The following is a 56354-nucleotide window of genomic DNA, read 5'->3' as shown; positions in this document are numbered from 1 at the left end:
TCAGTTGGTAGAGCAGTTGACTTTTAATCAATTGGTCGCAGGTTCGAATCCTGCACGACCCACCAATGTTAAGAAGGCGCCCTAAAGGCGCCTTTTTGCTATTCGTTATTCGGGCGGGATTCGTACCTGCAGCAGGTTCGGGTCGAACGCAGTGAGACAACGTTGCCACGGCAACGGCCCGAAGGGCGAGGCGAAGCCGAGTCATACTGCACGACCCACCAATGTTAAGAAGGCGCCCTAAAGGCGCCTTTTTGCTGTCTGCGATTCGGGCAGGGTTCGAATCAGATTAGCCCAAACTCTTCCAGATATGCATTACCGCATAGCTCCGCCACGGGCGCCACGCCTGAGAGCGTTTCTCCGCCTCTTTTGCATCGATCCTCCCCAGGTTATTACGCACAACGATATCGCCCGCAGGAAAGGCATCAGGCCAGCGTAGGGCGCGCATAGACAGATACTGTGCGGTCCAGTCACCAATTCCCGGTAGTGCCAGCAGCTGAGTCACGGTTTTGTCAGGCTGGCTTACCGCATCCAGCTTCAGCGTTCCCTGCGAGCAGGCAGCAGCCAGCGCCAGAATGCAGCGGGTGCGGGCACTGACGATCCCCAGGCTGGCGATATCATCAATACTGCACTCCGCAACCCGTTCAGCCAACGGCGACAGATGCGTCAGCTGCGGCAGCGGGCAGTCAAAGGGATCGCCAAAAGCCGTCGCAAAACGTCCACCCAGCGTCGCTGCTGCTTTAACGGTGATCTGTTGCCCAAGGATCGCACGTACTGCCATCTCGAAACCGTCGAAAGCACCGGGTACACGCAGACCCGAATAAGCCTGTAAAGAAGGCTGCAGCAGCGGGTCCTGCCCCAGATGTGCGGCAATTAAATCCGGTCGTGCACTCAGGTCAAACAGATTCCTCAGGCGGCGCAGCAGGGCAGGCAGCACGGGGGTGAGTGAATGGCTGAACTCCACCTGTAGCATATTTTTCGCCGCTTTCTGCCGAACCTGAATCCAGCCACAGTGCTGCCCCAGCCTGACCGTCCGGCTGTAGCTCTCCGTATCGACATATTCCACCCCCTGCAAAGCGCGAACGCGCAGGAAATCCAGCATCGCCTGCCAGTCGTACGGCGGACGATAACCGAGCTGAAGTACCGACGTATCGCTGTTATTCATATCAGAGTCTTTTTCCGTGCCCTCTTTTCTCAGGCGGCTGGGCGGCATGCGGTACTGACTGCTGAAGGCGTCATTAAAGCGCCGCAGGCTGGAGAAACCGCTGGCAAAGGCAATTTCCGTCACCGGAAGCCGCGTTTCGCTAAGCAGCTGCTTTGCCAGCAGCAGGCGGCGCGTTTGGCGCAGTTCCTGTGGCGAAACGCCGAGCTCTTTCTGAACAATGCGCCGTAGCTGCCGCAGGCTGAGATCGAAACGCGCTGCAATCTCCTCAAGGCTTTCTACCTGCTCAATCAGTCCCTCATCAATCTGCTGCATCAGCCGTTCGGCCACTCGCTGGCCGTGATCGACCGGAGCGTTGCCGGGTGCCAGCTCTGGCCGGCAACGAAGACAGGGGCGAAAGCCCGATTTCTCAGCGGCTTCAGCATTGGCAAAAAACAGGCAGTTGGCTGCTTGAGGCGCTTTCACCGGGCAGATCGGGCGGCAGTAAATCCCCGTTGACGTCACGCCAACGAAAAAAACGCCATCAAAACGCGCATCACGAGAGGTGAGGGCAAGGTAAGCTGAGTCCCGGTCGATCATCATTGGCTCCTGTTATACAGCGGTCGAATCAGGTTAGCGTCTGAGCAGACACCTGGCTGGCCATATTCGGACATCACACTATTTTATGCCGGTGTCCGAAAACGGCTAGTACCGCCATACAAAAAGCGGATAATCAACCGGAAACCGAGACATGGAGGAAGCAACACATGAGTTATGACTTCAAAATGATGCAGTCGCCGGTCGGCGAGCTGAAGCTGGTCGCCTCTGAACGCGGGCTGGTTGCCGTGCTGTGGGAAAATGATGATCCTAAACGCGTGCGTTTCCTGCCGCAGGTTGAACAACCTGATAATCCCATTCTGCTCGAGGCGGAACGCCAGCTGTGGGAGTACTTCTCCGGCAAACGGCGGGAGTTTGCCCTGACCCTGGAGTTTGTTGGTACGGAATTTCAGAAACAGGTTTGGGCCGCGCTGGTCACCATTCCCTATGGTGAAACCCGCAGCTATGGTGATATTGCACGCCAGATCGGTAATCCGACGGCGGTACGCGCGGTGGGGGCTGCCAACGGACGTAATCCGCTTTCCATTATTGCGCCCTGTCATCGGGTCATTGGCACCAACGGTAAACTGACCGGTTTTGCCGGCGGTCTGCAAACTAAAGCTTTCCTGTTGCGCATTGAGGGCGGTGGCCAGCTATGGCCGGAAGAGGCACTTTAACGATCGACATCACATCCTGGTGTGAAAATTAAAAACTCAGCGACATTGCTCTATATTTCAGCTATCGTGTTTAGCATATAAAACAAACCAGCCGAAGAGTTGGCACCGGACCGGGTTCCAGGGCCGTTTCGGTTAAGTTGAAAAAACGAGAGTTGCATTATGAGCCTGATGTTTAATCCCGAAGACGCCATCTATCCGTTCCCGCCGAAACCGGCAAAACTGTCCATCGACGAGAAACAGTTTTACCGCGAAAAGATTAAACGCCTGCTAAAAGAGCGGGATGCGGTGATGGTCGCCCATTACTACACCGATCCGGAAATCCAGTCACTGGCGGAAGAGACCGGCGGGTGTATTTCCGACTCGCTGGAAATGGCCCGATTCGGTAGCCAGCATCCGGCATCAACGCTGCTGGTCGCCGGCGTGCGTTTTATGGGCGAAACCGCCAAGATCCTTAGCCCGGAAAAAACCATTCTGATGCCGACGTTGCAGGCCGAGTGTTCGCTGGATCTCGGCTGCCCGATCGACGAGTTCAGCCGTTTCTGCGATGCGCACCCGGACCGTACGGTCGTGGTTTACGCCAATACTTCCGCCGCCGTTAAGGCCCGTGCTGACTGGGTCGTCACCTCCAGCATTGCTGTTGAACTGATCGAGCATCTCGACAGCCTGGGGGAAAAAATTATCTGGGCACCGGATCGCCATCTGGGCCAGTACGTTACGCGCAAAAGCGGGGCCGATGTGCTGTGCTGGCAGGGGGCCTGCATCGTCCACGACGAATTTAAAACTCAGGCGCTACAGCAAATGAAGGCGCTCTATCCGGAAGCCGCCGTACTGGTGCATCCGGAGTCTCCGCAGGCGATCGTCGATCTGGCCGATGCGGTGGGATCGACCAGTCAGCTGATCCAGGCAGCGCAGACCATGCCGCATAAGAAAATGATCGTCGCCACCGATCGTGGCATTTTTTACAAAATGCAGCAGGCCTGCCCGGATAAAGAGCTGTTGGAAGCGCCCACCGCTGGTGAAGGTGCCACCTGCCGCAGCTGTGCGCACTGCCCGTGGATGGCAATGAACGGACTGAAAGCGATTGCCGATGGTCTTGAGCAGGGTGGGAGTGCCCACGAGATACACGTTGATGAAGCGCTGCGCCAGGGCGCATTGATCCCGCTGAATCGTATGCTAACCTTTGCAGCACAACTCAAACTTAAGGTTAAGGGTAACGCCTGACCGATGGTCTTCAGGATAAGGTCTTAATATGGATTTCTTCAGTACCTCAAATATTCTGGTTCATATTCCTCTCGGCAGCGGTGGTTACGATCTTTCATGGATCGAAGCCATAGGTACGCTGGCTGGCCTGCTGTGCATCTGGCTGGCAAGCCTGGAAAAGATCGTCAACTATGCGTTTGGCCTGCTTAACGTCACGCTGTTCGCCGCGATCTTTTTCCAGATCCAGCTCTACGCCAGCCTGTTACTACAGCTATTTTTCTTCGTGGCCAATATATACGGCTGGTACGCCTGGAGTCGCCAGACCAGCGATCATCAACAGGCGTTGAAGATTCGCTGGATGCCGCTGCCAAAAGCGCTTCTTTGTGGCGCTGTTTGCATACTGGCGATTGCACTGATGACGTTCTATATCGATCCGGTGTTCGCCTTTCTGACCCGTACTTCGGTGGCGCTGATGCAGGGGCTGGGGATGAACGTGGTGATGCCGGAACTTCAGCCTGATGCTTTCCCGTTCTGGGATTCCTGCATGATGGTGTTGTCGATTGCCGCAATGATCCTGATGACGCGCAAATACGTCGAGAACTGGCTACTGTGGGTGGTGATCAACATTATCAGCGTGATGATTTTTGCCCGGCAGGGGGTTTATGCGATGGCGCTGGAATATGCCATTCTGACGGTGATTGCGCTTAACGGTTCCTGGCTGTGGATTAAAAGCGCACGCCAGCGGGTGTGAAACCTCAGCGCGGCAGGCGGCGATGATGACCGCCTGCCGTCGTTCAAACTTTCGTTGTTGATTAGTGGTGATGGCCGTGATGGCTGTGACTCTCGCCCTGAATCCAGTGCAGATCGCAGTCATCGCCGTCGCAGCGCTGATACTCTATCTGCACCGTTGCGTGCTCGATCTGATAATTCTCATGCAGGTAATGATGAATACGTTGCAATAGCGCATCGTGATCGCGCGGGGGTATCACCTGCACATGCAGCGTAATGACCGGCTTTTCTCCCACCTGCCACAGATGAACGTGATGCACGTTGCGAACCTCGGGAATATTCAGCGTCAGCGATCGCTGCAGCTTGTCGGCATCAATATGCTGCGGTGCGCCTTCCAGCAGTTCATGCGTGCTCTCTTTAATCAGCATCCAGCCGCTGCGCAGCACCAGCATTGAAACCAGCACCGAGAGAATAGGGTCAATCGGCGTCCACCCGGTAAACATAATAATCAGCGCCGCCGCAATGGCTCCCACTGAACCCAGCAAATCACCCAGCACGTGTAAAGCCGCCGCCCGTACGTTGAGATTCTTTTCACCGCTCCCGCGATGCAGCAGCCAGAATGAAAGGATATTGGCCAGCAGGCCGCCGACGGCAATAACCAGCATCATTCCGCCCGCAACGGGTTGAGGATGGGTAAAACGTTGAATGGCTTCCCAGACAATCAGGACTGTAATCACCAGCAGGGCGAGGGCGTTGACGAACGCGGCGAGCGTGGTTAAGCGCAGCATACCGAAAGTATGCCGTTTGTCCGGTCGACGTTGGGCAAACTGAACCGCCATGAGCGCAACCAGCAGCGCGGCGGCATCGGTGAGCATGTGCCCGGCATCCGCCAGCAGGGCCAGCGAGCCGGATAACAGGCCGCCGACCACTTCAGCGACCATATAGATTGCGGTAACAAGGAAGGCCGCCAACAGGCGGGAACGGTTTCCATCCGCTGCAGAATGACTGTGTGCCATAGATATCCGATAGAGTTAACAGACGCTTGATCCAGTATACTAATGGATTCGCTGCAACAATTGTATTTTGCTGTCTGTTCTCATCGTTCTGATGACTCAGTCACCAAACGCTTTGCGGGCAGCTGTCGTGCTAGATGAAACACCGGGCCGATGACCTGCCCCGGTGCTACAGCGACAATGCGCTGTTACTGCGTAGTACCATCCGTTTTATGGTTGGCATCGTCACCCACTTTCTTGCTGGTATCCGGGCATTTCCCGTCTTTGCACTGTGAGTTTTTGTGCACTTCTGCGGCATTCAAATCCTGATGCGTTGAGTTGGCATCGCCAGTGTTGATTTTACTGTTATCCACGTTGTTAGGCTGAAGATTCTGTTTTGCATCTGGCGCTTTGGCACCGGCATCTGCCGCTGCATTAGCCGCACCGTTGTTGCTGCTGCTATCTGCGGCCATCGCCGTTGCGCTACCCAGGGTCATTGCTGCAGTGAGGAAGATCATCGCGAACTTATTCATCATTGTGCTCCGTTGAGTTCTGAGTATGGACCAAACCGGCTTAACGATTTGAAGAGGAATATCCCCTTTAGAAATAAAGCTCCATAAAGATAACGTCAGGCAACCATAAATTGTGCCAATTCCATTTTTCAAAAAATTAACACTTAAAATTGTAGTAAAGAGAAGCAGAAAATCAAATTCACCCTGAAAACCGTCGGGGAAAGGCGATTTACAGCGTCGGGGACTCGCGATAGATTGGAGCTGATGCGCCTGGTGTGCAGTTCGGCAATGAAATAACCTGGAACTATTATGAATTATCAGAACGATGACTTAAGAATCAAAGAGATAAAAGAATTATTACCTCCTGTTGCCCTGTTTGAAAAATTCCCTGCCACGGATAAGGCTGCTGACACAGTATTCCGCGCTCGCCAGGCAATTCACCAGATTTTGCAGCAGCAGGACGATCGCCTGCTGGTGGTGATCGGTCCCTGTTCCATTCACGATGTGACGGCGGCGAAAGAGTATGCAGAGCGTCTGCTGAAGCTGCGCGAGGAGCTGAAGGATTCGCTGGAAGTGGTGATGCGCGTTTATTTTGAAAAGCCGCGCACCACGGTTGGCTGGAAAGGGCTGATTAACGATCCACATATGGATGGTAGTTTCCAGATCAACGATGGTCTGCGCATTGCGCGCAAGCTGCTGGTGGATATCAATGACAGCGGCCTGCCTGCTGCCGGTGAGTTCCTTGATATGATCACCCCGCAGTACGTCGGCGATCTGATGAGCTGGGGCGCTATTGGCGCGCGTACCACGGAATCTCAGGTTCACCGTGAGCTTTCTTCCGGTCTTTCCTGCCCGGTTGGCTTTAAGAACGGCACTGACGGCACGATTAAAGTTGCCATCGATGCGATTGGTGCAGCCGGTGCGCCGCATTGCTTCCTGTCGGTGACCAAGTACGGTCATTCTGCGATTGTAGAAACCAGCGGTAATCAGGATTGCCATATCATTCTGCGCGGCGGCAAAGAGCCAAACTACAGCGCGCACCATGTTAGCGCGGTGAAGAGCGGTCTGGAAAAGGCCGGTCTGCCGGCGCAGGTGATGGTTGATTTCAGCCACGCTAACAGCAGCAAGCAGTTTAAAAAGCAGCTTGATGTGTCTACCGATGTGGCAGAGCAGATTGCTTCGGGTGAGCGGGCGATCATTGGTGTGATGATTGAGAGCCATCTTGTGGAAGGTAATCAGAGCCTGGAGAGCGGTGAGCCGCTGGTTTACGGTAAAAGCGTCACCGATGGCTGCATCGGTTGGGAAGATACTGAAACCGTGCTGCGCCAGCTGGCTGCGGCGGTGAAGGCGCGTCGCGGGTAATGTCCGATTAGTGGTTGGCGGTACCTGAGCAGGTTTGCTACAGCTACAGCGCCTGAGCAGACGGATCGCTGCCCGCTTCGGCGGTCCTCGCGCCGCTTTGCGGTGCCTTCACTTCGTTCGTCAGCCTCACGGACCAGCACAGACGCGTGTCCCGCGCGGCTGTGCTTTTTGGCCGCGTCCATGCGGCCAAATCCTGGCTTTCTCTCTCCGTTCAGCGCTGCGGATTGCCGAAGCGGGCAGCGATCCGTCTGTTCCGTAGCTTCAGCGTTTTTTTGCGATAACCCCTCATTACTATTCAGCTGGTTAGCGTTAATCAGATTGCGTATTAGCGACTCTGGCGTGGTCTTCAGATCAGAAAACATCTGTTTTGTGCATTAATGCCATCAGTTGGAGATCGGTGGTCTAGCCTGCGGTTGTATCCATGCCAAAAAGAATCTACAAAACTCTGCTTTCGCCTTTCGCCTTTCGCCTTTCGCCTTTCGCCTTATTGCTGCTTTTTCGCTGAGTTTACATGTTAAACATCGCAGCCTGAACGATTTGCCAGGCAGCAATAACAATGCTCTGAAGGTGCACAGCCTCTGCCGGGGATACCGGGCAATCCGCAGCGCTGAGGTGAAAGCAGATGGCCAGGAGACGCCAACAGGGAAGTTGGCGTCAGGCGAAGTCGGGTCAGGGATGACACGTCTTCGGCGGTCCGACCGGCCGGATGCTGTAACCGAAGGCATCACGCAGCGCGTGACGCGAGGACCGACCGGAAGCCCCGGCAGAGGCTGGGAACCCGGCACGGTTTTTCAGCAACACCGGCAGAAGCTGGGAACCCGGCACGATTTTTCAGCAACACCGGCAGAGGCTGGGAACCCGGCACGGTTTTTCAGCAACATCGGAAGAGGCTGGAAACCTGGCGCCATTCTCGTCGCGATTCTCCCCAAATCGCACACAAAAAAAACCGCCATCTCAAAGACGGCGGCTTTATCAACTCAGCTCACTCCTGCCTCTCGGCAGAAAATTACTTCGCTTTACCCTGGTTTGCTACGGCCGCGGCTTTCGCTGCGATCTCGTCAGCATCACCCAGATAGTAGTGCTTGATAGGCTTGAAGTTTTCATCGAACTCATACACCAACGGCACGCCGGTTGGGATGTTCAGTTCCAGAATCTCTTCTTCGCTCATGTTGTCCAGGTATTTCACCAGCGCACGCAGGGAGTTACCGTGGGCAGCGATGATCACTTTCTCGCCGCTTTTCATGCGTGGCAGAATAGACTCGTTCCAGTAAGGCAGAACGCGATCGATAGTCAGCGCCAGGCTTTCGGTGGTTGGCAGCTGCTCTGCGGTCAGTGACGCATAGCGCGGGTCGTGGCCAGGGAAACGCTCATCGGCACGATCCAGCTCCGGTGGAGTCACCGCAAAACCGCGACGCCACTGCTTAACCTGCTCGTCACCGTATTTGTTCGCGGTTTCCGCTTTATCCAGACCCTGCAGCGCACCGTAGTGACGCTCGTTCAGACGCCATGATTTCTCAACCGGCAGCCAAACCTGATCCACTTCGTCCAGAATATTCCACAGCGTGTGGATGGCACGTTTCAGCACGGAGGTGTAAGCAAAATCGAAGGTGAAGCCTTCTTTTTTCAGCAGTTGACCCGCTGCTTTAGCTTCGGTGCGGCCTTTATCAGACAGATCAACGTCGTACCAACCGGTAAAGCGGTTTTCGTTGTTCCACTGGCTTTCGCCGTGACGCACCAGAACCAGCTTAGTTACAGCCATAGCTTAACTCCTTAATAACTTTACGTTTCTATGATAATGGGAATCGGTAAACTGCCGGAGCCTGCGCGCGACAATTTTAATGTGCATTACCATAGCTGAAATCTGCGCAGCGCGTAAGCCCGTCGCGCATGCGTTGCGCGTTTTTCATGCGCTTTATCAAACTGCAATCAACTGGTAACGCGTTACCGACTGATACGATTCACCTGGCGCCAGCCAACAGTCCGGCTGTGGCCATTCAGGGTGATTAGGCGAGTCGGGCAGAAACTCGCTCTCCAGCGCAATACCCTGGAAAGCATTATAGACTCCCTGTTCGCGCGCCGGGGTTCCCGCCAGGTAATTCCCGCTGTAAAGCTGCAAAGCCGGAGCGGTAGTAAACACTTTAAGCTGTAGTTGACCGTCGGCAGACCACAGCTCGGCGGCCGATTCCGGCGAGTCATTCAACAGGTAAGCGTGATCGTAACCTTTCACCCGCTGCTGATCGGCATCCTTCAGGAAATCCTGCGCCACGCTCTTCGCCTGGCGAAAATCGAAGCCGGTTCCCTCTACCGCTTTCAGTGGCGCAGCGGGAATCCCTTCGCTATCCACCGGCAGATAGTAATCGGCGTTTAACAGCAGGCGATGCTGGCGCGCATCGCCGTGTTCCGCATCCAGATTGAAATAGGCATGATTAGTCAGATTCACCGGGCAGGGTTTATCCACCGTCGCCTGGTAGCTAATCGAAAGGGTGTTATCTTCATCCAGATGATAGCGCAGCGAGACGATCAGTTCGCCCGGGAAGCCCTGATCGCCGTCGGGTGAATCAAGGCGGTATTCCACTTCGCTTTCGCTCTGGCAGACAATCTGCCAGCGACGATGGCTGAAGCCTTCAGGGCCGCCGTGCAGCTGGTGTCCGCCCTGATTGGCGCTCAGTTGAATGGCCTCACCGTTCAGTATCAGCTGTGAGTGAGCGATACGGTTCGCGTAGCGGCCAACTGTCGCACCAAGATAAGCAGACTGGTGAAGATAGTCGGAAGGTGTCGCGCAGCCCAGCAGCGCTTCTCGTACGCTGCCGTCGCGCATCGGCACGCGTGCGGAAAGCCACGTTGCGCCCCAGTCCATAAATGTCGCTACCATGCCGTTGCCGTTGCGCAGGGTGGTGATCCGCCACGGCTGTCCGTCCGGGGCGTGAGAATCAGGTTTTAGCATGGACCGGCTCCTTCTGAGGCTTTGCAAACGTAAAATGTTTCTTTGATACCGGACTGTGCCTCGTACTGCTCCGCCACGGCCGCCTTCACGCCCGCTACGCGATCCTGCGGCATCAGCGCCACCACGCAGCCGCCAAAGCCGCCGCCGGTCATGCGTACGCCACCGCTCTCACCCAGCGCGGCTTTAACGATATCTACCAGCTGATCGATTGCCGGTACGGTGATTTCAAAGTCATCGCGCATTGAGGCGTGGGATTCTGCCATCAGCACCGCCATGCGGGTCAGATTGCCGTTGGCCAGCGCATCGGCCGCTTCCAGCGTGCGGGCATTTTCCGTCAGCACGTGGCGTACGCGTTTCGCTACCAGCGGGTCCAGCTCGTTCTGGCGCTCGTTGAACTGCGCCAGGGTCACATCACGCAGGGAAGACTGGCCAAAGAACGCCGCACCTTCTTCGCACTGCTGGCGGCGGGTATTGTATTCACTGCCGACCAGGCTGCGGCGGAAGTTGGAGTTAATGATCACGACCGCGATGTCTTCCGGCATCGGAACCGGTCGGGTGCCGAGCGTGCGGCAGTCCAGCAGCATGGCGTGATCCTTCTCACCCAGCGCCGAAATCAGCTGATCCATAATGCCGCAGTTGCAGCCGACAAACTGGTTTTCCGCTTCCTGACCGTTGACGGCAATTGCTGCACCATCCAGCGCCAGTCCGTAAAGGTGATTGAACACGGTGCCTACCGCCACTTCCAGAGAGGCCGAGGAGCTTAAACCCGCACCCTGCGGCACGTTGCCGCTAATTACCAGGTCCGCGCCGCCGAAATTTGGCTGACGCTGTTGTAAATGCTTCACCACGCCGCGCACGTAGTTGGCCCACATATAGTCCGGGTGGGAAACAATAGGCTGGTCGAGGGAGAAAATATCCTGCTGGCTGTCGTAATCGGCCGCAACAACCCGTACCTGACGGTCGTCGCGCTTTGCACAGCTGATTACCGTCTGGTAATCAATCGCGCAGGGCAGCACAAAACCGTCGTTATAGTCGGTGTGCTCGCCAATCAGATTCACCCGGCCGGGCGCCTGGATTGTATCGGTTGCCGCGTAGCCAAAAGCGTCGTTAAAAATCTGCTGGGTCGTGGTCTTCAAAGTCATGGTTATGCTCCGGTTTCGCGGAAATGGATATCGCTGACGGCACGCAGACGTTCGGCTGCCTGTTCCGGCGTTAAATCACGTTGAGTTTCAGCCAGCATTTCGTAGCCGACCATAAATTTACGTACCGTTGCTGAACGCAGCAGCGGTGGATAGAAGTGTGCGTGCAGCTGCCAGTGTTCGTTGTCTTCGCCGTTAAACGGCGCACCGTGCCAGCCCATGGAGTAGGGGAACGAGCACTGGAACAGGTTGTCATAGCGGCTGGTCAGCTTTTTCATTGCCAGCGCCAGATCGTCGCGCTGCGCGTCGCTGAGATCGGTGAGGCGCTTCACGCTGGCTTTCGGCAGCAGCAGGGTTTCAAACGGCCATGCCGCCCACCACGGCACCACGGCCAGCCAGTGCTCGGTTTCTACTACCGTACGGCTGCCGTCCTGCAGTTCGCGTGCGCAGTAATCAACCAGCATTGGCGATCCGTTTTTGGCATACCAGGCACGCTGCAGATCGTCCTCGCGCTTCGCTTCATTCGGCAGGAAGCTGTTGGCCCAAATCTGGCCGTGCGGATGCGGGTTGGAGCAGCCCATCGCCGCGCCTTTATTCTCAAAGACCTGCACCCACGGATAGCTTTGGCCCAGCTCAGCGGTTTGTTCCTGCCAGGTTTTCACCACATCAATCAGACCATCGAGCGTCAGTTCCGGCAGGGTTTTACTGTGATCGGGGGAAAAACAGATCACCCGGCTGGTTCCGCGCGCGCTTTCGCAGCGCATCAGTAAATCATCGCTTTCCGGGGCATCCGGCGTATCGGTCATCAGCGCCGCAAAGTCGTTGGTAAAGACATAGGTGCTGGTGTAATCGGGATTTTTATCGCCGGTTACGCGGGTATTGCCCGGGCAGAGAAAACAGTCGGGATCGTGCGCAGGCAGCTTATCCTGCGAGGGTGTTTCCTGCGCGCCCTGCCATGGTCGTTTGGCGCGATGCGGGGAAACCAGAATCCACTGATCGGACAGCGGATTGTAGCGACGATGTGGATGATCCACCGGATTAAATTTTTGCATGTTAAGTCCTGAATACCTTCTGTCTGCGTCAGATCTGATAAAAAAATAGCACAGTCGCGGTGCGGAAAGCGTGATCGAAATGGAAAAAATGGAATCGTTTACACAAGCTTTAAAAATGACAATGTCGCTAAGAGTAAAGGGTGGCCACAATTTCGCAAGCTTGTGGTAGTGAATTAGTGGTAGCGATTACACAATGTGATTTACACCATGTGCCGGTCACTGTAAATCTGGATAAAACGCAATGGAGTGAAGAGGTAGAGCCGCGTCCGTGTTTGAGATAAGTCATGCAGAAACGGGAAGGAAGAGTGCCAATGGGTATGAAGAGAATAACACCGGGTAAGTTCCACCAGAATTGAGGGGAGGGCAGGGCAGGTCCGCGAACGAACCCGCCCGGCGCAGGAATTACAGCGTTTCCTGCAAATATCCGTAGCGATCGCCATCGGCAATAAAACTCAGACGATGGGTAATGCACTGCGGGGCATCTTCCGCGTGGTGGGAAACAAACAGCAGCTGAGTGCGGCCTTCACCGATCAGCACATCGACAAAGCGGCGTACCAGCAGGCGGTTAATCGGGTCCAGCCCCTGTAGCGGTTCGTCGAGGATCAGCAGAGCCGGGTGTTTAACCAGCGCACGGGCGATCAGTACCAGCCGCTGCTGGCCCCAGGAGAGATCGTGGAACGGCGTATCGCCCTGTTTTTCCATGCCCAGCAGATGCAGCCACTGTTTTGCCAGCGCCTGCTGACGATCCGAGACGGCCTGGTAGATGCCGATGGAATCAAAATAGCCGGAGATAATCACATTGCGCACGCTGCTGCTGACCCGGTAATCAAGATGCAGGCTGCTGCTGACGTAGCCGATATGCTGTTTGATATCCCAGATGGTTTCGCCGCTGCCGCGACGGCGGCCAAACAGCGTCAGATCGTTGCTGTAGCCCTGTGGATGATCGCCGGTGATCAGACTGAGCAGCGTCGATTTACCGGCGCCGTTCGGGCCAACGATCTGCCAGTGCTGCTGGCGATCGACCTGCCAGTCGAGATGGTGGAGGATCGGGCGATCGTTATAGGAGACAACGCCGTCGCGCAGCACAATCAGCGGCGCGTCGGCGGCCAGCTGGGGAATGGCCTCCGCGTCGTCGGGTTCCGGCAGCGTCATGCCGTCCAGCTTTTCACTGTGCGCCAGCTGGGCGACCAGCGCCTCGGCAAGGATCGCTTTACGCGGGCCGGTATGGCTGAGATGACACTCCGCCAGCACGCCCACCTGCTGAATGAAGTCGGGGATATCATCAAAGCGATTCAGCACCAGCACCAGGGTGAAATCAGGCCGCTGCAGTTCCCCCAGCACACTGGCGAGATTAGCGCGCGAAGCCACATCCAGCCCGTCAAACGGTTCATCAAGGATCAGCAGGTCGGGCTGCGCCATCAGCGCCTGGCACAGCAGGGTTTTGCGCGTTTCCCCGGTGGAAAGGTATTTGAAGCGGCGATCGAGTAGGTAGGTAATGCCAAACTTCTCCGCCAGCTGCTGGCAGCGCGCCGGGTCGCGCACCTCATCCTGAATAATCTCAGCCGCCGTACGTCCGGTATCTTCTTCGCCGGGGCTGAGCAGGTCGGTGTTATTACGCTGCCATTCGTCGGCCACCAGTTTCTGTAGCTGTTCCAGCGACAGGCGCACGGGGTGCCTGAAATCGCCGATCGCCTGGCCTTTAGAGGAGGGGAGCTCACCGGAAAGGGCGCGGGCCAGCGACGACTTACCGCTGCCGTTGGCCCCGACGAATGCCCAGCTTTCACCGGCGCGTAAAGTCAGATCGTTCAGGTTCAGAGTTCGGGTATCGCTCAGGCGAAATATGCCTTGCGTAATTTGCAACATTGACATTATTCATTCCATTTTATGCATCACACGGTTATTAGGGGCTTCCTGCCGTACAATGTCAAATCCTGCCCGATGATTCAGAGCAGCGTCGCGATGATGACGCGATCGGCATTAAAATATGCTGTCACCGCAGAGCCGGGCTGCAGTTTTTGCTGGGCGATAAGCTGATTTTCAACGGTGGCGCAGAGCGTTTCACCGCTGCCGAGCGTCACCAGCACTTCGCTGCGGCTTTCACCCTGTTCGATCTGGCTGATGTGGCCCGCCAGCAGATTGTCCGCGCTGACGCTTTCCTGGGTAATGCCAACCCACGGCGCTTTAATCAACACCAGCACCTCTTTGCCCTCCGCCAGCTGCAGGCGGTTGGCGCTCTGCTCGGTCAATGCGACCTTAATTTGGGTGTCACCGTCGGCCAGCTGTACCGTAACATGCTGCTGTACCGGCAGATTGTCGCGGCTGACGACGGTGCCGTACAGCTGGTTTCGGGCGCTCGTTTGCAGTGAAAAGCGGGCGATTGCGCCCAGCAGGCTGCCGAGTGGCGCATCGTCCTGTAAAACATCAAATGCCTTCTGCTGAATCTGTTCCAGCAGTGCATAGAGTTGGATCAGCCGCTCGCCGTAGGGTGTAACGATGGCCCCGCCGCCGCCTTTACCGCCGGTGGCGCGCTCAACCAGCGTGCGGTCGGCCAGCTGGTTCATCTCGTTAATCGCATCCCAGGCGCTCTTATAGCTGATCCCTGCCAGTTTCGCCCCCTGGCTGATCGAGCCGCTCTCCTTTATCTGGCGCAGCAGTTCAATACGGCGCGGATCGGCAAACAGCCGCTGCTGTAACTTCAGAATCAGGGCAATTTCGGCCTGCATTTTGCTCTCCATTTTCATCATCTCATTGCCGGATTGTAGCAGCAGGGGATGCGGATGCGTGGGGAATAAATTCAGCACGAAAGCACAAAAGGTCAGTGCAATCCTGTGTTCTGTCGTTACAATAACTTTTTTGTTCAGCGAAATGAGGCTTCCATGCTGGAATTACTGAAAGGCCTGGCTGTAGCGATCCTGATGGTCCCGGTTGTGATGGCGATTATCCTTGGTCTGATTTATGGATTAGGTGAAGTCTTCAACGTCATTTCTAAAATCGGGCACCGTGACCGCCCGGTTAAAAACCAGCAGTAACACGTTTTCCCCTCACGCCCGGTTTACCGGGCGTTTGTTTTCCCCGCTATCCGCTTTTGTGAAATTGACCTCAAATAATGTTCTGTTCCTCTTCATCGATTTTTCTGTGACGTTCGGCCGCGCTATCGCTATATTATTGCCTACATAACGAACCTCTCTGGAGAAGTGCATGTCTGTAAAAATGAATACCTGGCTGACCGCTGCGGTCGTCACCCTGAGCATCAGTGGCCACGCGGTTGCCGCGGATAACATTACCGTTTTTGCTGCGGCCTCGCTGACCAACGCCCTGCAGGATATCGCCAGCCAGTATGAGAAAGGGAAAGATGTCAAAATCGTTTCCTCATTCGCTTCATCCTCTACCCTGGCCCGTCAGATTGAGCAGGGCGCTCCGGCCGATCTGTTTATCTCTGCCGACCAGCAGTGGATGGACTACGCCGCAGAGAAGAAAACCATCGATGAATCCAGCCGTTTTACTCTGCTGGGTAACGATCTGGTGCTGGTGGCGCCAGCCTCTGCCAAAGCGCAGAAAGTGGATATCAGCAAAACCACCGACTGGAAAACGCTGCTGAACGGCCAGCGCCTGGCGGTGGGCGATCCTGACCACGTTCCGGCCGGTATCTATGCCAAAGAAGCGCTGGAAAAACTGGGCGCCTGGGATCAGCTGTCTCCGGTGATGGCGCGCAGCAACAGCGTTCGTGCCGCTCTGGCACTGGTCGAGCGTGATGAAACCCCGTACGGCATTGTTTACGGTTCTGATGCGGTAGCCAGCAAGAAAGTCGCCGTGGTCGGCACCTTCCCGGCTGACAGCCACAAGCCGGTCGAATATCCGGTAGCTATCGTGAAAGATCATAAAAATGCCAGCGTCAGCGCCTTTTATGACTACCTGAAGGGGCCACAGGCGGCAGCGATTTTCAAACAGTATGGATTTGCGCCTAAGTCATGATGTTCCTCAGCGATCCCGAATGGCAGGCGGTGGCGCTCAGCCTGAAAGTCTCGGTGGTGGCGGTGGCATGCAGCCTGCCGTTCGGTATCCTGATGGCGTGGCTGCTGGTCCGCCGTCAGTTCCCCGGTAAAACTCTGCTCGACAGTATTATCCACCTGCCGCTGGTGCTGCCGCCAGTGGTGGTGGGCTATCTGCTGCTGCTGGGCTTCGGGCGGCGCGGTGTGATTGGCGAATACCTGTATGACTGGTTTGGCTTCAGCTTTGCCTTTAGCTGGCGCGGTGCCGCGCTGGCTTCGGCGGTGATTGCCTTCCCGCTGATGGTTCGTGCCATTCGCCTGGCGCTGGAAGCGGTTGATACCCGGCTGGAGCAGGCAGCCCGCACGCTGGGTGCCGGGCGCTGGCGGGTGTTTCTGACCATCACGCTGCCGCTGACCCTGCCGGGGATTATTGTCGGTACGGTGCTGGCTTTTGCCCGCTCTCTGGGCGAATTTGGTGCCACCATCACCTTTGTTTCCAATATCCCGGGTGAAACGCGTACGCTGCCGTCGGCAATGTATACGCTGATTGAAACGCCGGGTGCAGAAGGCGCTGCCGCCAGACTGTGCGTGATTGCTATCGTGCTGGCGCTGTTTTCTCTGCTTGTTTCCGAATGGCTGACCCGCTGGGGTCGTAAGCGTTTAGGTCTTTAATGTTAGAACTCGATTTCAGCCAGCAGCTGGGCGACTGCCTGCTTAATGTGCAGACCAGCCTGCCGGGTAAGGGAATTACCGCCGTGTTTGGCGTGTCCGGCGCGGGGAAAACCTCGCTGATTAACGCCATTGGTGGGCTGACGGTGCCGCAGCAGGGGCGCATTGTGCTCAACGGCCGGGTGCTCAGCGATACGGCTAAAGGTATCTGGCTGCCGCCGGAAAAGCGCCGCGTCGGCTATGTTTTTCAGGACGCGCGCCTGTTCCCACATTATCGGGTGCGCGGCAACCTGGAATACGGCATGGCGAAAAGCATGCGCCCGCAGTTCGACAGTCTGGTTCAGCTGCTGGGCATCGAACCGCTGCTGTCCCGTTTCCCGTGGTCACTCTCCGGCGGTGAAAAACAGCGCGTTGCCATCGGCCGTGCGTTGCTGACTGCACCCGAGATCATGCTGATGGATGAACCGCTGGCCTCGCTCGATCTGCCGCGCAAGCGCGAGCTGCTGCCCTATCTGCAAAAGCTGGCGAAAGAGGTCGACATTCCGATGCTTTATGTCAGCCACAGCCTGGATGAGCTGCTGCACCTGGCCGAAAACGTACTGGTGCTGGATAAAGGATCGGTCATCGCCAACGGTCCGTTGGAAGACGTATGGGCAAGCAGCGCCATGCGCCCGTGGCTGCCGCGCGCCGAGCAGAGCAGCGTGCTGCGCGTGCAGGTACAGGAACAGCATCCGCACTACGAGATGACCGCGCTGTCGCTGGGCGAGGAGCGTATCTGGGTCAGTCGCATTGCTGCGCCGTTACAAACGCCGATGCGCATCCGTATTAATGCGGCGGACGTCTCGCTGGTGCTGGAACCACCGGTCAACAGCAGTATTCGCAACGTTATCCCGGCAAGGGTGGTGGAGCTGCTGGAGATCGAAAATCAGGTGGAAGTGAAGCTGCAGGTCGGGGATAGCGAGCTTTGGGCGCGTATCACGCCCTGGGCCCGCGATGAACTGGAAATTAAACCGGATATGCTGCTTTACGCGCAGATCAAAAGCGTGTCAATCACGCCCTGATTACAGAATTTCGCGGTAAATGGTTTCGGCAATGCCCGGCTCAAGGTTGGTGCCGATCACGCGCCCGGCGCGGGCTTTAATCGCCTCGTCGGCGTTGCCCATTGCCACACCCAGACCCACGGTTTCCAGCATGCTCAGGTCGTTGTAGTTGTCGCCAAAGGCCAGCACGTCGCTCATCTGATAGCCTTCTGCGGCTACCCATTCTGCCAGGCGTTTGCCTTTGCTGTTACCGGCTTTGGCAATATCGACCTGATCGTGCCACGACCACTCGCAGGCCAGGCCGAGTTCATCCTCAACCTTCTGCGCGAAGCGCTGCAGTTCCGCCGTGTCCTGGTGAGAAACGGCAAATTTCCAGATCGACTGTGCGCTCTGCGCCGCACCGGCCAGGCTGTCGACATGCAGGAACGTCGGACGCTGGGATTCAGGCAGCGTCAGACCCCAGTTAATGGTGCGGGTCACGTGACCGGTTTCGGCCTGGTACAGCATGGCATCATCCACATACAGCAGGCCGTGAATCGCGGCGTCGTCGAGCATTTCAATCACGCGCTGCGCCTGATCTTTTGGCAGCGGATCGGAATGTAAGACTTTTTTCGCCTGGTAATCATACAAATAGGTGCCATTACAGCAGATTGCAGGTGTATCCAGCGCCAGTGCCTGATAAAAAGGATGGATAGCAACATGATGGCGACCGGTAACGATCAACACTTTTACCCCGGCCTGGCGCGCTTTAGCCAGCGCTTCCAGCGATTCGGGAAGAATGGTTTTATTCGGCGTTAAAAGCGTGCCGTCCAGATCAAGGGCGATGATGCGATAGCTCATATGCGTTTCCGTGACTAAATGTGAGTTAAAGAGTGTACACCCTGTGACGCCGGCCACAAAACCGACGAACGCAATCAATGATTACGACCCCGAAGACTTAACAAGGAGCATTCATGAAACACGTTGTTTATACCGCCAGCCCTGAGAGCCAGCAGATCCATGCCTGGCAGCTGAATGAGGATGGCGCGCTGACGCTGTTGCAGGTTGTCGATGCGCCGGGCCAGGTTCAGCCAATGGTGGTCAGCCCGGACAAAACGTTCCTGTACGTGGGCGCCCGTCCGGACTTCCGCGTGCTGGCGTATAAAATCGACAGTGAAGGCAAACTGAAAGAAGCGGGGCACGCATCGCTGCCGGGCAGCCCGACCCACATTTCCACCGACCGTGAAGGGCGCTTTATCTTCGTCGGTTCGTATAACGATGCCTGCGTCAGCGTCAGCCCGATTGGCGACAATGGTCTGCCGGGCGAACCAGCTCAGGTAATTAAGGGTCTGGACGGCTGCCACTCGGCGAATATCGACCTCGATAACCGGACGCTGTTTGTTCCGGCGCTGAAGCAGGACCGTATCGCGCTGTTCGAGCTGGCGCAGAACGGCGAGCTGACTCCACGCGCTCAGGCAGAAGTGAATACCACCGTCGGTGCCGGTCCGCGCCATATGGTGTTCCATCCGAACCAGAAGTTTGCCTACTGCGTCAACGAACTGGACAGCAGCGTCGACGTCTGGGCGCTGGGTGAAAAAGTCGAGAAGGTGCAGAGTCTGGATATGATGCCGGAAGGCTTCAGCGACACGCGCTGGGCGGCCGACATCCACATCACCCCGGATGGCCGCTTCCTCTACAGCTGCGATCGCACTGCCAGTGTGATCACCGTGTTCAGCATCGGCAACGACGGCGCGACGCTGACGATTGAAGGCTACCAGCAGACGGAAACCCAGCCGCGCGGTTTTAACATCGACAGCACCGGGCAGTATCTGATTGCGGCAGGTCAGAAATCGCACCATATCGCGGTGTACAAAATCGCCGCGGATAACGGCTTGTTGCAGGAGCTGGCGCGCTATGCGGTAGGCCAGGGACCGATGTGGGTCACCATCAGCGCGCTCTGATCGCCCGTTGACGGGTAATAAAAAAGGCAATCCGAAGATTGCCTTTTTTTATGCGCGACGACTGCCAGATTTGAATAATGGCCGCGTAACGTCGAAATCTTGCGGTCGCGCAGAATTATAGCCTGCGCGATCGCCATTTCTGAGCGCCGATCAGGCGTAAATAGCGGTAATCGCCGCGCTGCCCAGCGTATGGAAATGTACGTTAAAGCCGACCATTGCCGCACTGGCGTTCTCGTCCACGTCCAGCTTTTCCACGTCCAGCGCGTGAACGGTGAAAATATAGCGGTGGTGTTCACCTTTCGGCGGTGCCGCGCCGCCGTAACCGGCACTACCGAAGTCGGTGCGGGTTTGCAGCGATCCGGTCGGCAGTTCGGCGACGCCAGAACCGGCACCCTCCGGCAGTTCGCGGGTGTCCGCAGGCAGGTTTGCCACCACCCAGTGCCACCAGCCGGAGCCGGTCGGCGCATCGGGATCGTAGCAGGTCACCACAAAGCTTTTGGTTCCGGCCGGAACCTCATCCCACGCCAGATGCGGCGACAAATTCTCACCCTGGTAGCCCATGGCATTTAATACCTGGCGCTCCGGCAGCTTATCGCCATCGTTAAAACTCGTGCTAAACAGTTTCATTCCTTCTCCTGTCACTGAAGATGTCAGCTATTTTCAGCCGCGCTGCGGCGGCAAAGGTCTTCCCGGCTGCCTGCGCAGCCAATGCTGAAAAGGTATCACATGCCGCCGCGTTCATCAGTGAAGTATTCGTGGCTCACGGCTTCATCTTTATGAGCGATGAAGCCGCATTGCCTGGATATCTGTACCTGAGTTCATTTACTGCAACGCATACAGGGATGATACCCTTTGCCGCGTTTAAGCTGGCGTATCGCCCGCTACCCGCACCACCACCTTGCCAAAGTTTTTCCCCTCCAGCAGGCCAATCAGCGTTTCCGGTGCGTTATCCAGACCGTCGACCACATCTTCACGGAACACCAGACGATCCTCCGCCACCCACTGGCTCATCTGGCGGAAGAATTCGTCAAAGCGATGGCCGTAATCCTGATTGATAATGAAGCCCTGCACGCGCAGGCGTTTACGCAGGATGGCGCTTTGCAGCAGCGGCAGGCGGTCCGGTCCGGCGGGAAGATTCGTGCTGTTGTAGTCGGCGATCAGACCGCAAACGGGAATGCGCCCTTTGGTATTCATCAGCGGCAGCACGGCGTTAAACACTTTGCCGCCCACGCTTTCAAAATAGACGTCGATCCCCTCCGCGCAGTGGCGGCTGAGCTGCTGTGCCAGATTATCATCGCGATGATCCAGACAGCGGTCGAAGCCCAGCACCTGTTCGGCATAGCGGCATTTCTCTGCGCCGCCGGCAATACCGACCACGTGGCAACCCTTCAGTTTGGCAATCTGGCCCACCAGTGAGCCAACTGCGCCGGTCGCTGCGGCCACCACCACGGTCTCGCCCGGCTGCGGATTACCGATATCCAGCAGCCCCATATAGGCGGTGAAGCCCGGCATGCCCAGAATCCCTAAGGCGTGGGAGGGATGCTTAAGCACCGGGCCGCTGAGTTTAAATAAGTCGCGGCCGTCGGACAGGGAAAAATCCTGCCAGCCGTTGTTGCTGACCACCCAGTCACCGACGGCGTAGTCGGCATGTTCAGACTGTTCGACAACCGAGACGGTGCCGCCGCACATCACCTCGCCCAGCCCGACGGGCGGCGCATAGGAAGGCGCATCGCTCATCCGCCCGCGCATATACGGGTCGAGTGACAGCCACACGGTGCGCAGCAGCACCTGGCCGGTTTTTGGGGCAGGGACGTGCTGGGCTTCCAGACGGAAATTGTTTTCCGTCGGTGCGCCGTGCGGGCGCGAAGCCAGCAGGATGCGACGATTGGTTTGCTTATCTTGTGGCATAAAAGAACCTCCGCTATCTCGTGCCCGGCTTCAGTGCCGTACACACAATGCTAAAAGCGTAGTGCATACGGCCTGCGGCTGCCTCGCGCTGCGTGCCTTCAGGTTATTTTAAAAAGCTGCGGATTATCCACGGCGGCGGCAATCGTTGCGGTCAGCTTTGCCAGCTCGTCTCTGGAAATAATATAGGGCGGCATCAGGTAAATCAGGCGACCAAACGGACGTATCCACACGCCGCTCTCCACAAAGAAGCGCTGAATGGCGGCCACGTCCACCGGCCGGTGAGTTTCCACTACGCCAATCGCACCCAGCACTCGCACATCGGCAACTTCCGCCGCGGCCTTTAACGGCATCAGCGCCGCCCGCAGCTGCGCTTCAATTGCCGCGACCTGTTCGGGCCAGTGGTTCTCTTCCAGTATCGCCAGCGACTCGGCCGCCACCGCACAGGCCAGCGGATTGGCCATAAACGTCGGGCCGTGCATAAAGCAGCCCGCCGCCCCGTTGCTGATGGTGTCCGCTACCCGGCGAGTGGTCAGCGTCGCCGAAAGCGTCATCGTGCCGCCGGTCAGGGCTTTACCGACGCAGAGAATATCCGGGGCGATCCCCGCGTGTTCGCAGGCAAACAGCCTGCCGGTGCGGCCAAAGCCGGTGGCAATCTCATCGGCGATCAGAAGCAGCTGATAGCGGTCGCACAGCTCACGTACCCGCTGTAGATAGCGCGGGTGATAGAAACGCATCCCGCCCGCACCCTGCACGATCGGCTCGAGGATCACCGCACTGAGCTGACGATGATGGGTCACGATCAGCTGTTCCAGCGCGTCGGTATCGCTTTCGCGCCACGGGTCGTCAAACCGGCACGTCGGGGCGGGGGCAAACAGATGCTCGGGCAGATAGCCCTGATACAGGCTGTGCATTGAATTCTGCGGATCGCACACCGACATCGCCGCAAAGGTATCGCCGTGATAGCCGTTACGCAGGGTCAGAAAGCGCTGACGTTTCTCACCGCGCGCCTGCCAGAACTGCAGGGCCATCTTCATCGCCACCTCAACCGCCACCGAACCGGAATCCGCCAGGAACACGCATTCCAGCGGTGCGGGAGTAATGGCGACCAGCCGACGGCACAGCGCCACTGCCGACGGGTGCGTAATACCGCCGAACATCACGTGCGACATCTGCGCCATCTGGTTCTGTAACGCCTGATTCAGGCGCGGATGGTTGTAGCCATGAACCGCCGCCCACCATGACGACATGCCGTCAACCAGCTGCCGACCATCGGCCAGTTGTAACCGACATTCCTGCGCGGCGACCACCGGATAGCAGGGCAGCGGATCGCGCATTGAGGTATAGGGATGCCAGATATGGTCACGGTCAAAAGCAAGATCGGCTGCATTCATAAATCACTTGTAAACCAAAAATAAAAAATTTAGTTTACAAGTATAACCAGGCCGTGAAGACAAATGACAGACTTTTTTGGAGCAAGCAATGGCAAAACGTTGGACCCTTTCACAGACGCAGGCGCTGTTTGATAAGCCGTTTCTCGAACTGATGTTTGAAGCGCAGCAGATCCACCGCCAGCATTTTGACCCGCGTCAGGTACAGGTCAGCACGCTGCTGTCGATCAAAACCGGAGCCTGCCCGGAGGACTGCAAGTACTGCCCGCAAAGCGCGCGCTATAAAACCGGGCTGGAGTCCGAACGGCTGATGGAGGTGGAGGAGGTGCTGAACTCCGCGCGCAAGGCGAAAGCCGCCGGTTCCGGTCGTTTTTGTATGGGGGCGGCGTGGAAAAATCCGCACGAGCGCGATATGCCCTATCTGGAGCAGATGGTGCAGGGAGTGAAGGCGATGGGGATGGAAACCTGTATGACCCTCGGTACGTTGAGCGAGCAGCAGGCACAGCGGCTGGCCTCCGCCGGGCTGGATTTCTATAACCACAACCTCGACACTTCGCCGGAATTTTACGGCAGCATCATCACCACCCGCAGCTATCAGGAGCGTCTGGACACCCTTGGAAAAGTGCGTGATGCCGGGATTAAAGTCTGTTCTGGCGGCATCGTCGGCCTGGGCGAAACGGTCAACGACCGTGCCGGACTGCTGGTGCAGCTGGCGAACCTGCCGACGCCGCCGGAAAGCGTGCCGATCAATATGCTGGTGAAAGTGAAGGGCACGCCGCTGGCGGATAACGAGGACGTCGATCCATTCGACTTTATCCGCACCATTGCGGCGGCAAGAATTATGATGCCGCGTTCCCACGTGCGTCTTTCCGCCGGGCGTGAACAGATGAGCGAGCAGACCCAGGCGATGTGCTTTATGGCCGGGGCTAACTCGATTTTCTACGGCTGCAAGCTGCTGACTACGCCGAACCCGGAGGAGGATAAAGATCTGATCCTGTTCCGTAAGCTGGGCCTGAACCCGCAGCACACCGCGACCCACGCCGGGGATAACGAACAGCAGCAGGCGCTTGCCGCCCAGCTGATGACCGCTGACACCGAACAGTTTTACAACGCGGCCCTGTAATGAGCTGGCCGCAACGCGTTAAGCAGTCGCTGGAGCAGCGCCGCCAAAACGGTCAGTACCGCCAGCGCACGCCCTGCCAGCAGGCCGACGCCCGCAGCCTGAGCATCGCAGGGACGGACTACCTCAACTTTTCTGCCAACGATTACCTCGGGCTGAGCCATCACCCGCGCATTGTGAATGCCTGGCAGCAGGGCGCGGCGCGCTATGGCGTTGGCGCAGGCGGCTCGGCGCATATCACCGGATTTCGCACCCCGCAGGTGGATCTGGAGCAGCAGCTGGCCGACTGGCTGGGCTACCCCCGCGCGCTGCTGTTTATCTCCGGTTTTGCCGCCAATCAGGCGATCATCGCCGCGCTGGCGGGTAAAGACGATCGCATCCTGGCCGACAAACTCAGCCACGCTTCGCTGCTGGAGGCCGCCTGCCACAGCCCGGCGACGCTGCGCCGCTTTGCCCATAACCAGCCGCAGGCGCTGGCCGCCAGGCTGGCGGGCCCGTGCAGCGGTGAAACGCTGGTGGTCACGGAGGGCGTCTTCAGCATGGACGGCGACAGCGCGCCGCTGACTGCGCTGCATCAGCTTGCGCAGCAGCATAACGCCTGGCTGCTGGTGGATGATGCGCACGGCATTGGCGTCTGCGGTGAACAGGGGCGGGGCAGCTGCTGGCAGCAGGAAGTTAAGCCCGATCTGCAAATCATTACCTTTGGTAAAGCGTTCGGCGTCAGCGGTGCGGCGCTGCTGTGCGATGACGACACCGCCGAGTTTATGCTGCAGTTTGCCCGCCATCTGATTTACAGCACCGCCATGCCGCCCGCTCAGGTCTGTGCACTGCAGGAGGCGCTGCGCTGCGTGCAGCAGGGTGACGAACTGCGCCAGCGCCTGCGGCAGAATATCGCTCGTTTTCGCGCCGGAGCCGATGGTCTGCGCTGGCAGATGATGAATGCCGACAGCGCGATTCAGCCGCTGTTAGTGGGCGAGGAAGGGGCCGCCGTGGAACTGGCTGCGCGGCTGCGGCGGCTGGGCTGCTGGGTGAGCGCGATTCGACCACCAACCGTACCGCCCGGCACCGCGCGGCTGCGCATTACGCTGAGCGCGGCGCATCTGCCGGATGATATCGATCGCCTGCTGGAGGTGCTGCATGCTACAGGAGATTGATAAACGGGCGGTTGCCGTGGCCTTTGGCCGCGCTGCATCGGGCTATAACCAGCACGCCGAGCTGCAACGGCTGTGCGGTGAACGGCTGATGGCGCTGGCGAGGCGCGGGAGCACAATGCAGGTGCTGGACGCGGGCTGCGGTACCGGCTGGTTCAGCCAGCGCTGGCAGCAGAACGGCCATCGGGTGACCGCGCTGGATCTCTCGGCAGAAATGCTGCGTCAGGCGGAATCATCGGCGGTCGCATCGGACTACCGGCTGGGGGATATCGAAGCGCTGCCGTTCGCGGATGCCAGCTTCGACCGCTGCTGGAGCAATCTTGCCGTACAGTGGTGCAGCGATCTGCGCCAGGGGCTGAGCGAGCTGTATCGGGTGACCCGCCCGGGAGGACAGGTGCTGTTTTCTACCCTCGAAGCCGGATCGCTGCACGAAGTGACGGCCGCGTGGCAGGCGCTGGGAGCCGAGGCTCCTCTCAACCCGCAGCTGACCGCCAACGAGATCGCGCAGGCCGGGGCCGGCATGAATTTACAACTGCACCGTTTCACATTGACGCTGGCCTACCCGGACGCCATTAGCACGATACGCTCGCTAAAAGGGACCGGGGTGACGCATTTACATCGTGGTCGGGAAAGCCATTTTCTTAACCGGGAACGACTACAGCAGCTTGAGCACGTCTGGAGCCGCGATCGGCGCGGCTGCCTGCTGAGCTGGAAACTGATTTTAGGAGTGATTGAACGTGAGTAAACGCTGGTTTGTGACCGGAACCGATACGGAAATAGGCAAAACGACCGCCAGCTGTGCGCTGCTGCAGGCCGCCAGCGCGGCGGGTTATCGCTGTGCGGGCTATAAGCCGGTGGCCTCCGGCTGTGAAGTCACACCCGAAGGTTTACGCAATGAAGATGCATTGTTGCTACAGCGGTTTTCCAGCATCGATTTACCCTACGAGATGGTCAATCCGCTGGCGTTTATGGAACCCACCTCACCGCATATCGTCAGTGCGGAAGAGCAGCGTCCCATCGCCTTCAGCCAGCTGTCCGCCGGGCTGGCGTCGGTAGCGCAGCACGCTGACTGGGTACTGACCGAGGGTGCCGGAGGCTGGTTTACCCCGCTGTCAGCGGATCAAACCTTTGCCGACTGGGTGGTAGAGGAGCAGCTGCCGGTGATTCTGGTAGTGGGCGTTAAGCTGGGCTGCATCAATCACGCGCTGCTGACCGCGCAGGCGATTCAGGCGAGTGGATTGACGCTGGTGGGCTGGATTGCCAACTGCGTACAGCCCGCCGGCAAGCGTCACGCGGAGTATATGGCGACGTTACGACGGCTGCTGCCTTCGCCGCTGCTGGGGGAGATCCCTTATCTGCCCGATGAAGCGCAGAGGGCGCAGCTGGGGCAGTATCTGTCGCTGCCGTAACGGCAGACGCCCCGATGCGAAGACGCTGGAATAACGCCGGGATGCCACTCCTGACAGCGCTATTCAGGCCGTCAGCCAGGTATTCACCACGCCTTCATCCAGCAGCGCCATTTTACCGTGGGCGACGTTTCGCCCGCGGTGCAGCAGCAGGAAGTAATCGGCCACCCGGCGGATAAACGACAGGCGCTGTTCCAGCAGCAAAATGGTCATGCCGAAATCATGATTCAGCCGGTGGATCAGATTGCCCATTTCCTCTTCCAGCCACGGCGACATCCCTTCGGTCGGATCGTCCAGAATCAGCAGCTTAGGTTCCAGTACCAGCGCACGGGCCAGCGCCAGATGCTGCTGCTGGTCGAGGGGCAGTTCGCCACTGCGCTGCTGGCGTAGCGAATAAAGCGCCGGAAACAGGTCATAAACCATCTGCGGGATAGCCCGGTGGCGCTCCTGTCCTGCACCGGCCAGCAGGGCGATTTGCAGGTTCTCTTCCACGCTAAGCTGAGAAAAAATTTGCCTGCCCTGTGGAACATAGCCAATGCCGAGAGCAGCACGCCGCTCTACCGGCTGCAGCAGCAAATCCTGCGGCGGCAGATCGCCTTCTTGCCAAATCATCGAACCGCTGTTGATCGGCAGGTGGCCCATGATGCAGTTAACCAGCGTAGTCTTCCCCATCCCGGGGCGGCCAATGATGCCGGTACAGGTGCCGGGGGGAAGATCGAGGTCCACATCCCACAGAATATGGTTTTGCCCATAAAATTGATTGATTGAACGTAAACTCAGCATCTTGCACTCTCCTCCAGACAGTATCCGATTGCACCCGCATTACAGGGCGATTTAGCTGGCGTACTATTTAACAAGCAATTAACGGGCCATCTCTACATAACGATGAAAAACTCGATGAACTCTCCGTTCTGCGGCTCTATTTGTCAGAAACGTTAAACAATTTCTGACGGTAATCAGCGGGCTGCACCCCGATAGTGCTCCGGGCTAATCAATTGTGGTGCAGATGCTGCGTGAAATGGCAGGAGTGAGCTGAAGTCTGAAAGAGGGGGATGCTTAAAATTCCTACTGGCTATGCAGAATTCCGCCTTTTCTTATCCAAAAAGGTGCGTTGAAGTGTGAAAAAAAAAACAAAAAAAAATATTTAGCCGCGGTTATGAGCGATGGGGACGATTTATACACATCAGACGTTACAAGCGCTGTAATCAGTTATCCACTGTTACTGTGGATAACCTTGTGTATTAGATTGTGAAAACTTGCGTAAAGCGAGAGCGGGCGCGGCTTTGGCTCTGATTGGTGCGAAACTCGGCTTGTTATTAAATTTTATTAAAATCAGCACTTTAACTAAAATCAAGCGCCGGGGATTCTTGAACCAAAGTCGGCCGCGCTTTTAACTACCGACGCTTGACAAATGTTAATATAACAAAATTTCTGGGGATAACCCGGTAACAGTTTATGCGCAGTCGTTTGCGTACTGTCCGACAAAAGTGCGGCTCTGCCCTCTGGATTCGCATTATGCAAATTAACTGTTAATTTATCCAGTATTTTTAACTGGCAAATTGGCGATGGCGGAGTAGAATTAGAACCCGGTTCGTGCATATTTCCATCAGGTAGCCTGCTAATGAGCAAAGTCTTTAAACTCAACTCCGATTTTAAACCCTCTGGCGATCAGCCTGAGGCGATCCGCCGTCTGGAAGAGGGTCTGGAAGACGGGCTGGCTCACCAGACTCTGCTTGGGGTAACGGGTTCAGGAAAAACGTTTACCGTCGCCAACGTGATTGCCGATCTCAATCGGCCAACCATGGTGCTGGCACCCAATAAAACCCTGGCAGCGCAGCTGTACGGCGAGATGAAGGAGTTTTTCCCCGACAATGCGGTGGAATACTTTGTCTCCTATTACGATTATTACCAGCCTGAAGCCTACGTCCCCAGCTCGGATACCTTTATCGAGAAAGATGCCTCAGTAAACGAACACATTGAACAGATGCGCCTGTCGGCGACGAAGGCGCTGCTGGAGCGCCGTGATGTGATCGTGGTGGCGTCGGTCTCGGCGATTTACGGTCTGGGCGACCCCGACCTCTATCTGAAGATGATGCTGCACCTGACGCGCGGCATGGTGATTGACCAGCGCGCCATTCTGCGGCGGCTGGCCGAACTCCAGTACACCCGCAACGATCAGGCCTTCCAGCGCGGCACGTTCCGCGTACGCGGTGAGGTTATCGATATTTTCCCGGCGGAGTCCGACGATTACGCGCTGCGGGTTGAACTGTTTGACGAAGAAGTGGAACGGCTGTCGATTTTCGATCCGCTGACCGGGCAAATTACCTCGGTGATCCCACGCTACACCATCTATCCGAAAACCCACTATGTGACGCCGCGTGAGCGTATTTTGCAGGCGATGGAAGAGATCAAAGTGGAACTGGCCGATCGCCGCCAGGTGCTGCTGGCCAACAATAAACTGCTGGAAGAACAGCGTATCAGCCAGCGCACCCAGTTTGATCTGGAAATGATGAATGAGCTGGGCTACTGCTCGGGCATTGAAAACTACTCGCGCTATCTTTCCGGGCGCGGTCCGGGCGAAGCGCCGCCGACGCTGTTTGACTATCTGCCTCCCGATGGCCTGCTGGTGATTGATGAATCACACGTCACCATTCCGCAGATCGGCGGTATGTATCGCGGCGACCGGGCGCGAAAAGAGACGCTGGTGGAATACGGTTTCCGCCTGCCTTCGGCGCTGGATAATCGCCCGATGAAGTTTGAAGAGTTTGAGGCGCTGGCTCCCCAGACCATCTATGTTTCCGCCACGCCGGGAAATTACGAGTTGGAAAAATCCGGCGGTGATGTGATCGATCAGGTGGTGCGCCCAACCGGTCTGCTCGACCCGATCGTCGAAGTGCGCCCGGTCAGTACCCAGGTTGACGATCTGCTGTCGGAGATTCGCCAGCGGGTGGCGATTAACGAACGCGTGCTGGTGACGGTGCTGACCAAGCGCATGGCGGAAGATTTAACCGAGTATCTGGAAGAGCACGGCGAGCGGGTACGCTATCTGCACTCCGACATCGACACTGTTGAGCGTGTTGAAATTATCCGCGACCTGCGCCTCGGCAAGTTTGATGTGCTGGTGGGTATCAACCTGCTGCGAGAAGGGCTGGATATGCCGGAAGTCTCGCTGGTGGCGATCCTCGACGCGGATAAAGAGGGCTTCCTGCGTTCTGAACGTTCACTGATCCAGACCATCGGCCGTGCGGCGCGTAACCTCAACGGTAAAGCGATTCTGTACGGTGATAAGATCACCCCGTCGATGGAGCGCGCCATTGGTGAAACGGAGCGCCGCCGTGAGAAACAGGACGCCTTTAACAAAGAAAACGGTATCGTGCCGCAGGCGCTGAACAAGAAAATTGCCGACATTCTGGAGCTGGGGCAGGGGCTGGCGAAAAACAAAGCCAAACCGCGCAGCATGAAGGGCCGCAGCATTGTGGAAGACGATCCGGGTTATGTGGATCTGTCGCCGCAGGGGCTGCAGAAACGCATCCACGAACTGGAGGCGCTAATGCAGCAGCATGCGCAGAACCTTGAGTTTGAGGAGGCCGCCGAGGTGCGCGATAAGCTGCATCAGGTGCGGGAGCTGTTTATCGCCGCGTCGTAAGCAACGACGCGCTGATTGGCGGCTCTTCACAGATGGGAACGTCGCGGCAGTGAGGCAATGGGTAATGATGACTCACTATCCTGAATCCGGCCCCGTAGCGCACAGTCTTGCGGGGCAGGCTGACTCAGAGCAAGGCGACCAGGGAGCGTAGCGGTGCTGTTTTTCGCTTAGTTAGTTCATCGCCTGGATGGCGTGCTCCAGCGCATTGCGCAGCAGCTGGCGATCGTGGCGATAGCGAATATCGTTAGCCTCCAGCGGCTCCTGTACAACCACCCGGTCGCTCAGCAGGCTGGTATCGCTGACCGGGCCGACCACCAGTGCGTCAATCACCCGCTTGCCAATCGCTTTTTCCATAATCTCCAGTTTATCGGCGACGGTCAGTTTTGCCGCCGCCGGGCTGAGTTCCTTGCCCAGATTGCCGATAAACACCATGGTGGCCGGGCTGCGGCGCAGCGCCTGTGCCAGTTCAGGCACCAGCAGTACCGGCATCAGGCTGGTGTAAAAGCTGCCGGGGCCAATCAGAATCAGGTCGGCTTCGGCAATCGCTTCTACGGCTTCGCGGGTGGCGCTGACCACCGGCGACAGCCTCAGCTCCTGCGGCCGTTGGCTCATCTGATCGATCTCGGTTTCGCCGTACACCAGATGCCCCTCTGCATCGACGGCCACCAGATCCACCGGCTGCTCGGACATCGGGATCAGAAATGCATCGACCTTCAGCAAATTGCGGATAAGATTGATTGCTTCAAGCGGGCGTACGCTGAGGTGGTCGAGGGATTTCAGCATCAGATTGCCGAGATTATGCCCGGCCAGCTCGCCGTTTCCGGCAAAGCGGTACTCAAACATGGCGGAAGCCACACTCGGTTCTGCGATCAGCTGATTAAGGCAGTTACGCATATCGCCCCAGGCAATGCCGCCTTCCGAGCGGCGAATTCGCCCGGTGGAGCCCCCATTATCGGTGGTGGTGACAATCCCGGTCAGACGAGAACCCAAAGGAGAAAGAGCAGACATCACACGGCCCAGACCGTGCCCGCCACCCAGAGCCACCACGCGATCGAGGTCGGCTAACGTGCGATTACGCATAGAATTTTTTCATCACGCTACAAGAATCATTATGTTTAGCATTTTACGCTAACCGGCGGCGAAAATGCGGAAAAATCGTTATATATCATAATATATACCGAAACTTTGTACTGGAATCCAGCCTGCTTTAGCGTTAAAGTTTTAACCAACTTGGTTTACCGATGAGCGGTAAATCACACTTAGCCCTGATACCTAAGTCTTTAAGCGGATACGGTGTCCTGGCCGCAACCTCGAGTTGCCAGGGTGCAGAAAGAAATGCCTGCATCTCCCGACATTGGAAAGGTGTAGCTGGTGCTAAATTTCACGGATAATTACGCCCGTAGTTTTTACTACCTGCGTTTATCGATCACTGACGTGTGCAACTTTCGTTGCACCTACTGTCTCCCCGACGGCTATCGGCCGCAGGGCGCAAATAATAAAAGCTTCCTTTCGCTGGATGAAATCCGCCGTGTGACCCGGGCGTTTGCCGCCGCGGGCACTGAAAAAGTGCGTCTCACCGGCGGGGAGCCCTCAATGCGCCGTGACTTCACCGATATTATAGCCGCCGTTCGCGAAAACAAAGGTATCCGCCAACTGGCAGTCACCACCAACGGCTATCGACTGAAGCGTGACGTTGCCCAATGGCGAGATGCCGGGCTGACCGGGATTAACGTCAGCGTCGACAGCCTCGATCCCCGCCAGTTTCACGCCATCACCGGCCAGGATAAATTTGAAGAAGTGATGCGCGGTATTGATGCCGCCTTCGACGCCGGTTTCAGCAAGGTGAAGGTGAACAGCGTGCTGATGCGTGACGTTAACTACCGCCAGCTCGACTCCTTCCTCGGCTGGATCCGCACGCGTCCCATTCAGCTGCGTTTTATTGAACTGATGGAAACCGGTGAAGGCGGCGATCTGTTTCGCCGGCAGCACGTCTCCGGTGAATCTATTCGTCAGTATCTGCTTGAGCACGGCTGGGTCCTGCAGGCGCGCGCGCGCAGCGATGGCCCGGCACAGGTGTTTCACCACCCCGACTATTTGGGGGAAATCGGTCTGATCATGCCCTATGAGAAGGATTTCTGCGCCAGCTGTAACCGGCTACGCGTCTCGGCCGTCGGTAAACTGCATCTTTGCCTGTTCGGTGACGGCGGCGTGCCGCTGCGCGATCTGCTGGAGAATGACGATCAGCAGGACGCCCTGCAGGCGCGTATCGCCAGCAGCCTCAGCCATAAAAAGCAGACGCATTTCCTGCACCAGGGCAATACCGGCATCACACAAAACCTCTCGTTTATCGGCGGTTAATCTAAGGATTTGATTATGGGTAAAGGTACAGCGGAGTTCATCGCACTCAACGTGGCGATTCTTACCGTGTCGGACAAGCATACGTTGGCCAGCGACACGTCCGGTGACTGGCTGAAAGAGGCGGTGAGCGAAGCCGGGCACCAGGTGCTCGATCGCGCCATCGTGCCGGATAACCGCTACCGCATTCGTGCTGTCGTATCCAGCTGGATCGCCAGCACGGATATGCAGGTGGTGCTGATCAACGGCGGCACCGGTTTCAACAGTAAAAACAGCACCCCGGAAGCCTTACTGCCGCTGTTTGACCGCGAAATTGAAGGCTTCGGCGAGCTGTTTCGCATGGTTTCATTTGAAGATATCGGTACCTCAACGCTGCAATCACGGGCGGTAGGTGGCATCGCCAACCAGACGCTGATCCTTGCCGTGCCGGGGTCAACGTCCGCCTGCCAGCTGGCCTGGGAGCGCATCATTCAGGATCAGCTGGATGCCAGAACGCGTCCGTGCAATTTCGTTTCACATGTAAAGAAGCTTTGATATGTCTCAGTTAACCCACATTAATGCCGCCGGTGAGGCGCATATGGTGGATGTCTCCACCAAACAGGAAACCGTGCGCGAAGCCCGCGCTGAAGCTTTTGTGGTGATGCGTCCGGAAACGCTGCAAATGATTATCGACGGCAGCCATCATAAAGGTGACGTGTTTGCCACCGCACGCATCGCCGGTATTCAGGCGGCAAAACGCACCTGGGAGCTGATCCCGCTGTGCCATCCGCTGATGCTGAGCAAGGTAGAAGTCACGCTTGAAGCGCAGCCCGATCATCACCGGGTGCGCATCGAAACGCTCTGCCGCCTGACCGGCAAAACCGGCGTGGAGATGGAAGCACTGACCGCCGCCTCGGTAGCCGCGCTGACCATCTACGATATGTGCAAAGCGGTGCAGAAGGATATCGGCATCGAACAGTGCCGCCTGCTGAGCAAAAGCGGCGGTAAATCCGGTGATTTCCAGGCGGTGCCTCATGCTTAATATTCTTTTCTTCGCTCAGGTGCGGGAACTGGTTGGCACCGATCGTATCGAGCTGCCTGCCGAGTATGCCGACGTGGAATCGCTGCGCGCGGCGCTGGCCGAACGCAGCGATCGCTGGGCGCTGGCGCTGGAGTCCGGCAAGCTGCTGGCGGCGGTCAATCAGACGCTGGTTTCACATCAGCACCCTTTGCGAGCCGGGGATGAAGTTGCCTTCTTTCCGCCCGTAACCGGAGGCTGAGATGGAAACGCGAATCCGGGTCAGTGCCGAACCTTTCGATATGGCCGCAGAATATGCCTGGCTTTCCGCCTGCGACAGCGACGGGGCGGTGGTGACCTTTACCGGCAAAGTCCGTAATCACAACCTCGGCGATAACGTCAGCGCGCTGACCCTGGAGCACTATCCGGGGATGACCGAAAAAGCGCTGGCCGATATTGTAGCCGAGGCCCGTCAGCGCTGGCCGATGCAGCGGGTGACGGTGATCCACCGCATCGGCGAGCTGTTCCCCGGTGACGAAATTGTGCTGGTGGGCGTCAGCGGTGCGCACCGCGGTGCCGCCTTTGACGGTGCAGAGTTTATTATGGACTACCTGAAAACTCGCGCGCCGTTCTGGAAACGGGAAGCCACCGCCGAAGGCGATCGCTGGGTTGAATCCCGCGACAGCGACAAGCAGGCCGCCGGGCGCTGGCAGCAGCAAAAGGCGGAGTAAAACCGCTTTATCTGATGGATCTACGGTGAATCAGCCGCTAGTCTGAGCGCATAAATCGGGTTAATCGTAAGGATATCCATGCTTTATCGCGCTCTGAATCGCCTCTCTTTGCTGGCCCTGCTGATCCTGGCAGGCTGTAGCAGCCCGACCTCTAAAAAAGCCGACGCGCCGCGTCCCGCCGATGTGAAAACGCAAATCACCCGCCTGCTGCCTGCGGGCGTTAGCGATCGCCAGGGCTGGGCCGGGGATATTTTCGTGGCGCTTAACGGTCTGAATATCCCGCCGACCGCCAGCAATATTTGCTCGGTTATCGCCGTCGCCGGGCAGGAATCTAATTTTAACGCCGATGCGCCCGTCGCGGGGCTGCCGAAAATTGCCTGGGCTGAAATTGACCGCCGCGCGGGCCAGCTGCATATCCCGTCATTCCTGGTGCGTACCGCGCTGATGATCGATTCCCCGAATGGTAAAAGCTACGCCGACCGGCTCGATCGTGTGAAGAGTGAAAAAGAGCTGAGCGCAATATTTGATGACTTTATCAATATGGTGCCGATGGGGCAGAAGCTGTTCGGCAATCTGAATCCCATCCATACCGGCGGGCCGATGCAGGTCAGTATCGCCTTTGCTGAGGCTCACGCCCGCGGCTATCCCTATACGCCGGACGGATCTATCCGCCGAGAGGTATTCACGCGGCGCGGAGGCGTGTGGTTTGGCACCCAGCACCTGTTGGGCTATCCGGCCGACTATCCGGCTCCGCTTTACCGCTTTGCCGACTATAACGCGGGCTGGTACGCCAGCCGCAACGCCGCTTTCCAGGCGGCCGTATCGCGGCTGAGCGGTATCAAACTGGCGCTGGACGGTGACCTGATTAACTACGGCTCCGACAGCGCAGGATCAACGGAAAAAGCGCTGCGCACGCTGGGAAAACGGCTGGACTACAGCGACCGGGCCATTCGCCGTGCGCTGGAAAAAGGAGATGAAGCGGACTTCGGCAACAGCGATCTGTGGCAGGCGGTCTTCGCGCTGGCGGATAAAGACGCCGGGAAGACGCTGCCGCGTGCCGTGCTGCCGGGTATCAAGCTGGAAAGCCCGAAAATAACCCGTAATCTGACCACCGCCTGGTTCGCCCAGCGGGTGAACAGTCGCTATCAGAGCTGCCTGGCGCGCCAGTAACAGCTTCAACCCTGGCTCAACGGGGTGAGTTTGTTTCACGACGAACTGGCACAGTCGGGAATCTATGTGCCAGACTGAGAGCAGATTAACGGGTTTATTCACTTATCTTTGAGAGGAGCATCATGGACAGATATCCACGTTCCAGTGATTCAATCGTTCAACGTGCCAGTACGGGCCTGTCCACTTATATGGCGCAGGTATACGGCTGGATGACCTGCGGCCTGCTGCTGACGGCGTTTGTTTCCTGGTATGCGGCGAACACCCCGGAGGTAATGCAGCTGGTCTTTGCCAATCGCATTACCTTCTTCGGACTGATTATCGTGCAGCTTGGGCTGGTGGTACTGCTGTCGATGATGGTGCAGAAGCTCAGTGGGGCCGTCGCTACCGGCATCTTTATGCTTTACTCGGCGCTGACCGGCCTGACCATGGCCAGTATCTTCCTCGTTTACACCTACTCATCGATTGCCAGCACTTTTGTGGTGACCGCGGGGATGTTCGGTGCGATGAGCCTGTGGGGCTACACCACCAAACGTGACCTCAGCGGTATGGGAAGTATGCTGTTTATGGCGCTGATCGGCATTCTTCTCGCCTCGCTGGTGAATTTGTGGCTGAAAAGCACCGCGCTGATGTGGGCAGTGACCTATATCGGTGTGGTGGTGTTTGTCGGGCTGACCGCCTATGACACCCAGAAGCTGAAAAATATCGGCGAGAGTATCAACGTAGAAGATAAAGAGAATCTGCGTCGCTACTCGATTATGGGCGCACTGACGCTGTATCTCGACTTTATTAACCTGTTCCTGATGCTGCTGCGGATCTTCGGCAATCGCCGCTGATTCAACCTTATCACGGTCCGGGCTTATCCCCGGACCGTTTGCGTCACGCCGCCAGATTCTTTGCTTTCAACGATTTAGCCCGGCTCTCCAGCCACAGATACAGCACCAGCGCCAGTAGCAGCGGGGCGATAAAATAGAGCAGGCGATAGGCCAGCAGCGCGGCAATAATCGTGCCGTGGCCCACCGGTTCACCGCGCAGCAGCGCCAGAAACACTGCTTCCAGTACGCCGATCCCGGCAGGAATATGAATAATCACCCCGGCAATACTGCTAATCAGCAGCACGCCCAGTACCTGTGGGAAATCCACTTTCTGCATCAGCAGCAGCCAGATAATCGCCCCCATCACCAGCCAGTTCGCGCTGGAAACCGTAAACTGCACCAGCGCCATGCGCAGCGAAGGCAGCGCCAGTCTGTGGCCCCGGATGCTCCAGCGGCGGCGGCGGGAAAAGGCACACAGCAACAGATAGACAAACACAAACAGCAGCAGCCCGATGCCAATAGTGCGTAAGGTTGCCGACCCGACAAACCATCCGGCGGGAATTTTCACCATGCCCGCGCTAAATATAATGCCGGACACCAGCACATAGCCCAGCCAGTTGGTGGCGATACTCAGGGTAAAAATGCGGGTAATAGTGCTGCTGCTTAAGCCCAGCCTTGAGTAGAGGCGATAGCGCATCGCCACGCCGCCCACCCAGGTGCTGAGCGTCAGATTGAAGGCGTAACAGATAAACGACACCAGCATCACCTGGCGTTTTTCCAGCTTGTGGCCGCAGCTGGCGCGGCCGATCAGGTCGTACACGCCGTAAGTCAGATAGCTGACGATTACCAGCGCCACCGAAGCCAGAACCGCCGTGCGGTTGTAGTTCACGATGGTGTCCAGCACCTCACTCCAGTCAACTTTGCGAGCGTAAATAACCAGCAGAACGATAACGGCGATAAAAAACAGCCAGGTCATCGCCTTTTTCACCGGTTTCCATAAGCGATGGGATGTCGACATCAGAATTTGGCTCCTTCGTTTTCCGTCCCCATGCGGTCCTGAGTTTCCATTTCCGGCTGTACCGGGGCAGGGACTTCGGCCAGTTTAGGCGTATGGGCAGGTAGCCAGCCGGCAATCGCGGGAAAATGGCGCAGGAAGTGAAACACCACCACGTTTTTACTTAACTGCCACCAGCTCTGCGGCGGCAGCTCGCTCTCTTCCACCCGGCGACAGTCCTCCTGCAGCAGGCGCTCAAGGTTATCCCGCACCTGCTGGTTAAAGTCGCGGTCGTGGATCATCAGATTCGCTTCCAGATTCAGCGACAGGCTGAGCGGGTCAAGATTGCTGGAACCGACGGTGGCCCACTGCCGGTCTTTTACCGCAATTTTGGCGTGCAGCGGGCGGCGGCAATATTCATAAACCTCCACGCCGCCTTTCACCAGAAAGCTGTAGAGCAGCTCTGCACCGACTTTAACGATGGGCATATCCGGTTCACCCTGAACAATCAGCCGCACGCGAACGCCACGGCGGGCCGCATTGCGCATCTCGCGCAGCAGGCGATATCCGGGAAAGAAGTAGGCGTTAGCGATAATCACATCTTCTTTGGCCGTGCGCAGCATCTCGAGGTAATGCTGCTCGATGTCATCGCGGTGATCGCCGTTATCGCGCCAGACCAGCAGCGCCTGTGCGTCACCGGGTGTGGCATTCTGCGCCGGGCGATGGCGTCGGGTACCCCACCAGCGGTGACCCGAACGCTTGCTGCCGATCTCCTGCTGCACGTAGGCGGCAATATCGGCGACGATTGGCCCTTTCACCTCGACGGCATAGTCCTGCTTGGCCTGGGGGCCAAAGCTGGCGTTGTGCTCCGCCGAATAGTTAATGCCGCCTACGAAGGCAATATCACCATCGGCGACCACGATTTTGCGATGCAGGCGGCGGAAAACGTTGGTCCGCATCCCCAGCACCAGCGGGCGCGGATCGTAATAGACGAAGCGAACCCCCTCCGCGGTCAGGCTGTTAACGAAAGTGTCAGGCAGATCGGGTGAGCCATAGCCATCCACCATCATTTCGATATGAACCCCGCGCCGGGCCGCCGCCAGAAGTTCAGCGTGCAGCGCCTGGCCGACGTCGTCATCGAACAAAATAAACGTTTCCAGCAGCAGGTTGTGCTGTGCGCGTTGAATTGCGCCGAAAACGCGAGGGAAAAATTCCTCGCCGTTCTCCAGCAGTCTGATGGAGTTACCTTCTCGCCAGCCTGGTTTCATAGATGGATTTCCACCGCCAGCGGCGCATGATCGGAAAGATGTGACCACGGGCGTAGCGGGATAGTTTGCGGATGACTGATACCGACATTGCGCACGTAAATGCGGTCAAGCCGTAACAGCGGAAAGCGTGCAGGAAAGGTGCGTGCCGGTCGTCCGCGCTGCTGGCTGAACACCTCTTCCAGGCCCGCCTGGCGTTTCAACATATCGTTGGCACGCTGCCGCCAGTCGTTAAAATCCCCGGCGATCACCACCGGAGCATCGGGCGACAGTTCGTTTACCATCTGACAGATCTTCAGCAGCTGAGCACGGCGATCGGCTTCGCGCAGCCCCAGATGCACACAGAAAACGTGCAGCGTTCCCGCTTTTCCGGGCAGGGCGATCTGGCAGTGCAGGATGCCGCGCTTTTCCGTTCCCGCAATGGAAATATCGCGATTCTCAAATTGGGTAATGGGCAGGCGAGAGAGCACGGCATTCCCGTGATCCCCATCGGGATAGACAGCGTTGCGGCCATAGGCGAAGTCCTGCCAGATCGAATCTGCAAGAAATTCGTAATGCGGCACGCCGGGCCAGTTTTCCACCTTCAGCGCATGCAGACGGTGGCTGCCCATCACCTCCTGTAAGAGAACAATATCGGCCCCGGTAGCACGTACTGCGTCTCGTAGCTCTGGCAGGATAAAACGTCGGTTAAAGGGGGCAAAACCCATATGTGTATTAATCGTCAGGATTTTAAATGAAAATCCTTGCGCATTTTGTGACATAATTAGCGCGCTCTCCCTTTCAACTTGTGAAGAGTAAAGTGTAGTCCTTGTCACAAAAGAGTGCTTAATTGCGCTTTTTTTTGCGGATTTGTCCGAAAGTTGAGTTAGTCTGGAGAACTGCGTTACTGGCCTGTGTCAGTAACATGCTTGGGTGGCCAGTCATGGACCACCGGGAGAAACAAATGAAATGGTCTAATCGTATTCAGATTGTCACTGGGCAAAACTGTTTACACATCGCGCTACACCTGCTGCTGATTGCCGCACTGGTGTGGGGATGGAAGCACCATGCGCTGCTGCAGGTTAGCCTGCTGCTGCTGGCGATGTATGCCAGCGTGTTTGCCGCCATGCTGTTGACGCAGCGTGTGCCGGGTTTGCGGCGCATTGGCGATTTCCTTGAAGATGTTACAACCACTTACTATTTCGGTGCAGCGATGTTAGTGCTGCTGGTACTGTCGCGGGTGATCCACAATAACCTGCTGCTCGGTGCCGTAGGGGTTGTGATGCTGGCCGGTCCGGCGGTTGTTTCGCTGCTGGCGAAAGAGCCGGCGCGTTCGCGCCACCGCCAGCGTTAATCCCAGACGGGCCACTTCGGTGGCCCGTTATTTTATCCGCTGAATATCCCCGTATGCCTCCCATGATACCCGCATCTTTTTTAGGATTTCAGTACCAAGAATAACTCCCTGTAGAGCGTGGGGATCTGTTATAATCTGCCGCTTACGCACCGTGGTTTGTGCTCTCATTCAAGCGTCAGGACAATCCTGGCGTCATATTCTCCCCCTGGAAACTACACCGCTTTGCGGTCAGGGCGGACCCGGAGTCAGTCAACTTTATGTCATTTGATTCTCTCGGCCTTAATGCCGATATTCTTCGCGCTGTCGCTGAACAGGGCTATAACGAGCCAACGCCGATTCAGCGTCAGGCAATCCCGGTAGTGCTTTCCGGTCGCGACCTGATGGCCAGCGCCCAAACCGGTACCGGTAAAACCGCCGGTTTTACCCTGCCGTTGCTGCAACTGCTGAGCAGCAGTAATCCGCACGCTAAGGGCCGTCGCCCGGTTCGTGCGTTGATTTTAACGCCAACCCGCGAGCTGGCAGCGCAGGTCGGTGAGAACGTTGCTGAGTACAGCAAATATCTGAACATTCGTTCGCTGGTGGTATTTGGCGGCGTAAGTATTAACCCACAGATGATGAAGCTGCGCGGCGGCGTTGACGTACTGGTCGCCACGCCGGGCCGTCTGTTGGATCTGGAACATCAGAACGCACTTGACCTGTCCAAGGTTGAGATTATGGTGCTGGATGAAGCCGACCGCATGCTGGATATGGGCTTTATTCACGATATCCGCCGTGTGCTGGCCAAGCTGCCGGCAAAACGTCAGAACCTGCTGTTCTCCGCTACCTTCTCTGATGAGATCAAATCTCTGGCGGAAAAACTGCTGCACAACCCGGAGCAGGTGGAAGTGGCTCGCCGCAACACCGCATCTGAGCAGGTTACTCAGCACGTTCATTTCGTTGATAAAAAGCGCAAGCGGGAACTGCTGTCGCAGCTGATTGGTAGCGGCAACTGGCAGCAGGTGCTGGTCTTCACCCGTACCAAGCACGGTGCTAACCACCTGGCCGAGCAGCTGAACAAAGACGGTATTACTGCCGCTGCGATCCACGGCAATAAAAGCCAGGGTGCGCGTACTCGTGCGCTGAGCGATTTTAAAGACGGTAAAATTCGCGTGCTGGTGGCAACCGATATCGCCGCGCGCGGCATCGACATCGAAGAGCTGCCGCACGTGGTGAACTACGAGCTGCCAAACGTGCCGGAAGACTATGTACACCGTATTGGTCGTACCGGTCGTGCAGCGGCGGTGGGCGAGGCGCTGTCGCTGGTCTGCGTGGACGAACATAAGCTGCTGCGTGACATTGAGCGCGTGCTGAAGCGTGAAATCCCACGAATGGCTATCGATGGCTACGAGCCGGACCCAACGATCAAGGCTGAGCCGATCGTTAACGGTCGTCAGCAGCGCGGCGGCGCAGGTGGCGGCGGTGGTCGCGGTCGCGGCGGTGCGCCGGGCCAGCGTAGTGGTGGCGGCGGACGCGGTGCCGGTGGCAACCGCAGTGGCAACGGCAGCAGCAACAGTAGCGGTAACAGCGGTGGCGAGCAGCGTCGCCAGGGCAACGGTGGTGAACAGCGTCGTCAGGGTAACGGCGGCGGTGCGGCTAACGGTTCCGGAGCAGCACGCGGTGCGCGCCCGGAAGGCGGCAACGGTGCAGCACCACGCGTAAACCGTACCCGTCAGCGTCGTGCTAATCCTGGCAACAACGGCTAATTCATTCGGGGGAACCGCCCGGTTCCCCCTTTTACAATCCACAGGTTTATCATGCGCGTGCTACTTGCCCCGATGGAAGGCGTTCTCGATTCGCTGGTGCGTGAACTGCTGACCGACGTCAACGATTACGATCTCTGTATTACCGAATTTTTGCGGGTAGTGGATGCACTGCTGCCGGTGAAGTGTTTTTCTCGTCTCTGCCCTGAACTGGATCACGCCAGCCGGACGCCCTCCGGTACGCTGGTGCGCATTCAGCTGCTGGGCCAGTACCCTGAATGGCTGGCGGAAAATGCCGCGCGAGCGGTGGAGCTGGGCTCATGGGGTGTGGATCTCAACTGCGGCTGCCCGTCGAAAACGGTCAACGGCAGCGGCGGCGGTGCCACGCTGTTAAAAGATCCCGAGCTGATATACCAGGGCGCGAAGGCGATGCGTGCCGCTGTGCCTGCTCATCTGCCGGTGACGGTAAAAATTCGCCTCGGCTGGGATTCCGGCGATCGCCAGTTTGAAATTGCCGATGCGGTACAGCAGGCGGGCGCGACCGAGCTTGCCGTACACGGCCGCACCAAAGAAGACGGTTACAAAGCCGAGCGCATTAACTGGGCGGCAATTGGTGAAATCCGTCAACGTTTAACGATTCCGGTGATCGCCAACGGCGAAATCTGGGACTGGCAGAGCGCGCAGGACTGCCTGGCGGCGACAGGATGCGATGCGGTCATGATTGGGCGCGGCGCGCTGAACGTGCCCAACCTCAGCCGGGTGATCAAGTACAACGAGCCGCGTATGCCGTGGAACGACGTCGTGATGCTGCTGAAGAAATACGTACTGTTGGAAAAACAGGGCGATACCGGCCTGTACCACGTCGCGCGCATCAAGCAGTGGCTGGGCTATCTGCGTAAGGAATACGAAGAAGCCAGCGGGCTGTTTGCTGAAATTCGTGCGCTGGGCACTTCAAAGGATATCGCGCAGGCGATTGGCAATATCCGCGTCTGAACCAGGCCGAACAGCGATAACCACCTGACCTGAATTCGCCGAAAGCACGCTATGTTACTTTGTTATCTCGTGCGGGGCGTTTGTCGTTCGCTGTCCGGCCCCGCGCAGGTTGGCGCTAAATCTGGCTTACTGAGCCACATAGCCACCGTCCACCAGCAGGGCGGCGCCGTTAATAAATGAAGCATCATCGCTGGCGAGAAACGCTACCGCGCTGGCAACTTCCTCCGGGCGACCAAGGCGGCCTGCCGGATGCAGTTTCACCAGCGCGGCTTTCGCTGCCGCTCCCTGCGGATCGAGCAGCGGCGTATCTATGTAACCAGGGCAAACGGCATTCACGCGTATATTCCTGGCAGCGTAGTCTATTGCCAGGGTTTGCGTCAGCAACTTCACGCCGCCTTTCGCCGCGGAATAAGCGGTCACCCCGTGTTTCCCTACCCAACTGTGAATTGAGCCGCAGTTAACGATAACGCCAGGCTGCTGCTGCGCGAGCCAATACTCTATGGCGGCCTTATCCAACAGAAAAACGCCGGTGAGGTTGATATCAATGGTTTTGCGCCATTTCTCCAGCGAAAGCGCGTCGGCGGGGGCATCATCGGCGATACCTGCATTGGCAAATACAATATCCAGGCGGCCAAAGCGCACAACCGTCTGCTCAATCAGCTGTTGATTCTGCAGGGCATCGGTGACGTTAATCTTAAAGAACAGGCTCTGATGACCTTCGCTGTTCAGGCGGTTTTCCAGCTTTTTACCCGCCGTCTCATTCAGGTCAGCAATCACCACTGCAGCACCTTCCGATGCCAGCCGTTGAACGGTCGCTGCGCCAATCCCGCTGGCACCGCCGGTCACGATCGCCACTTTTCCTTTAAATCGCATGATCAAATCTCCCTTAAATGAACCCATTCAGCCTAAGCTTCAACGGCAATTCGCGTTTAACATTCGCTGCTGGCAACAATAATCCTCTTTTTGACATAACTTATCGTGATTCTTCGCGGGATCTGTTAGCAAGCTAAGGGTATGATATAGCGACTATTACAACCTGTTTTGGCTCTGCTATGTCTGCAATTCCGGCATTAACCAATGCCCAGCTTAATAAACGCATTATCTCCGTCGTGGTTTTTACCTTTTTCTGTTACCTCTCCATCGGTCTGCCGCTGGCGGTGCTGCCGGGCTATGTGCATAACCAGCTGGGATACAGTTCGTTTGTTGCCGGACTTATCATCAGTCTGCAGTACTTCGCCACGTTGATTAGCCGCCCCCAGGCCGGTCGCTATGCCGATCTGCTCGGACCAAAAAAAGTGGTGCTGGCCGGGCTGGTGCTGTGCGGTGCCAGCGGTGCGCTGAGTATTCTGGCGGTGATATTTAATAGCTCTCCACTGGTCAGCCTGCTGCTGCTGGCTGCGGGAAGGGTGGTGCTGGGCTTCGGTGAAAGCCTGACGGCTACCGGATCGATCCTGTGGGGGATTAATGTGGTCGGCACGGTGCAGAGCGCCCGGGTGATCTCCTGGAACGGCGTGGCGACCTATCTGGCCATGGCAATGGGCGCACCGCTCGGCGTGATGCTGAATTCGCTGTTTGGCATTCCTGGCTTTGCCGGGTTGATCGTGGTGATGGCGATTCTCGGCTTCTGGATGGCAACGCGCCGGCCGGCGGTCAAAGTGCAGGTGGGCGAGCGCACGTCGTTCAGCCAGGTGTTTGGCAAAATCTGGATCTACGGCCTGTGCCTGGGGCTGGGCACGGTGGGCTTCGGTACGATTGCCACCTTTATCACCCTCTATTTCAGCCATCACGGCTGGAGCGGTGCGGCCTTCTCGCTGACGCTGTTTAGCTGCGGATTTATTCTGATGCGCCTGCTGTTCAACAACAGCATCAGCCGCTTTGGTGCGATGCGCGTATCGCTGGTGTCGTTCACTATTGAGTGCGTCGGCCTGTTGATTATCTGGCAGGCGAGCAGCGTATGGATGGTGGATTTGGGGGCGTTTCTCACCGGCTCCGGCTTCTCACTGATTTTCCCGGCGCTGGGCGTGGAGGCGATTCGGCGCGTTAAGCCGCAGAATCAGGGATCGGCACTGGGGCTTTATTCTGCCTTCCTCGACTGCGGTCTGGGGATCACCGGGCCGCTGGCTGGCTTACTGATTGGGCACTGGGGAATTGATGCTATCTATCTGGCTGCGGCGGGCGTGGTGCTGATTGCGCTGGCGCTGATCGTGAGAATGCTGATGCGGGGGGACGGTCGATCCCCCCGGCCGGATCAGTAAATTTCCGGTACGATCATCTCTTCCGGCACCGGGTTGCGGCGATACTCATCGTGACGCTCCCGGTGCGGCAGGGTGATAGTTTTCTGCTCCGTGTCCTCATACGGGATCTGGCGCAGCAGATGGCTGATGCAGTTCAGGCGCGCTTTCTTTTTGTCCACGCCCTGCACGATCCACCATGGGGCTTCATCAATATTGGTACGTTCCAGCATCTCTTCTTTCGCCTCGGTGTACTCTTCCCAGCGGCGGCGGCTTTCCAGGTCCATTGGGCTGAGCTTCCACTGTTTTAACGGATCGTGGATGCGGCTGAGGAAGCGCAGTTCCTGCTCTTCATCGGTAATGGAGAACCAGTATTTAACGATCTGAATTCCGCTGCGCGTCAGCATCTTTTCAAACTCCGGCACGCTGCGGAAAAACTCTTCCACTTCCTGTTCGTTGCAGAAACCCATCACCCGCTCAACGCCCGCACGGTTGTACCAGCTGCGGTCAAACAGCACCATTTCTCCTGCGGCCGGAAGGTGCGCGATATAGCGCTGGAAATACCACTGGGTGCGTTCCCGATCGTTAGGGGCGGGCAGGGCGGCAACGCGGCAGTTGCGTGGATTAAGGCGCTGGGTAATGCGTTTAATCACCCCGCCTTTGCCGGCAGCATCGCGGCCTTCAAAAATAATCACCAGGCGGTGGCCGGTGCGAGTGACCCACTCCTGCAGCTTGACCAGTTCACCCTGCAGGCGCAGCAGCTCGCGGAAATAGTGCTTACGCCAGGCCTTTTCACCCGGTTCAGGCTCGCGGCCGTCGCCAAAACGCAGATCGTCAAGTTCCATCTCCAGCTCTTCGTCGTAGCTGTCGTAGAACTCCTGCAGCAGGCGCTGGTTAATATTCTCAATGGAGAAATCATTACCTTGCATCGCCATTCTCGCTTACCCCCGGTAAGGTTAAAAAGTAGTCATTGTGCTGTTAAACAGAATTACTCTCCGGTAATACGCAGTTTTTATGACAAAGAAATGACGAAGCGGGCGAATAAATGCTCATTCGACGGCGGTGGTAACAAAACTGTCATCTGCATAGGTCAGGATAGGGTTAATACGGCCCTGTTTTAGCCTGGTAAATCTATGACTCAACGCCTGCCGCTGGTGCGGCAAAAACCTGACTTTAGTGATGATGTTTCTGGCCTGATTTATGGCTATCAGTTTTTCAACGGCCGCGAGCCGCAAAGTTTGACCGTACAGCAGTCGTGTGAGGCGTGGAACAGCCAGAGCAGCACGGAAGATAGCTTTCTGTGGCTTCACGTTAATCTGAATCACGCTGCCGCCGCGCGCTGGCTGCAAACCCATTTTGCCGTAGACGAAGAGTTCTTCGACGAGATCCAGCACGGTTCACACAGTACCCGTATTGAGCGGCAGAACGATGCGCTGATGGCGGTACTGAACGACGTGATTTTTGATGCGCGTGAAAGCCGGGAGGAGAGTGCCACGCTGTGGATCTGGTGCCGGGCGGGGCTGGTGGTCAGCGCCCGCTTTAAGCCGGTCAGGCTGGTGGAGCGGTTACAGCAGAAGCTGATTGCCATGGACCTGCGATCGCCAACCGAGCTGCTGGCCCAGCTGCTGGCGGAACAGGAAGATGTACTCGGTTTGATCGTGCGCCAGTCGAATCAGTATGTCGATCAGATTGAAGAGAGACTGTTAGGTCAGCATATCAAAAGCAATCGCGCAGAACTGGGCAGACTGCGGCGCACCCTGCTGCGTTTTCAGCGCCTGCTGGCCCCGGAGCCGGCCGCGCTTTTTCGGCTGATAAATCGGCCACCCGGCTGGCTGAACCCCAGCGTGGTGCAGGATCTTCGGCAGTTTACCGAAGAGTTTACGGTGGTACTGAACGACCTTAATGGTCTGACCGAACGCATCCGTCTGCTGCAGGAAGAAGTGGCTGCACAGCAGTTGGAGCAGAGCAATCGCACGCTGTTTACCCTGACGCTGATTACCGTGCTGGCGCTGCCCATTAATCTGGTCGCCGGTTTTTTCGGCATGAATGTAGGAGGGATACCGCTTTCAGGTAACCCACATGGTTTCGTGCTGTTAGTGATGCTGGTGATGGTATTTAGCTGTGCGGCGGCCTGGCTGGTGCTTCGGCGGCGGGAACCGAGATAAAAAAAAGGGAAAGGGTGGCATCCTTTCCCGGTGGAAATGCTGGCCGAGACACAAACGCCAGCGGTGAGAACAACATGGGTTCTCCAAAGCCTATTGTTGTCGAGGGCATTAGCAAATTAACGCTAACGCAGCATTAAGCTAATGCGATTAGCCTGGTCAGTACGAGTCATTCCGTGCGCTTGTGCGTATTTTCATTAATTAAATCAGGTAGTAAGATGTAGCCTAATTCGAAGTAATTATATAAATTGCGGGCGATCAAAAAGGAGCAGGACGCGATTCGAAGATGTGCAGCTGAAGGTGTCCGCAGCCATCCGGGAGAAGGGTTCATTATTCTGCAAGTGAAGCTTTATGGCATAAAAAAACTGCACCTTAATCAGCGCCTCTGGCCGCCTTTCAGGTGCAGTTTTTAATCACCGGGCCAGTGAGCGGCCCCTGATGTGAATCAGGATTTCGGCGTGCTGTAGATTGGGCCTGGCTGGCTCAGACCTGGAATGGTCTGGGCGTTGCTTTCAGCGGGTGCATCGGTCGCTGCCGGTGCAGACTGCTCGGTGGCTGGCTGCTCCGCCGCGGCCTGTTCAGCGGGTTGCTGCGCTGCGGCAGTGGCATCACCGGTAACAGAATCAATCACGTTGGCACCCTGCGGGGTGACCGGCGTCATCGGCTCTTCTTTCGGCAGTGCACCTTCCTGCTCTGGGACAGCAACCGGAGCGGTGGCATCGGCTTCACCGTTGACTTTTACCGGCATACCGGAACGGGTTTTCAGCGCGTCTTCCATGCTGGTGGTGTTAACGCTGGCATCGCTAACCACTTTCGTTACCGCAGCGGTAAGCGTCAGTGGAACCGGCTCGCGTGACTGGAACTGCTCTTCAGTCTGCGACAGCGGGTTGTGGATCTCGACATAGCGTGAACCGTCCGGCTCGACCGTTGCCTTAACAGGCTGATCGATAAACTGCACGCGCGTGCCAACCGGCACGTTGTCGAACAGCCATTTAATATCGTCAGCGCGCAGACGCACGCAACCGTGGCTTACGCGCAGGCCGATACCAAAGTTGGCGTTGGTGCCGTGGATGGCGTACAGGCGGCCAATATACAGCGCATAAAGACCCATTGGGTTATCCGGGCCAGCCGGGAAAACGGCAGGCAGAGATTCACCGCGCGCGGCGTACTCTTCGTGCATTTTCTTGGTCGGGGTCCAGGTCGGGCCGTCTTTTTTACGCTGAACTGACGTGGTCCAGTTAACCGGCGTATCTTTACCCAATTCACCGATGCCGATTGGCAGCACGACAACGGTTTTTGTGCCTTTCGGATAGTAGTAAAGACGCATTTCGGCGCTGTTGATCACAATGCCTTCACGCGGAGCATCTGGCAGGATCAGCTGCTGAGGAATGATCAGTTTAGTGCCCGCTTTCGGCAGATAAACGTCAACGCCCGGGTTCGCTTCCATCAGGTTGCTCAGACCCATCTGGTACTGCGCAGCAAAGGCTTCCAGCGGAAGCTTGCTGTCTTCAGGAATAGTGATTTCCAGATTCTGTCCGGTCAGGCGGCTGTTGGCGGCCGGAAGCGGATAAACCACGGCTAAGGCTGAGTGGCTGAACGCCGCTGCGGCCAGAAACAGGGTGACAAATGCACGGATGCTTTTTTTCATATTATTTCAGGTGTAGCGCCATGTAGACTGTTGATAAACGACCCAATACTGGTCAACTGTGACCGGCTGCACATTATATGTTCATAATGGCCTCGGATGAAACCAGGATTTATCTTTGTTGAACTTTCTTTACGAAGAATTGTCTGCAATGCCACCAAATCACGGTGAATTTTCACCCGAGCCAGCGTCAACAATGACCTCAGTGATTTTTCCTCTCAGTTAATTCTGAAGAAAACACTACATTATTCAGTCAAGGTAGCAGAACCCGTGCGATGTTAAAGCCCCTGAAGTGGTCAGGGCACGCCGATAAGCACAATAAAGATCGTGTGTTTTCTTAACCAATCAGAACGGTGATATTCGCCTGGGTATGAGTACGAGCAGAAAAATCGCGGATGATGGGAGTGTCGGGGCGGAAAAACCGCCCCGTTAACGATTGAATAAAGCCTGTTATGTCTTTGAATAAAGCATGTCATGCCTCAGACCATGATGCTCCCGATGCCGGTCGTAACGTCTACCGGCGCGGGAAAGCATTACTGGCCGATTGCGGCACGTTCCTGGCTGGCTGGTAGCGCCTGCTGTTCGCGTTCGGCCGCCAGCTGGCGCATATCATCCCACCACTGCCGCCATTTCTCTGCCACAACCGGGGTGAAAAAGCGTGCCGCGCTGCGTGCAGCTGCCCCGCGCATGGTGCGCAATTTGCCGGGGTGCTCGAGCAGATCGATCAACGTATCCGCCAGCGCCTGCTCGTTACCGTCTTCAACCAGCACGCCTGCCTTGAAATTGCTCAGCAGATTGCGCGGACCGTAATCGACGTCAAAGCTGACCAGCGGCGTACTGTAGGCCAGCGCTTCCAGGCCAGAGAGTGAGAACCCTTCCTGGTCGGAACACAGTACCGCGCAGCAGGCCTCGCGATGAATCTCTTCGATATTGTTAGAGAAGCCATTGATATGAATATTTTGCGTCAGGTCTTTGTCCTGTACCTGTTTAATCAGGCCAGCACGCAGTGGGCCAACGCCCCAGGTATGCAGCTGCGCATCAGGAACGGCCTTCAGGACTTTTTCAAATACTCGAATAAGAAGGTCGTGACGCTTTTCCGGGGCATAGCGGGCCACATAGAGCACATTTTTACTGGCCTTCTTGCTGATTTTTTTTGTCGCCTGCGGATTATCAATATGGTTTGGGATAACGCGCAGTCGCTGCGAGGCAAAACCACCGTTGGTCAATGCCTGCTGCTGTCCATCCGTTAAGACGACTAACTGGTCGATGTTTTTCTCGCTGTCGAGAACGCGCGCATAGCCCGCTTTCAGTTTGCCATCGGCTAACAGATGGGTGGAGTGGAACAGTGAGGTGAGCGTACCGTTGCACTGTAAATGCGGCGCGCGGCGGATAAATTCGCTCCACGGACGGGTTTTATCGACCACAAAGTGCCATTCGGTGCGCGAATCGAGGCACATAATCGCCATTTCCGCAACGAACGCCGCATCGCTGCGCCAGCTGAGTTTCTCACCGTTTGGCTGGCCGACCTCAATGCTGGATAACAGGCTGCTCTGCTGGCGCTGGGTATAGTGCTTGCGCAGAACGATGCGCTGACGGCTGTCGACATAATCTTCAAAGCTCAGCTCGCCTTCACGCCCCGGCAGCGCATACTGCAACACGCGCAGCGGCGCGTCTTTCGCCCCCGTTGAACGTAACAGCACGCCCTGCGGGATCGCCGCCAGCGGCGCGAGTTTTTTGCTATCGCAGAGCGGCGACAGCCACTGATAAATGCTCATCACTTGAGTCTCTGCCGGCAGCTTACCGGCCGCCTTGAAGGCTTCAGTGGTTTCTTCCAGCGCCGGGTTAAACGATGAAATCAGGATGGTCGGCACCACGCCAAGATACTCTTTAAACAGTCTCGCGCGCTGCAGTGTCGCCACTTCAATGCCGTTACCGACGTTGCGCAGGTTTTCACACAGGAACAGCACGCGCGGATCGCCTGATTTGCGCGGGCCACCGCGCGCGGCCAGGGCCTTAGCCGCTACCGAGGCCTTCACAGCGGCCGCCTGTTCATGGGATGGCTGACGGAGGTAGTTATGGTAGGCGACATAGCCAGACAGATAGTGTTCAACATCATCGATCCTCACTCGGAAGCTGTGGTGGCGGATAAAGAAGCTGCCAACAATACGCTCGGGGTTTTTAAAGAACATCGCCAGTTCCGGCCAGAAGAAGCCGTTCAGCAGGTAGCGGGCGCGGAACTCCAGCGCTTCGTAGAATTTATTCAGGTCGAAGTCAAACAGCAGATGGGCGTGGCGCTCGTCGGCGGCCATCCGCACGATCATTTTCTGCGCCGCCATCATCAGCTCAAGCAGCGTTGGGAAAGTAGTGATACGCGTCAGCACAAAATTGAGATAGTCGCGCACGTTATCCAGCCCGAACTTGAAATAGCGCTCTTCCGGGCGATACAGCGTCAGTTCATTAACGCAGTAGCTCAACCAGTGGTCGTGCGCCTGCCAGTGCTTATTCTCAATAAAGTAGTCAAACGCGCGCTCAACGATCTCCAGCCAGCGCGGATTACGCGTAATGCCGTACAGCCGCATCAGTGCAAACGCCGCTTCACCGTCGTAATAGATGATGCGCTGTTCCGCCTTCACCGACAGGCTGGGGAAGTTCAGCACGTGGACAAACGACTTCTTATCGGTCTGCATAAAGCCGATGCCGTTTGCCAGCCGTTCCATCTGTGCCAGATAGCGCTCATCGCCGGTCAGTTCGGTGTATTTCGCCATCGCCAGAATACAGACGGCGTTACCGCCCAGCTTGATCTCATTTCCCGTATCCACGAGGAAATCGGCATCGCTGCCGTCCGGCAGTTTGCGCGTGTGGATCAGCTTGCCGGTCAGGTAGCGCAGCGAGCGCTCAACGGCTTCCATCTGCTGCGGCTGCTGGCTTTTCTCCCAGCCTTCAAGCAGGGCATAGGTGGAACTGGCGTGGCGCAGCGCGTTGTAGGAGTCGATAGGGCGGTCAAAGCAGGGGAACCAGCCGTAGTAAAACTCACCGGAGGATTTCACCTGTTCGGCCAGGAAGCTGGTGGCACTGTCAATCACCTGGGGCAGTGCCTCGCCCGGCCAGTTGTCGATGCGGCGATAGCCCGCGTTTAGTCCGCGATTTTCCAGCGGCAGGGTTTGCGTGCCGTCGGTAAATACGCCGCTGGTGGTAAAGCACCAGATGGTTTCATCATCACGCTGCGGCCACTGAAGCGGCTGGCCAAAACGCTGGCGGCCATAGCTGGCCAGGTTAATCACGTTCGGCGTCGCCAGGTTTTTATTGCCTTCGTACAGCACGGCGTTGGCGCACAGCTCCTGAGGCAGCATGGCGAGGGTAAACTGACTGTCCAGCGACAGCCCGCAGCCAAAGTAGTTACGCTTGGTTTTGCCGAATTCACGCTGCAAATCTTCCCAGCTCACCGCGCGGACCTGATCCACCACATCAACCCGCAGCCAGAGTGGCTTACGGCTTTGCTTTTTACTCCATTTTTGCAGCGCTTCCGCGCCTTCACTCCAGGCCTGTTCAAAACTGTTGCCGCTGGCAATATGGACATGCGCACGTTTATTACCGTGACAGAGACTGAAAAAGAGTACCCAGCCAGGATGGCCTTCCGGCAGTGCTGTGGTCGTCACACTTTCGGCAGAAATACGGGCTGCCTGCAAGAATTTGCTTAATGACATCTCATCTCCTCCAGAGACTATTAACGCTCTCTGAGCGCTTCTTTTACGCGGTTAAACGGTTTAAACAGGTAATCCATAACGGTTTTCTCGCCGGTTTTAATGTCAACCGACGCGATCATTCCCGGTGAAATGGAGAAGTGTTTGCCATTTTTATTCTGCAAATAGTCGACATCCGTGCGGATAAATACGCGGTAGTAGTAAATTTCGGGTTTCACTTCGTCCTGGATGGTATCCGGCGAAATCGTCTCAACCACGCCGTGCAGCCCGCCGTAGATGGCATAGTCATAGGCGCTGATCTTGACCAGGGCATCCTGGCCGGGGTGGATAAAGGCGATGTCGCGCGGGGACAGGCGGGCTTCGATCAGCAGGCGATCGTCCAGCGGTACGATCTCCATCAGATCGCCGTTAGGGGGGATAACCCCGCCGATGGTGTTTACTTTGATATTTTTGACGATGCCGCGTACCGGCGAGCGGACGGTCAGGCGATCAACGGAGTCCGCGCGGCCTTTAATCACCTCGGCAAGCGTATCGACTTCGGCGTTGGCCTTCGACAGTTCTTCCCGCGCCTGCACATAGTACTGTGAGCGCAGGTCGGTCATTTTCAGGTCGAGATCCGCTTTCTGACGGCGCAGGCGCAGCACTTCCACGTTACTGGCCGCGCCGGTGGTAGCCAGCCTTTCGGTGATTTGCAGTTCGCGTTTCACCAGGTCCAGCGCTTCGGAAATCCGCGACTCAGAATCGTTGAGCTGTGCCCGGCGGGTGTTATACAGGCGTGTCTCTGAGGCTTTCAGGTCCGTGTATTTGTCCAGGTCCGCCGGGAAGGTCAGCGGCAGATCGTTCACTTCGGCAGTCAGACGCGCAGCCGAGGCCAGCGAGGCGCGATAGCGTGCCGCACTTTCACCGACGTTGGACTGTGAACGCGTCGGGTCCATCCAGGCGACAATTTCTCCTGCCTCAACCCGTGAACCTTCACGCACGTTCAGGCCGCCAAGAATACCGCCGTCCAGTGACTGCAGGACCTGTTCGCGGGTGCTGGGGATCACCTTACCGGTACCGTTAGACACTTCGTCCAGCGTGCCAAACCACGCCCAGACGCCGATCACTGCCAGCATCAGTCCGCAAAGCCAGACAATCCGCGTTGCACCAGAGAGCTTGACTTCATCGCTGTGAATGCCATCAACATCATCCGCCAGCGAAATGGCTGCGGCATTGTAAGTTGGAGCCGGTAGGCGCGCCGCGTCGAGCGTGGCGGGCAGATCAGGCAAATTTGCTTTCATCACCGATCTCCTGAGTGCGTTTTTTCTCTTCGGCACGATTCATTGCTTTATCCTTCGGTGCATCCATTACCAGCGCACCATCTTTCAGCACCAGCACGCGTTCGGCCAGCTCCAGCACGGCGGCGCGGTGGGTGGCAATAATCAGCGTACGACCGGCCAGCCAGCCGCTCAGGCGCTGCAGGAAGTCACGTTCGGTGTGTTCATCCAGAGAGGCGGTGGGTTCATCAAGCAGGACAATATTGGGATCGCGCAGCAGCATACGCGCCAGCAGAATGGACTGACGTTGCCCACCGGAAAGGCCCAGCCCGCCCTCCATAATTTTATGTTCCAGCCCCAGCGGCAGGCGCTTGATAAAGTCGGCCGCGCCGCAGACTTCCAGCACCGCAAAGATATCCTCGTCGCGGGCATGAGGGGCACCCATCGTCAGATTGTCGCGCAGCGTACCGTGGAACATGCGGGCGTTCTGCGTTAACAGGCCGACGTTGCGGCGCAGATCGGCCACGTCGATATGCGGCAGGCTGAGGTTATCTAACCTCAGCTCACCTTCAGCCAGCTCAACCCCACCGGCCAGCGCCTGTAGGAAAGTGGATTTACCGGCCCCGTTACGGCCGAGTACCGCAATACGCTCGCCGCGGCGAATCTCCAGCTTGGCTACGCGCAGCGGTATCTGATTGGAATCCAGGTCGTAGCGGAACACGGCGGATTTAAACTGATAGTCGCCATACAGCGTGGCGCAGTGGACGCGGGCTTCATCGCCGCCGTTTTCCACCGGTAGCTGCATGATGTTATCCAGACCGTCCTTCGCCGATTTGACCTGCTGCCAGCGGGCCAGCACGCCGCACAGGCTGGTCATCGGCGCAATCATGCGCGAAGAGAGCATTGAGGCCGCAACGATAGCACCGGTGGTAATTTCACCCTCAATCACCATCGGGGCACCGATCATCACTACCGTGGCATAGACAAGATTCTGTACCGTCATCCCCCAGCTGATCAGCCCCTGGGTCAGGCGGCGGGTTTTTAAACCGGACTGCGCGGTGATCTGAATGTAGCTGTTCCACTGCTGCTGGAAGCGCTGCTCGGCCTGCATCAGTTTGATATCTTCCAGTCCCTGCAGGCTTTCTACCAAAATGGCGTTACGCAGGGTGGTTTCCAGCGAGGACTGACGCGCCAGACGGGCCAGTTTCTTTTGCAGTAACAGACCAGGAACCAGCATCAGGATGGTGGCGACCGGGGCTATCCACGCCAGATGCGGGGAAATCACCACCAGAACGCCCATAAACAGCAGGAAGAACGGCATATCGACGATGGCGGAAACGGTGCTGGAGGTGACCATTTCGCGTACCTGCTCCAGCTCGCGCACCTGGGAAATAAAACTACCGGTAGAGCGGGGGACCGCGCTGTTACGCAGGCGCAGCGCGTGGCCAAATACGCGGTCTGAGACGCGCAAATCGGCGCGTTTTCCCAACAGGTCGGTAATATGCCCGCGCGCAATACGCATAATAAATGAGAACAGGATCGCAATCATCACGCCGCCGAACAGCACATACAGCGTTGGGTAAGACTGCGCCGGGATCACCCGGTCATACACCTGCATCGAGAAAACGATGCCGGACAGCGCCATAATATTAATGATCAGCGAGGCCAGCATCACATACCAGTAGGGGCGGATATCGCGCAGTACCAGGTTGCGCAGCCAGTTTGGCGTGTAATCGGCCAGATAGCGGTCGGCACGGATATCTTTTGCTACAGCGACCGGGCGGAAGGCGGCAATATGGCGGATTTCCGGCAGCAGTTCGGAAAACGGCAGTTGGGTCACCAGCTGGGCATCGCTGATAAAACTGACGCCGACGGTGTCCAGGCCGTCATAGCTTTCGATAATTCCCACCTGGCCGTCTTTCAGCTGGATCACCAGCGGCAGCCGCCAGTTAGAGATCTCACTGTCTTTTTCATTCAGCAAGCGCCCTGACAGCCCGGCCTGGCGACCGAGGTTCTGGATCACCGAAGCCAGGGGTTTATCCATCTGCCAGCTGGCCGCAGCCTGCAGGCCGCCGGGGGAATATTCCAGACGGTAGTGTCTGGCGATGTGTCCAATGGCAGTCACCCAGTCGTGAAGATGGCTTTTCTCATTATTATTCTCGCCGTTATCGGGTTCGAGAGGTTCCTGGTGCAGCTGACTCATGGTTGGATCTCCACCTGCTGGATCTTCTGATTATCCAGTGCAAAGGCACTTCGGATATGCCCCGTGCTGTACAGACAGTCCAGCTGCAGGGTGCGCAGCTGGGCGATGGTCTGCTGCTCGGTAAAACGGGACTGATAAATTTCCTGCTCGGCGTTCAGCACGTCGAGC

The 56354-nt window shown here is 57.2% G+C and carries 51 protein-coding genes, 1 tRNA gene, 1 other RNA gene and 1 riboswitch (2 of these 54 cut by a window edge); of the genes, 28 read left to right on the top strand and 25 right to left on the bottom strand.

The window, feature by feature from the left end; translation table 11 throughout:
* Both JOE09_RS07495 and JOE09_RS07490 read left to right on the top strand, forming a co-directional pair.
* Positions 1-65: transfer RNA gene (locus JOE09_RS07495), tRNA-Lys, on the top strand (it extends 11 nt beyond the left edge of the window).
* A 32-nt stretch (positions 66-97) separates the two neighbouring features.
* Positions 98-221: non-coding RNA, RtT sRNA (locus JOE09_RS07490), on the top strand.
* A gap of 65 nt (positions 222-286) precedes the next feature.
* Here JOE09_RS07490 and JOE09_RS07485 read toward each other — a convergent pair.
* Positions 287-1738: a DNA-3-methyladenine glycosylase 2 gene (locus JOE09_RS07485; RefSeq protein ID WP_205065626.1), complete on the bottom strand. Its 1452-nt coding sequence runs from the start codon at positions 1736-1738 to the stop codon at positions 287-289.
* A gap of 167 nt (positions 1739-1905) precedes the next feature.
* On the opposite strand from JOE09_RS07485, the gene JOE09_RS07480 reads away from it, so the two are divergent.
* From JOE09_RS07480 to pnuC, 3 genes are all read left to right on the top strand, one after another.
* Positions 1906-2412 (top strand): methylated-DNA--[protein]-cysteine S-methyltransferase, encoded by a 507-nt coding sequence (locus JOE09_RS07480; RefSeq protein WP_105591100.1) that lies wholly within the window; start codon positions 1906-1908, stop codon positions 2410-2412.
* 159 nt (positions 2413-2571) lie between these two features.
* Complete coding sequence (gene nadA, locus JOE09_RS07475) at positions 2572-3633, top strand: quinolinate synthase NadA (RefSeq protein WP_105591101.1); 1062 nt, start codon at positions 2572-2574, stop codon at positions 3631-3633.
* Between the two features lie 28 nt (positions 3634-3661).
* Positions 3662-4363 carry a nicotinamide riboside transporter PnuC gene (gene pnuC / locus JOE09_RS07470; protein WP_205065340.1) on the top strand — a complete coding sequence of 234 codons (702 nt, stop codon included), beginning with the start codon at positions 3662-3664 and terminating at the stop codon, positions 4361-4363.
* Between the two features lie 61 nt (positions 4364-4424).
* On the opposite strand, the gene zitB is transcribed toward pnuC, so the two are convergent.
* Positions 4425-5357 carry a CDF family zinc transporter ZitB gene (gene zitB / locus JOE09_RS07465; protein WP_105591103.1) on the bottom strand — a complete coding sequence of 311 codons (933 nt, stop codon included), beginning with the start codon at positions 5355-5357 and terminating at the stop codon, positions 4425-4427.
* 185 nt (positions 5358-5542) lie between these two features.
* Positions 5543-5866 carry a protein YbgS gene (locus JOE09_RS07460; RefSeq protein ID WP_200563627.1) on the bottom strand — a complete coding sequence of 108 codons (324 nt, stop codon included), beginning with the start codon at positions 5864-5866 and terminating at the stop codon, positions 5543-5545.
* 288 nt (positions 5867-6154) lie between these two features.
* Here JOE09_RS07460 and aroG point away from each other — a divergent pair, with 288 nt between their 5' ends.
* Positions 6155-7207, top strand: a complete 1053-nt coding sequence (gene aroG, locus JOE09_RS07455; RefSeq protein ID WP_105591105.1) for a 3-deoxy-7-phosphoheptulonate synthase AroG — start codon at positions 6155-6157, stop codon at positions 7205-7207.
* A 1006-nt stretch (positions 7208-8213) separates the two neighbouring features.
* Here the strand turns inward: aroG and gpmA are convergent.
* The 6 genes from gpmA to modE all read right to left on the bottom strand — a co-directional run bounded on the left by gpmA (position 8214) and on the right by modE (position 15065).
* The gene (gene gpmA / locus JOE09_RS07450; RefSeq protein ID WP_012441996.1) at positions 8214-8966 is read right to left on the bottom strand and encodes a 2,3-diphosphoglycerate-dependent phosphoglycerate mutase; all 753 of its coding nucleotides are present in this window, start codon (positions 8964-8966) and stop codon (positions 8214-8216) included.
* 156 nt (positions 8967-9122) lie between these two features.
* Positions 9123-10151, bottom strand: coding sequence for a galactose-1-epimerase (galM, locus tag JOE09_RS07445; RefSeq protein ID WP_205065339.1), 1029 nt, complete (start codon positions 10149-10151; stop codon positions 9123-9125).
* Positions 10145-11293, bottom strand: coding sequence for a galactokinase (galK, locus tag JOE09_RS07440; RefSeq protein WP_205065338.1), 1149 nt, complete (start codon positions 11291-11293; stop codon positions 10145-10147). Before galK ends, galM begins: the two co-directional genes overlap by 7 nt.
* Positions 11294-11295: 2 nt before the next feature.
* Entirely contained in the window at positions 11296-12342 is a 1047-nt protein-coding gene (galT, locus tag JOE09_RS07435; RefSeq protein WP_205065337.1) for a galactose-1-phosphate uridylyltransferase, read from the bottom strand.
* 402 nt (positions 12343-12744) lie between these two features.
* Complete coding sequence (gene modF, locus JOE09_RS07430) at positions 12745-14211, bottom strand: molybdate ABC transporter ATP-binding protein ModF (protein WP_205065336.1); 1467 nt, start codon at positions 14209-14211, stop codon at positions 12745-12747.
* Positions 14212-14285: 74 nt separating this feature from the next.
* Positions 14286-15065, bottom strand: a complete 780-nt coding sequence (modE, locus tag JOE09_RS07425; RefSeq protein WP_205065335.1) for a molybdenum-dependent transcriptional regulator — start codon at positions 15063-15065, stop codon at positions 14286-14288.
* Between the two features lie 153 nt (positions 15066-15218).
* Here modE and JOE09_RS07420 point away from each other — a divergent pair, with 153 nt between their 5' ends.
* From JOE09_RS07420 to modC, 4 genes are all read left to right on the top strand, one after another.
* Positions 15219-15371 (top strand): AcrZ family multidrug efflux pump-associated protein, encoded by a 153-nt coding sequence (locus JOE09_RS07420; protein WP_105591113.1) that lies wholly within the window; start codon positions 15219-15221, stop codon positions 15369-15371.
* A 169-nt stretch (positions 15372-15540) separates the two neighbouring features.
* Complete coding sequence (gene modA / locus JOE09_RS07415) at positions 15541-16314, top strand: molybdate ABC transporter substrate-binding protein (protein ID WP_105591114.1); 774 nt, start codon at positions 15541-15543, stop codon at positions 16312-16314.
* Positions 16314-17003 carry a molybdate ABC transporter permease subunit gene (modB, locus tag JOE09_RS07410; protein WP_105591173.1) on the top strand — a complete coding sequence of 230 codons (690 nt, stop codon included), beginning with the start codon at positions 16314-16316 and terminating at the stop codon, positions 17001-17003. The genes modA and modB overlap by 1 nt, the downstream gene beginning before the upstream one ends.
* Positions 17003-18061 (top strand): molybdenum ABC transporter ATP-binding protein ModC, encoded by a 1059-nt coding sequence (modC, locus tag JOE09_RS07405; RefSeq protein WP_205065334.1) that lies wholly within the window; start codon positions 17003-17005, stop codon positions 18059-18061. The genes modB and modC overlap by 1 nt, the downstream gene beginning before the upstream one ends.
* Here the strand turns inward: modC and JOE09_RS07400 are convergent, their stop codons facing one another.
* Positions 18062-18880, bottom strand: coding sequence for a pyridoxal phosphatase (locus JOE09_RS07400; protein WP_105591116.1), 819 nt, complete (start codon positions 18878-18880; stop codon positions 18062-18064).
* A gap of 113 nt (positions 18881-18993) precedes the next feature.
* Here JOE09_RS07400 and pgl point away from each other — a divergent pair, with 113 nt between their 5' ends.
* Complete coding sequence (gene pgl / locus JOE09_RS07395; RefSeq protein ID WP_205065333.1) at positions 18994-19980, top strand: 6-phosphogluconolactonase; 987 nt, start codon at positions 18994-18996, stop codon at positions 19978-19980.
* A 150-nt stretch (positions 19981-20130) separates the two neighbouring features.
* On the opposite strand, the gene JOE09_RS07390 is transcribed toward pgl, so the two are convergent.
* The 3 genes from JOE09_RS07390 to bioA all read right to left on the bottom strand — a co-directional run bounded on the left by JOE09_RS07390 (position 20131) and on the right by bioA (position 23279).
* Positions 20131-20607, bottom strand: coding sequence for a kinase inhibitor (locus JOE09_RS07390; RefSeq protein WP_105591118.1), 477 nt, complete (start codon positions 20605-20607; stop codon positions 20131-20133).
* Positions 20608-20841: 234 nt separating this feature from the next.
* The gene (locus JOE09_RS07385; RefSeq protein WP_205065332.1) at positions 20842-21888 is read right to left on the bottom strand and encodes an NADP-dependent oxidoreductase; all 1047 of its coding nucleotides are present in this window, start codon (positions 21886-21888) and stop codon (positions 20842-20844) included.
* A 98-nt stretch (positions 21889-21986) separates the two neighbouring features.
* On the bottom strand, positions 21987-23279 hold the full coding sequence (bioA, locus tag JOE09_RS07380; protein WP_205065331.1) for an adenosylmethionine--8-amino-7-oxononanoate transaminase: 1293 nt from the start codon (positions 23277-23279) through the stop codon (positions 21987-21989).
* Positions 23280-23367: 88 nt separating this feature from the next.
* Between bioA and bioB the strand changes: the two genes are divergently transcribed.
* From bioB to bioD, 4 genes are read left to right on the top strand one after another with little or no spacing between them, the layout of a single operon-like run.
* Positions 23368-24399, top strand: a complete 1032-nt coding sequence (bioB, locus tag JOE09_RS07375) for a biotin synthase BioB (RefSeq protein ID WP_105591121.1) — start codon at positions 23368-23370, stop codon at positions 24397-24399.
* Positions 24399-25550 carry an 8-amino-7-oxononanoate synthase gene (bioF, locus tag JOE09_RS07370; RefSeq protein WP_205065330.1) on the top strand — a complete coding sequence of 384 codons (1152 nt, stop codon included), beginning with the start codon at positions 24399-24401 and terminating at the stop codon, positions 25548-25550. Before bioB ends, bioF begins: the two co-directional genes overlap by 1 nt.
* Complete coding sequence (gene bioC, locus JOE09_RS07365) at positions 25534-26292, top strand: malonyl-ACP O-methyltransferase BioC (RefSeq protein ID WP_205065329.1); 759 nt, start codon at positions 25534-25536, stop codon at positions 26290-26292. Before bioF ends, bioC begins: the two co-directional genes overlap by 17 nt.
* Positions 26285-26956, top strand: a complete 672-nt coding sequence (gene bioD, locus JOE09_RS07360; RefSeq protein ID WP_205065328.1) for a dethiobiotin synthase — start codon at positions 26285-26287, stop codon at positions 26954-26956. The genes bioC and bioD overlap by 8 nt, the downstream gene beginning before the upstream one ends.
* A gap of 63 nt (positions 26957-27019) precedes the next feature.
* Here the strand turns inward: bioD and JOE09_RS07355 are convergent, their stop codons facing one another.
* On the bottom strand, positions 27020-27736 hold the full coding sequence (locus JOE09_RS07355) for an ABC transporter ATP-binding protein (RefSeq protein ID WP_105591125.1): 717 nt from the start codon (positions 27734-27736) through the stop codon (positions 27020-27022).
* A gap of 838 nt (positions 27737-28574) precedes the next feature.
* On the opposite strand from JOE09_RS07355, the gene uvrB reads away from it, so the two are divergent.
* The gene (uvrB, locus tag JOE09_RS07350; protein WP_200547721.1) at positions 28575-30599 is read left to right on the top strand and encodes an excinuclease ABC subunit UvrB; all 2025 of its coding nucleotides are present in this window, start codon (positions 28575-28577) and stop codon (positions 30597-30599) included.
* A 171-nt stretch (positions 30600-30770) separates the two neighbouring features.
* On the opposite strand, the gene JOE09_RS07345 is transcribed toward uvrB, so the two are convergent.
* Positions 30771-31679, bottom strand: coding sequence for a gluconeogenesis factor YvcK family protein (locus tag JOE09_RS07345; protein WP_200547720.1), 909 nt, complete (start codon positions 31677-31679; stop codon positions 30771-30773).
* 163 nt (positions 31680-31842) lie between these two features.
* Positions 31843-31980: riboswitch (molybdenum cofactor riboswitch) on the top strand.
* Here JOE09_RS07345 and moaA point away from each other — a divergent pair.
* From moaA to JOE09_RS07310, 7 genes are all read left to right on the top strand, one after another.
* Positions 31971-32957 carry a GTP 3',8-cyclase MoaA gene (gene moaA, locus JOE09_RS07340; RefSeq protein ID WP_105591128.1) on the top strand — a complete coding sequence of 329 codons (987 nt, stop codon included), beginning with the start codon at positions 31971-31973 and terminating at the stop codon, positions 32955-32957. (Overlaps the previous riboswitch by 10 nt.)
* Before the next feature lie 15 nt (positions 32958-32972).
* Positions 32973-33488 (top strand): molybdenum cofactor biosynthesis protein B, encoded by a 516-nt coding sequence (gene moaB, locus JOE09_RS07335; RefSeq protein WP_105591129.1) that lies wholly within the window; start codon positions 32973-32975, stop codon positions 33486-33488.
* Position 33489: 1 nt separating this feature from the next.
* On the top strand, positions 33490-33975 hold the full coding sequence (gene moaC / locus JOE09_RS07330; RefSeq protein ID WP_205065327.1) for a cyclic pyranopterin monophosphate synthase MoaC: 486 nt from the start codon (positions 33490-33492) through the stop codon (positions 33973-33975).
* Positions 33968-34213 carry a molybdopterin synthase sulfur carrier subunit gene (gene moaD / locus JOE09_RS07325; RefSeq protein ID WP_105591131.1) on the top strand — a complete coding sequence of 82 codons (246 nt, stop codon included), beginning with the start codon at positions 33968-33970 and terminating at the stop codon, positions 34211-34213. Before moaC ends, moaD begins: the two co-directional genes overlap by 8 nt.
* A 1-nt stretch (position 34214) precedes the next feature.
* On the top strand, positions 34215-34682 hold the full coding sequence (moaE, locus tag JOE09_RS07320; RefSeq protein ID WP_205065326.1) for a molybdopterin synthase catalytic subunit MoaE: 468 nt from the start codon (positions 34215-34217) through the stop codon (positions 34680-34682).
* Positions 34683-34760: 78 nt separating this feature from the next.
* Entirely contained in the window at positions 34761-35852 is a 1092-nt protein-coding gene (locus tag JOE09_RS07315) for a DUF1615 domain-containing protein (RefSeq protein WP_205065325.1), read from the top strand.
* Between the two features lie 122 nt (positions 35853-35974).
* Positions 35975-36685 carry a Bax inhibitor-1/YccA family protein gene (locus JOE09_RS07310; protein WP_105591134.1) on the top strand — a complete coding sequence of 237 codons (711 nt, stop codon included), beginning with the start codon at positions 35975-35977 and terminating at the stop codon, positions 36683-36685.
* A gap of 43 nt (positions 36686-36728) precedes the next feature.
* On the opposite strand, the gene JOE09_RS07305 is transcribed toward JOE09_RS07310, so the two are convergent.
* Genes JOE09_RS07305 through JOE09_RS07295 form a run of 3 tightly spaced genes read right to left on the bottom strand, consistent with a single transcriptional unit; the run spans position 36729 to position 39684 of the window.
* Positions 36729-37682 (bottom strand): lysylphosphatidylglycerol synthase domain-containing protein, encoded by a 954-nt coding sequence (locus JOE09_RS07305; protein WP_205065324.1) that lies wholly within the window; start codon positions 37680-37682, stop codon positions 36729-36731.
* The gene (gene clsB / locus JOE09_RS07300) at positions 37682-38926 is read right to left on the bottom strand and encodes a cardiolipin synthase ClsB (protein WP_205065323.1); all 1245 of its coding nucleotides are present in this window, start codon (positions 38924-38926) and stop codon (positions 37682-37684) included. The genes JOE09_RS07305 and clsB overlap by 1 nt, the downstream gene beginning before the upstream one ends.
* On the bottom strand, positions 38923-39684 hold the full coding sequence (locus JOE09_RS07295; RefSeq protein WP_205065322.1) for an endonuclease/exonuclease/phosphatase family protein: 762 nt from the start codon (positions 39682-39684) through the stop codon (positions 38923-38925). The genes clsB and JOE09_RS07295 overlap by 4 nt, the downstream gene beginning before the upstream one ends.
* 182 nt (positions 39685-39866) lie before the next feature.
* Between JOE09_RS07295 and JOE09_RS07290 the strand changes: the two genes are divergently transcribed.
* From JOE09_RS07290 to dusC, 3 genes are all read left to right on the top strand, one after another.
* Positions 39867-40256, top strand: coding sequence for a YbhQ family protein (locus tag JOE09_RS07290; RefSeq protein ID WP_105591138.1), 390 nt, complete (start codon positions 39867-39869; stop codon positions 40254-40256).
* A gap of 257 nt (positions 40257-40513) precedes the next feature.
* Positions 40514-41998, top strand: coding sequence for an ATP-dependent RNA helicase RhlE (gene rhlE / locus JOE09_RS07285; RefSeq protein WP_205065321.1), 1485 nt, complete (start codon positions 40514-40516; stop codon positions 41996-41998).
* 51 nt (positions 41999-42049) lie between these two features.
* Positions 42050-42988, top strand: coding sequence for a tRNA dihydrouridine(16) synthase DusC (gene dusC / locus JOE09_RS07280; protein WP_205065320.1), 939 nt, complete (start codon positions 42050-42052; stop codon positions 42986-42988).
* Positions 42989-43114: 126 nt separating this feature from the next.
* Here dusC and JOE09_RS07275 read toward each other — a convergent pair whose 3' ends face one another.
* Positions 43115-43861: an SDR family NAD(P)-dependent oxidoreductase gene (locus JOE09_RS07275; RefSeq protein ID WP_239552985.1), complete on the bottom strand. Its 747-nt coding sequence runs from the start codon at positions 43859-43861 to the stop codon at positions 43115-43117.
* Positions 43862-44040: 179 nt separating this feature from the next.
* Between JOE09_RS07275 and JOE09_RS07270 the strand changes: the two genes are divergently transcribed.
* On the top strand, positions 44041-45243 hold the full coding sequence (locus JOE09_RS07270; protein ID WP_205065319.1) for an MFS transporter: 1203 nt from the start codon (positions 44041-44043) through the stop codon (positions 45241-45243).
* Here JOE09_RS07270 and ppk2 read toward each other — a convergent pair.
* The gene (ppk2, locus tag JOE09_RS07265) at positions 45237-46154 is read right to left on the bottom strand and encodes a polyphosphate kinase 2 (protein WP_205065318.1); all 918 of its coding nucleotides are present in this window, start codon (positions 46152-46154) and stop codon (positions 45237-45239) included. The genes JOE09_RS07270 and ppk2 overlap by 7 nt on opposite strands.
* A gap of 198 nt (positions 46155-46352) precedes the next feature.
* On the opposite strand from ppk2, the gene JOE09_RS07260 reads away from it, so the two are divergent.
* Positions 46353-47384 carry a transporter gene (locus tag JOE09_RS07260; protein ID WP_205065317.1) on the top strand — a complete coding sequence of 344 codons (1032 nt, stop codon included), beginning with the start codon at positions 46353-46355 and terminating at the stop codon, positions 47382-47384.
* Positions 47385-47826: 442 nt separating this feature from the next.
* On the opposite strand, the gene JOE09_RS07255 is transcribed toward JOE09_RS07260, so the two are convergent.
* The 5 genes from JOE09_RS07255 to JOE09_RS07235 form a co-directional block, all read right to left on the bottom strand.
* Positions 47827-49029, bottom strand: coding sequence for a L,D-transpeptidase family protein (locus tag JOE09_RS07255; protein WP_205065316.1), 1203 nt, complete (start codon positions 49027-49029; stop codon positions 47827-47829).
* A 530-nt stretch (positions 49030-49559) separates the two neighbouring features.
* Positions 49560-52730, bottom strand: a complete 3171-nt coding sequence (locus JOE09_RS07250) for a glycosyltransferase (RefSeq protein WP_205065315.1) — start codon at positions 52728-52730, stop codon at positions 49560-49562.
* Positions 52731-52750: 20 nt separating this feature from the next.
* Complete coding sequence (locus JOE09_RS07245; RefSeq protein ID WP_205065314.1) at positions 52751-54007, bottom strand: HlyD family type I secretion periplasmic adaptor subunit; 1257 nt, start codon at positions 54005-54007, stop codon at positions 52751-52753.
* Positions 53988-56186, bottom strand: coding sequence for a type I secretion system permease/ATPase (locus JOE09_RS07240; protein ID WP_205065313.1), 2199 nt, complete (start codon positions 56184-56186; stop codon positions 53988-53990). Before JOE09_RS07240 ends, JOE09_RS07245 begins: the two co-directional genes overlap by 20 nt.
* Positions 56183-56354, bottom strand: partial view of a TolC family outer membrane protein gene (locus JOE09_RS07235; protein WP_420830623.1) — the final stretch only. The gene runs 1262 nt beyond the window's last position; only the last 172 of its 1434 coding nucleotides appear in the window; its start codon lies off the right edge, out of view; the stop codon is at positions 56183-56185. The genes JOE09_RS07240 and JOE09_RS07235 overlap by 4 nt, the downstream gene beginning before the upstream one ends.

The sequence above is a fragment of the Pantoea coffeiphila genome (assembly GCF_016909495.1).
GTDB classification, from domain to species: domain Bacteria; phylum Pseudomonadota; class Gammaproteobacteria; order Enterobacterales; family Enterobacteriaceae; genus Erwinia; species Erwinia coffeiphila.
The sequence above is the reverse complement of the archived record's forward strand: the minus strand, read 5'-3'. Positions and strand labels throughout refer to the sequence as shown.

What these genes read in the sequence shown, in the direction of transcription:
- JOE09_RS07485 (WP_205065626.1), bottom strand. Translation starts at nt 1,738, where the DNA reads ATGATCGACCGGGACTCAGCTTACCTTGCCCTCACCTCTCGTGATGCG.
- JOE09_RS07480 (WP_105591100.1), top strand. Translation starts at nt 1,906, where the DNA reads ATGAGTTATGACTTCAAAATGATGCAGTCGCCGGTCGGCGAGCTGAAG.
- nadA (WP_105591101.1), top strand. Translation starts at nt 2,572, where the DNA reads ATGAGCCTGATGTTTAATCCCGAAGACGCCATCTATCCGTTCCCGCCG.
- pnuC (WP_205065340.1), top strand. Translation starts at nt 3,662, where the DNA reads ATGGATTTCTTCAGTACCTCAAATATTCTGGTTCATATTCCTCTCGGC.
- zitB (WP_105591103.1), bottom strand. Translation starts at nt 5,357, where the DNA reads ATGGCACACAGTCATTCTGCAGCGGATGGAAACCGTTCCCGCCTGTTG.
- JOE09_RS07460 (WP_200563627.1), bottom strand. Translation starts at nt 5,866, where the DNA reads ATGAATAAGTTCGCGATGATCTTCCTCACTGCAGCAATGACCCTGGGT.
- aroG (WP_105591105.1), top strand. Translation starts at nt 6,155, where the DNA reads ATGAATTATCAGAACGATGACTTAAGAATCAAAGAGATAAAAGAATTA.
- gpmA (WP_012441996.1), bottom strand. Translation starts at nt 8,966, where the DNA reads ATGGCTGTAACTAAGCTGGTTCTGGTGCGTCACGGCGAAAGCCAGTGG.
- galM (WP_205065339.1), bottom strand. Translation starts at nt 10,151, where the DNA reads ATGCTAAAACCTGATTCTCACGCCCCGGACGGACAGCCGTGGCGGATC.
- galK (WP_205065338.1), bottom strand. Translation starts at nt 11,293, where the DNA reads ATGACTTTGAAGACCACGACCCAGCAGATTTTTAACGACGCTTTTGGC.
- galT (WP_205065337.1), bottom strand. Translation starts at nt 12,342, where the DNA reads ATGCAAAAATTTAATCCGGTGGATCATCCACATCGTCGCTACAATCCG.
- modF (WP_205065336.1), bottom strand. Translation starts at nt 14,211, where the DNA reads ATGTCAATGTTGCAAATTACGCAAGGCATATTTCGCCTGAGCGATACC.
- modE (WP_205065335.1), bottom strand. Translation starts at nt 15,065, where the DNA reads ATGCAGGCCGAAATTGCCCTGATTCTGAAGTTACAGCAGCGGCTGTTT.
- JOE09_RS07420 (WP_105591113.1), top strand. Translation starts at nt 15,219, where the DNA reads ATGCTGGAATTACTGAAAGGCCTGGCTGTAGCGATCCTGATGGTCCCG.
- modA (WP_105591114.1), top strand. Translation starts at nt 15,541, where the DNA reads ATGTCTGTAAAAATGAATACCTGGCTGACCGCTGCGGTCGTCACCCTG.
- modB (WP_105591173.1), top strand. Translation starts at nt 16,314, where the DNA reads ATGTTCCTCAGCGATCCCGAATGGCAGGCGGTGGCGCTCAGCCTGAAA.
- modC (WP_205065334.1), top strand. Translation starts at nt 17,003, where the DNA reads ATGTTAGAACTCGATTTCAGCCAGCAGCTGGGCGACTGCCTGCTTAAT.
- JOE09_RS07400 (WP_105591116.1), bottom strand. Translation starts at nt 18,880, where the DNA reads ATGAGCTATCGCATCATCGCCCTTGATCTGGACGGCACGCTTTTAACG.
- pgl (WP_205065333.1), top strand. Translation starts at nt 18,994, where the DNA reads ATGAAACACGTTGTTTATACCGCCAGCCCTGAGAGCCAGCAGATCCAT.
- JOE09_RS07390 (WP_105591118.1), bottom strand. Translation starts at nt 20,607, where the DNA reads ATGAAACTGTTTAGCACGAGTTTTAACGATGGCGATAAGCTGCCGGAG.
- JOE09_RS07385 (WP_205065332.1), bottom strand. Translation starts at nt 21,888, where the DNA reads ATGCCACAAGATAAGCAAACCAATCGTCGCATCCTGCTGGCTTCGCGC.
- bioA (WP_205065331.1), bottom strand. Translation starts at nt 23,279, where the DNA reads ATGAATGCAGCCGATCTTGCTTTTGACCGTGACCATATCTGGCATCCC.
- bioB (WP_105591121.1), top strand. Translation starts at nt 23,368, where the DNA reads ATGGCAAAACGTTGGACCCTTTCACAGACGCAGGCGCTGTTTGATAAG.
- bioF (WP_205065330.1), top strand. Translation starts at nt 24,399, where the DNA reads ATGAGCTGGCCGCAACGCGTTAAGCAGTCGCTGGAGCAGCGCCGCCAA.
- bioC (WP_205065329.1), top strand. Translation starts at nt 25,534, where the DNA reads ATGCTACAGGAGATTGATAAACGGGCGGTTGCCGTGGCCTTTGGCCGC.
- JOE09_RS07355 (WP_105591125.1), bottom strand. Translation starts at nt 27,736, where the DNA reads ATGCTGAGTTTACGTTCAATCAATCAATTTTATGGGCAAAACCATATT.
- uvrB (WP_200547721.1), top strand. Translation starts at nt 28,575, where the DNA reads ATGAGCAAAGTCTTTAAACTCAACTCCGATTTTAAACCCTCTGGCGAT.
- JOE09_RS07345 (WP_200547720.1), bottom strand. Translation starts at nt 31,679, where the DNA reads ATGCGTAATCGCACGTTAGCCGACCTCGATCGCGTGGTGGCTCTGGGT.
- moaB (WP_105591129.1), top strand. Translation starts at nt 32,973, where the DNA reads ATGGGTAAAGGTACAGCGGAGTTCATCGCACTCAACGTGGCGATTCTT.
- moaC (WP_205065327.1), top strand. Translation starts at nt 33,490, where the DNA reads ATGTCTCAGTTAACCCACATTAATGCCGCCGGTGAGGCGCATATGGTG.
- moaD (WP_105591131.1), top strand. Translation starts at nt 33,968, where the DNA reads ATGCTTAATATTCTTTTCTTCGCTCAGGTGCGGGAACTGGTTGGCACC.
- moaE (WP_205065326.1), top strand. Translation starts at nt 34,215, where the DNA reads ATGGAAACGCGAATCCGGGTCAGTGCCGAACCTTTCGATATGGCCGCA.
- JOE09_RS07315 (WP_205065325.1), top strand. Translation starts at nt 34,761, where the DNA reads ATGCTTTATCGCGCTCTGAATCGCCTCTCTTTGCTGGCCCTGCTGATC.
- JOE09_RS07310 (WP_105591134.1), top strand. Translation starts at nt 35,975, where the DNA reads ATGGACAGATATCCACGTTCCAGTGATTCAATCGTTCAACGTGCCAGT.
- JOE09_RS07305 (WP_205065324.1), bottom strand. Translation starts at nt 37,682, where the DNA reads ATGTCGACATCCCATCGCTTATGGAAACCGGTGAAAAAGGCGATGACC.
- clsB (WP_205065323.1), bottom strand. Translation starts at nt 38,926, where the DNA reads ATGAAACCAGGCTGGCGAGAAGGTAACTCCATCAGACTGCTGGAGAAC.
- JOE09_RS07295 (WP_205065322.1), bottom strand. Translation starts at nt 39,684, where the DNA reads ATGTCACAAAATGCGCAAGGATTTTCATTTAAAATCCTGACGATTAAT.
- JOE09_RS07290 (WP_105591138.1), top strand. Translation starts at nt 39,867, where the DNA reads ATGAAATGGTCTAATCGTATTCAGATTGTCACTGGGCAAAACTGTTTA.
- rhlE (WP_205065321.1), top strand. Translation starts at nt 40,514, where the DNA reads ATGTCATTTGATTCTCTCGGCCTTAATGCCGATATTCTTCGCGCTGTC.
- dusC (WP_205065320.1), top strand. Translation starts at nt 42,050, where the DNA reads ATGCGCGTGCTACTTGCCCCGATGGAAGGCGTTCTCGATTCGCTGGTG.
- JOE09_RS07275 (WP_239552985.1), bottom strand. Translation starts at nt 43,861, where the DNA reads ATGCGATTTAAAGGAAAAGTGGCGATCGTGACCGGCGGTGCCAGCGGG.
- JOE09_RS07270 (WP_205065319.1), top strand. Translation starts at nt 44,041, where the DNA reads ATGTCTGCAATTCCGGCATTAACCAATGCCCAGCTTAATAAACGCATT.
- ppk2 (WP_205065318.1), bottom strand. Translation starts at nt 46,154, where the DNA reads ATGGCGATGCAAGGTAATGATTTCTCCATTGAGAATATTAACCAGCGC.
- JOE09_RS07260 (WP_205065317.1), top strand. Translation starts at nt 46,353, where the DNA reads ATGACTCAACGCCTGCCGCTGGTGCGGCAAAAACCTGACTTTAGTGAT.
- JOE09_RS07255 (WP_205065316.1), bottom strand. Translation starts at nt 49,029, where the DNA reads ATGAAAAAAAGCATCCGTGCATTTGTCACCCTGTTTCTGGCCGCAGCG.
- JOE09_RS07250 (WP_205065315.1), bottom strand. Translation starts at nt 52,730, where the DNA reads ATGTCATTAAGCAAATTCTTGCAGGCAGCCCGTATTTCTGCCGAAAGT.
- JOE09_RS07245 (WP_205065314.1), bottom strand. Translation starts at nt 54,007, where the DNA reads ATGAAAGCAAATTTGCCTGATCTGCCCGCCACGCTCGACGCGGCGCGC.
- JOE09_RS07240 (WP_205065313.1), bottom strand. Translation starts at nt 56,186, where the DNA reads ATGAGTCAGCTGCACCAGGAACCTCTCGAACCCGATAACGGCGAGAAT.